Source organism: Bacillus sp. GMs2/2, from assembly GCF_050172095.1.
Lineage (GTDB): Bacteria > Bacillota > Bacilli > Bacillales > Bacillaceae_G > Bacillus_A > Bacillus_A cereus.
This window is the reverse complement of the sequence record NZ_JBNLYE010000008.1, coordinates 1-54440: the sequence shown is the minus strand read 5'-3', so window position 1 is coordinate 54440 and position 54440 is coordinate 1. Positions and strand designations below refer to the sequence as shown.

The following is a 54440-nucleotide window of genomic DNA, read 5'->3' as shown; positions in this document are numbered from 1 at the left end:
TTGTTGAAGTTTGTCAAAAAATATTCACGATAGGAAAGAACTTTATATATGATAATGTCAGATAAGGTGAAACTTTAATGAGTGGGAGCTTTATTTCCTATTAATTAATAGTCTTCATCAATCGGGCGTTTAAGGGGACTACTCGTTAGCGCAGGGTGAAATGAAAATTGTGTCTCTAATAGAAGAAAAAAGGTATGTGGTTAGAGACAGATAGGGATTCATTTCATTATTTCTGGTAATTGTATAAGGGGGATTTTTTGTGAAAAAGTCAAAAAAAATGCTAGCTGGAGCAACTCTTGCTATTGGTGTTATAGCGCCGCAAGTATTGCCAGCAACAGCTCATGCGGATGAGCAAACTGGGGAGAGTACAGTTAACTTACGAATTCTAGAAACATCAGATATTCACGTTAACTTAATGAATTACGATTATTATCAAACGAAAACAGATAATAAAGTAGGTCTCGTGCAAACTGCAACACTCGTTAATAAAGCACGTGAAGAAGCGAAAAACTCTGTCCTATTTGATGATGGAGATGCATTACAAGGGACACCGCTTGGAGATTATGTAGCAAATAAAATAAAAGATCCGAAGAATCCTGTGGATCCTAGTTATACACATCCATTATATCGTGTAATGAATTTAATGAAGTATGACGTCATCTCTCTTGGGAATCATGAATTTAACTACGGCTTAGACTATTTAAACAAAGTAATTAGTAAAACGGAATTCCCGGTTATTAACTCGAATGTTTATAAAGATGATCATGATAATAATGAAGCGAACGATGAAAATTATTTTAAACCATATCATATTTTAGAGAAAGAAGTAGTGGATGAAGCAGGCCAAAAACAAATAGTAAAAATTGGTGTAATAGGATTTGTCCCACCTCAAGTTATGAACTGGGATAAGGCAAATTTAGAAGGAAAAGTAAAAGCGAAAGATATTGTCAAAACAGCGAATAAATTAGTACCGAAACTGAAAAATGAGGAACATGCAGATATTGTCGTTGCACTAGCGCATTCAGGTGTTGATAAGAGTGGATACAACGAAGGAATGGAAAATGCATCATATCATTTAGCAACACAAGTTCCTGGCGTAGATGCAGTATTAATGGGACATTCACATACTGAAGTGAAGGATGTATTTAATGGTGTTCCAGTTGTAATGCCTGGTGTTTTTGGTAGTAACTTAGGTATTATTGATATGCAATTGAAAAAGGTAAACGGAAAATGGGAAGTACAAAAAGATCAATCTAAGCCGCAACTTCGCCCGATTGCTAATAGTAAAGGTACCCCATTAGTAGAATCTGATCAAAAATTAGTTAATGAAATTAAAGATGAGCATCAAGCGACAATCGACTATGTAAATACACCTGTAGGTGAAACGAAAGCACCAATTAATAGTTATTTTTCATTAGTACAAGATGATCCTTCCGTACAAATTGTGACAAATGCGCAAAAATGGTACGTAGAACAAGAACTTAAAAAACCAGAGTACGAAAAGATTAAAAATATTCCGGTTTTATCTGCAGGCGCACCATTTAAAGCAGGTGGCCGAAACGGTGCTACATATTATACGGATATTCCAGCTGGAACGTTAGCAATTAAAAACGTTGCAGATTTATACGTGTATCCAAATACGTTATATGCTGTAAAAGTAAATGGGGCACAAGTGAAAGAATGGCTTGAAATGTCTGCAGGTCAGTTTAATACAATTGATCCAAAGAAAACAGAAGAACAGCCATTAGTAAATATAGGCTATCCTACATATAACTTCGATATTTTAGATGGCTTAAAATACGAAATTGATGTAACACAACCGGCGAAATACGATAAAGATGGAAAAGTTGTAAATGCAAATACGAATCGTATTGTAAATATGACATATGAAGGTAAGCCAGTAGCTGATGATCAAGAGTTCATCGTCGCTACAAATAACTATCGTGGAAGTAGTCAAACGTTCCCAGGTGTAAGTAAAGGGGAGGTTGTATACCAATCACAAGATGAAACACGTCAAATCATTGTGAAGTATATGCAAAAAATAAAAAATATTGATCCAGCAGCTGATCAAAATTGGACGTTTAAACCGATTGTTGCAGATAAATTAAATACAACATTTGATTCTTCACCAAATGCACAAAAGTATATAAAGAAAGATGGGAACATATCATATGTTGGACCATCTGAAAATGAATTTGCTAAATATGCAATTGATATAACGAAGAAAAATGATGATAAAGAAACTGGTGAAGGAAATCCAACGACACCGCCAACAGGTGGGGGAGAAAATCCAACAACACCGCCAACAGGTAATGGAGAAAACCCAACACCACCAACAGAAGAAGGTAATAATGGTAATGAACCAAAACAAGATGGAAACAATACTGGATCTGGACAAACTACAACAGATGATCAAAATACAAAAGAAACAACAACAACTGTAAGTGAAAATAAAGAAGCTGAAAAAGATGAACGTGATTTACCGAAAACAGGTGCAAGTATTGCTTCTACAATTGGAGCGGGTCTTGCGTTTGTTGGAGCGGGATTACTTATGTTATTTAGAAGAAAGAAAGCGAATAGATAGTCGAGAAATATAAAAAGGATTACCGATTTGGTAATCCTTTTTATTATATTATGAAACTGGTACTGCTTTTTCTTTTTTCCATGAAAGGCCGAATCCAGTAAAGCCGACGATAATGGTTACGACTGGACATGCTAAACAGAAGATTGCGTATGGCAGGTAATCGAATGTTGGAACGCTAAGAACGTTTGTTAAGAATACGCCACTTACACCCCATGGTACGAGTGGATTAATTACTGTACCAGCATCTTCTAATACTCGCGATAAATTACGACGTTCTAAACCGACTTCATCGTATTTATTAGCAAATGCTTGTCCTGTTAAAACGATGGATAAGTACTGCTCACCAAGTAAGAAGTTTACACCAATTGCAGTTGAAGCAGTAGAAATAATTAAGCGTGTACTAGTTTTTACGAAGCTAGAGATAATATTCATCAGCTGCGCTATAATACCCATTCCTTGTAATAATCCTCCCATACAAAGAGCTAGGAAAATAAGAGCAATTGACATCATCATACTTTGCAGGCCACCGCGAGATAATAAGCTATCAATATCTTTGATACCAGTTTTAGAAACGTAACCGTCTTGCATAATTTTTATTAAATCAGCTAAAGAAGTGCTAGGTTTAAAAATAAAGAGAATAATAATCCCTACCACAATTCCTGCAAGTAATGTTGGAACTGCGGGTACCTTTTTAAATGCGAATAGGAACAGTAATAAAATAGGAATCAGTGTAACGATAGAAATCGTTGTATTTTTTTCTAATGTGTTAATAAATGCTGAGAAATCAACGTTTCCATCAGATCCGCTTCCTAAAATGAAAAATGCGATAAAAGCAATAATGAAAGCTGGCACTGTTGTCCAAAGCATGTTACGAATATGTTCAAATAAATCTACACCCGTTACAGCAGGCGCTAAGTTTGTTGTATCAGATAAAGGAGACATTTTATCTCCGAAGAATGCACCAGAAATAATTGCACCAGCAATAAGAGCTGGATCGTATCCAAGGGCAGTACCCATTCCCATAAAGGCAAGTCCTACAGTTGCAGCAGTTGTAAAAGCACTACCGATACTCGTTCCAACAATTGCACAAACAACAAAAACAGTTGGAACGAAAATTTTTGGAGATACAAGTTGGAAGCCGTATACCATTAAAGTCGGAATAGTTCCAGCTGCGATCCAAACGCTAATTAATACGCCTACAAGTAAGAAGATAAATATAGATGGAATACCAGCTGAAATACTACTAATCATCCCTTTCTCCATAGTAGACCAAGAGATTCTCTTCAAGAATCCAAATGCTAATAAAAGAACGATACCAAATAAAATTGGGATGTGTGGTGAAACTTCTAATTGAATAACACTAAAACCAATACAGAAAAAGATAAAAATTGTTAAAAGAACAGACTCAATTTTTGAAACCATTGTTTTCCCCTCCTAAGTAATATGAAATAGCTCTTTTTTATATAAAATTCGCCAATATTGTATATTTCCTTCTAAAATTTAGAATTTTGTGACAAATTACCGGTAATTGTTTGTTCTTCTATATGATACGGAAAAGATTGGATAAAAAAACGTCCCTGCATATAATTATGCAGGGACGAAGAAATCGCGGTACCACCCTAGCTTGTGAAATGAATGTATCACAAAATAAAGGGTCATATGATATGCGCTTATAAAATAAAAAACGCCCCTGCAATATATGCAGGGACGAAAAATTCGCGGTACCACCCTAAATTGTGAAACAGTGTCGTTTCACCACTCTTTAGACATAACGGTCTATAACCGTCTTTCACTACTCCTCACGTTTCGTAAAAGAAGCTCCAGGGGGTAATTCATAATTCGCTCTGTACTGGTTCGCACCGACCACCAGCTCTCTGAAATCAGAAATCGAAATACTACTAAATCCTATCAACGCCGATTCATATGATGTTAGTTAAATTTTTATCATATTTTCATCTTACATGTCAATAAAAATATTAAATGTTTTTTTAGGGGAATAAAGGATAATTGTTTTTAACGCTGTAAAAATGTACGTTATAATGAATTTGAAAGGGGGAGGAAAGAGTGAAGAAAAAAATAATTCTTTTTACCACTTTATTAGTTATTGGAGGAAGTGCTGGAATTTACACAGCTTTTGCGGCTGAATCAGAGCAGTTGAAACAAAAGCAAATACAACAGTCAGAAGTGAAGAAAGTAAAAGAAATAGAAGAGAAGAAATCAATGGAAAAAGCAGCAGAAAAACTAGGAGTTTCTACTGAGGGGAAAACAAAAGAAGAGGTTACGAAAGAAGTAAATACCGCTAGATTTGAGAAGCGTCATGATTTATTAATTGAGCACGCTAAGCAACTTGGAATTGATACAGAGGGGAAAAAAGATGAAGAAATTATTTTAGAAATTGGAAAGATACAGCATGGAAAGTAGAACAACTTATCGTATGATAAGTTGTTCTTTTTTAAGAACTATTTGATTTTAAAATAATTGACAGTCATTCGGATTTAATGTTAACTATATTTATAAACAAGTTAACATTAGGGGTGACAATTGTGACAATAAATAGTAAAACGATTGAAAAATCATCTTATACATATGAAGAATTAGCAGAGAAAAATAAAGCTTACGTATGGCACCCATTTACACAAATGAAAGATTATTTAGAAGAAGATCCTGTCATTATTGAACGTGGAGAGGGAAGAAAACTATACGATGTAAATGGTAATGAATATTGGGATGGTGTTTCATCTATATGGTTAAATGTTCACGGACATCAAGTACCGGAATTAGATGAAGCAATTCGTGAGCAATTAAATAAAATTGCTCATTCTACTATGTTAGGACTTGCTAACGTTCCATCTATTTTATTAGCAGAAAAAATTATTGAGGTTGTACCAGATGGATTGAAGAAGGTATTCTATTCTGATTCAGGTTCTACCGCTGTTGAAATTGCAATTAAGATGGCTTTCCAATATTGGCAGCATAAAGGGAAAACAAAGAAACAAAGATTCGTTACATTAAAAGAAGCATATCACGGTGATACAATTGGAGCTGTTTCGGTAGGAGCAATAGACTTGTTTCACCAAGTGTATAGTTCGCTCTTATTTGATGCGATTAAAATGCCGTATCCATATACATATCGTTCTCCTTACGGAAATAATAAGGAGGAAATTGTAAAAAGCCATTTAGAAGAAATGGAAGAATTGTTGAAAGAAAAGCATGAAGAAGTAGCTGCCATCATTGTAGAGCCATTAATGCAAGGTGCTGGCGGAATGATTACAATGCCAAAAGGATATTTAAAAGGACTGCGCGATTTATGTACAAAGTACAATGTATTATTTATTACAGATGAGGTAGCGACTGGATTTGGGCGTACAGGGAAAATGTTTGCGTGTGAACATGAAAATGTGACGCCAGACATTTTAACTGCTGGGAAAGGTTTAACAGGTGGATATTTACCAATTGCAGTTACGGTAACGACAGATGAAATATATAATGCCTTCTTAGGAGAATATGAAGAACAAAAAACATTTTTCCATGGACATAGCTACACAGGCAATCCGTTAGGGTGTGCCGTAGCAATCGCGAATTTAGAGCTATATGAAAAAACAAATTTAATAGAAGAAGTGGCACGTAAAACGGATTATGTGGCAGCGCAATTAGAAAAGCTCTTTGCGTATAAACATGTAGGTGATATTCGTCAGTGCGGATTAATGGTTGGTATTGAGCTTGTGAAGAATAAGGAAACGAAAGAAGCGTTTGACTGGACAGAAAGAGTCGGTGTTCAAGTATGTAAACGCGCAAGAGAGCTGGGTATGATCTTACGACCGCTCGGTAATACGATTGTATTTATGCCACCTCTTGCTTCTACAATTGAGGAGATTGATGATATGTTACGTATTTTGTATAAAGCAATCTCGGATGTTACGGAGGGAGAATAATGAGCGGTTTTTTTATAACAGCAACAGATACTGAAGTGGGGAAAACTGTCGTTGCCGGTGCATTAGCCGGTGTATTTAGAGAATTGGGATATAACATCGGAGTATATAAACCGTTGCAAAGTGGGCATGTTGCATCAAACCCTGAGGGAGATGCGGCAAGGTTAAAAGCATTATCAGGTGTGCCGACACAAGAAAATGAAATTTGCCCTTATTCTATTGAAGAACCACTTGCTCCGAGACTTGCCATGAAAAGAGCTGGAAGAGTAGTAAAGTTAAAAGAAATTACTGATTACTATAATGAACTATTAAAAGAGTTTAATAGCTTATTTGTAGAAGGGGCAGGTGGGCTTGCTGTCCCATATACAGAAGATGCTTTAGTAATTGATTTTGCAAAAGAATTACAGTTGCCTCTTATTGTAGTAGCTCGTCCTACATTAGGAACAGTAAATCATACAGTGTTAACGATTGCTTACGCAAAGGCGCATGGCTTAACCGTAGCGGGTGTCATTTTATCAGGTTGCAAAGAATGTGAAATGGAAAGAGTGCAAGAAAATAAAGAGATGATTGAAGAGCTGAGCGGGGTACCAGTTTTAGGATTATTACCATTCTTTGAAGGTGAGTTTACGAAAGAAGAAGTATTAGAATCTGCAAAAGAACATATTATGATTTCAAAATTAGAGGAGTTTATCCAAAATGAATCAAACGTGGCGGGCGCACCTTCAATGTAAATTACAACAATTACATGAGCAAGGGCAGTATCGTGATTTGCATGTAACAGAGAAGGCAGAAGAGACTTGGCTTATTCGAGATAAAAAAAGGATGTTAAATTTAGCGTCAAATAATTATTTAGGGTTAGCTGGAGATGAAAGGTTAAAAGAAGCTGCTATTGCCTGTACAAAAAGATATGGAACTGGAGCGACTGCCTCTCGTCTCGTTGTAGGAAATCATCCATTATATGAAGAGGTTGAGAGAAGCATATGTGAATGGAAAGGTACTGAAAGAGCTTTAATCGTAAATAGTGGGTATACGGCAAATATAGGTGCCATATCTTCTTTGGCCTCTCGGCACGATATTGTTTTTAGTGACAAGTTAAATCACGCAAGTATTGTTGATGGAATCATATTAAGCGGGGCAGAGCATAAAAGGTATCGTCATAATGATTTGGATCATTTAGAGAAGCTGTTGAAAATGGCTTCGCCTGAAAGCAGAAAATTAATCGTAACAGATACCGTTTTTAGTATGGATGGTGATACTGCGTATTTGAGAGATTTAGTACAGCTGAAAGAGAAATACGGGGCAATCATTATAGTCGATGAAGCACATGCGAGTGGAATATATGGAATCGGCGGAGCTGGGTTATCTCATATAGAAAAAAATCTTGCTCAAAAAATTGATATACATATGGGGACGTTTAGCAAGGCTTTAGGGTGTTATGGTGCGTATTTGACAGGTGATGAAATTTATATAGAGTATTTACAAAATATGATGAGAAGCTTTATTTTTACTACAGCTTTACCACCAAGTACGTTAGGAGCAGTGCAAAAAGCAATTGAAATTGTAAAAGAAGATAATGAAAGAAGAGAGAACCTTATAGCAAACGGAGAATACTTCAGAACTAAATTAAGGGATGCTGGTTTTGATATTGGGAATAGTTCAACTCATATTGTACCGATTGTAGTCGGTTCAAATGAACATGCTTTACGATTTAGTAAAAGGTTGCAAGAGGCAGGGATTGCGGCCATTGCAATTCGTCCGCCAACTGTGCCGGTTCATAGTTCTCGAATTCGCTTTGCAGTTACATCGCAACATACAATAGCTGATTTAAAATGGGCTATTGACCGAATTATTCACATTGCGAAAGAAGAGGAGATTTTCGTATGAACGAGCTAAAGATTATTTTTATCCCCGGATGGGGAATGGAAGAGAATATTTGGGATTTAGTACTTCCGTATTTTAAAGGATATCCTGTTGAATGCGTAGATTGGCGTAATGTGAAAGAACGAAGTGAATTTGCGGAACGAATTATAGATGTAGCGCATAACGACAACGTAATTTTAGTTGGATGGTCACTAGGAGCGTTAGCAGCAGTTGAAGCTTATAAAAAGATTCAGGCAAAAGGCATCGTATTAATTGGTGGGACTGCTAAATTTACAAATACGAGCGACTATAGTAATGGATGGAATGCTTTGCATATAGAACGGCTGAAAAGGAATTTGGCGAGAAGGAGAGAGGATACGCTCAAGCGTTTTTATGAAAATATGTTTACGAAAGATGAGCTAAAAGGGAATAAAAACTTTGAAGACATTGTAGACCGTTTTAAAGGTGATTCTATTCAGTCTTTACAACTAGGTTTGGATTATTTAATAGAAACAGATATGAGAGAAGAACTAAAAGAAATTAAAGTACCTATACTACTTATTCACGGAGAACAGGATGTAATATGCCCATTGTCTGCGGCACGTAGTATGACGGAGAATAGCAGCAGCGAGCTGAAAGTAGTAAGTGAAGCAGGGCATGCATTATGTGTAACGAATTTTGAATATTGTGCAAATGAGATAATTCAATTTGTAGAGGGGATACGACATGATCAACAAAACGTTACTACAAAAACGGTTTAATGGGGCAGCCGTATCTTACGATCGATATGCAAATGTACAAAAAAAGATGGCACATTCATTACTTTCAATCTTAAAGGAACGATATAGTGAAACGGCATCAATGCGTATTTTAGAACTGGGATGCGGGACGGGGTATGTAACAGAACAATTATCAAAGTTATTTCCGAAAGCACATATTACAGCAGTTGATTTTGCTGAAAGTATGATTGCGATTGCGCAAACTAGACAAAATGTAAAAAATGTAACGTTTCACTGTGAAGATATTGAGCAATTACGATTAGAAGAATCATATGATGTCATTATTTCAAATGCTACATTTCAATGGTTAAATAATTTACAACAAGTGTTAAGAAATTTATTTCAACATTTGTCTATAGATGGGATATTACTCTTTTCAACGTTTGGACATGAAACATTTCAAGAATTGCATGCTTCGTTCCAACGTGCGAAAGAAGAAAGAAATATAAAAAATGAAATATCGATTGGTCAACGTTTTTATTCAAAAGATCAGTTGCTTCATATATGTAAGATAGAAACAGGGGATGTGCATGTTTCTGAAACATGTTACATAGAGAGTTTTACAGAAGTTAAGGAGTTTCTGCATTCTATTCGAAAAGTAGGAGCAACTAATAGCAATGAAGGATCATATTGTCAAAGTCCCTCACTCTTTCGTGCGATGCTACGCATATACGAAAGAGACTTCACGGGAAATGAAGGGATAATGGCAACGTATCATGCTTTATTTATACATATAACAAAAAAGGGGAAGAGATGAAATGAAACAAGTACAAACAAAAAGGGATTGGAAAAAACTTGCATACGACGTAGTGGAAGAGAAAATGATTACGAAAGAAGATGCAATAGCGATATTAGAAGCTGATGATACAGAAGTTTTAGAAATTATGAATGCAGCTTACATTATTCGCCATCATCACTTTGGTAAGAAAGTAAAATTGAATATGATTATTAATACGAAATCTGGATTATGTCCTGAAGATTGTGGATATTGCTCACAGTCTATTATTTCAGAAACACCGATTGATAAATATGCATGGTTAACGCAGGAGAAGATTGTAGAAGGGGCACATGAAGCAATACGCCGTAAAGCAGGTACATATTGTATTGTAGCGTCTGGTCGTCGTCCGACGGATAAAGAGGTAAATCACGTAATTGGAGCAGTTAAGGAAATTCGTGAAACGACAGACTTGAAGATTTGTTGTTGTTTAGGTTTCTTAAATGAAGATCAAGCAGGACGTTTAGCGGAAGCAGGCGTGCACCGTTATAATCACAACTTAAATACACATGCAAATAATTACGATAGTATTTGTTCAACTCATACGTATGATGATCGTGTTGATACAGTTCAAAAAGCAAAACAAGCTGGTATTTCACCATGCTCTGGAGCAATTTTTGGCATGGGAGAAACAATTGAAGAGCGTGCTGAAATTGCATTTGAATTACAACGTATAGATGCAGATTCTATCCCTTGTAATTTCCTTGTTGCTGTAAAGGGGACACCTCTTGAAGGGCAAAAAGAGTTAACGCCAGTAGAATGTTTAAAAGTACTTGCAATGATGCGTTTTGTAAACCCAACAAAAGAAATTCGTATTTCAGGAGGACGTGAAATCAATTTACGTTCTGTACAGCCAATCGGTTTATTTGCAGCAAATTCTATTTTTGTCGGGGACTACTTAACGACAGCTGGGCAAGAGCCGACTGCGGACTGGGGTATGATTGCAGATTTAGGATTTGAGATTGAAGAATGTGCATTATAAGATAGATGAAAAAGCAAACTTGTAAAAGAGTTTGCTTTTTTGTAAATAAAATGTAATAAATAGTTGTGAACGCTTGATACTATTGGTTTTTGAACGAAAAAAAGAATTTTTGTGGACGAATTTTCCAAGCCCTAGTTGTACATAGTAAATATGTAATTTATATTGGGTTGGAGGATTTTACATGTACAAATACATATTAGCGATTATGACTTGTTTAATTTTAATAAAAGCAATAAGTTCTGATCCAGTTAAGGCTGCTGAAAATCCTGAACAAAAAGAGATGCAACAAAGAATCGAACAACACTTTCGAACGAAAGCTGAACATTTTGGATTGAAAACGGAAGGAAAAGATTTAAAGGAAGTTAGAAAAGAAATTACTATTATAGAAGAAGCGAAAAAAAGAGAGAATGTATGGAGAACAGCACAAGCTCTTCATATAAAAACAGAAGGAAAAACGATGAATGAATTAATAAAAGATGTACAAAAAAAGGTGAAAAAATAAAAAGAGGCCGCAGCCTCTTTTTTTTATGCCCATTGTTTTGATAAGTGAGCCATTTCAATTGCAGCAACAGCTGATTCATATCCTTTATTACCAGCTTTCGTACCTGCGCGTTCAATCGCTTGTTCAATTGTTTCTGTCGTTAATACGCCGAAAATAACTGGGATGTCCATTTGTAGTGATAAAGACGCAACACCTTTTGCTACTTCATTACAAACGTAATCGTAGTGAGTTGTAGCACCTCGGATTACAGTACCTAGTGTAATAACAGCATCATACTTTCCGCTACTAGCCATCTTTTTAGCGATTAAAGGAATTTCAAATGCACCAGGAACCCAAGCAACATCAATATCATTTTCTTCTACACCGTGACGCTTTAATCCGTCTAAAGCTCCGCCAAGTAACTTACTTGTAATAAATTCGTTAAAACGTCCAACAACAACTCCAACTTTTAATCCTGTACCAACTAAATGACCTTCGAATACCATAATAAATCTCTCCTTTAATTATAAGTTTAGTAAGTGTCCTAATTTATTTACTTTCGTTTGTAAATATGATTTATTTTCTTCTTTTGCCGGCATTTGCAACGGTACACGCTCGACTACTTCTAAATCGTAACCTTGTAAGCCAGCAATTTTTCTTGGGTTATTCGTTAATAATCGTAAGCTTTGTAAACCTAAATCTTTTAATATTTGAGCACCGATACCGTAATCACGAAGATCAGCAGGGAAGCCGAGTTTTTCATTTGCTTCTACAGTATCGAATCCTTCTTCTTGTAATTTATAAGCGCGAAGCTTATTAAGAAGCCCAATGCCTCTTCCTTCTTGTCTCATATAAAGAAGAACACCTTTTCCTTCACGCTCAATTTGAGCAAGTGCTGCATGGAGTTGTGGTCCGCAATCGCAGCGATGTGAACCGAATACATCTCCTGTTAAGCATTCAGAATGAACACGTACAAGTACCGGTTCACCTGTTGAAATATCACCTTTTACAAGTGCGATATGTTCTTTCGTATCTAATGAGTTAGAATAGCCAATTGCGTGGAAAGTACCGAAATCTGTAGGTAATGTAATTTCCACTTCTCTCGTCACAAGTGTTTCATGATGGCGGCGATAAGCAATTAAATCTTCTATTGTAATCATTTTTATATCAAATTGTTTTGCGCATTCTATTAAATCAGGTACACGTGCCATCGTGCCGTCCTCATTTATAATTTCGCAAATAACTCCAGCTGGTTCGGCACCGCATAGCTTTGCTAAATCAACAGCAGCTTCTGTATGACCTGCACGACGCAGGACACCGCCTTCTTTCGCAATTAATGGAAAGATATGTCCAGGTCGATTGAAATCAGCGCCTTTTGATGCGGGGTTTAACAATTCTTGTATCGTAGTTGCACGTTCGTGAGCGCTAATCCCTGTTGTTGTAGAAACATGGTCAATGCTCACTGTAAACGCAGTATGATGTGAATCTGTATTATGAGATACCATTGGTTCTAATTGTAGACGTTCTGCGTACCCTGCTGTAATCGGTACACAAACGAGACCACGGCCATGTGTAATCATAAAGTTAATTGTTTCTGGTGTAATGTACTCTGCTAAAGCAATAAAATCGCCTTCATTTTCTCGGTTTTCATCATCACATACGATAACGACTTTACCTTGTTTTAAATCTTCTAGAGCTTCTTCAATACGATGAAACATTGTGCTTCCCCCTTATAGAAATCCGTTTTCTTGTAAAAAGCTTTCAGTCATTGAACCTACTCGTTTTGTAGGTTTAGTAATAAAGCGTTCGATATATTTACCAATCATGTCACACTCAATGTTTACGATATCTCCGGCATTTTTTTCCCCAATGACAGATTCGCTTACTGTGTGCGGGATGAGTGAAATCGTTATGGAAGATTCGTCTATAGCAAATATCGTTAAACTCGTTCCATCAACAGCAATGGACCCTTTCTGCAAACAATAGCGCAGCAGTTCATCAGAAATTGCTATTTTGTAATAGACGGCATTGTAATGTTGTTTTTTATTTAAAATCGTTCCGATGCCATCAATATGTCCTGAAACGAAATGTCCACCGAATCGTCCGTTTGCAGCCATTGCTCGTTCTAAATTTACTTTAGAGTGCGGTTTAAGTATACGAAGTGATGTCGACTGCATCGTTTCGGGCATTGCATCAACTGTAAATGAAGTAGTTGTAAAGTTTGTTACAGTTAAGCAAATACCGTTAACCGCGATACTATCACCTAAGTGAACATCTGATAAAATTTTCTTTGCATGAATCGTTAATTTCATCGCTTCTCCGCTTTGTTGCATGTTTGCTATCGTTCCTAATTCTTCTACAATTCCTGTAAACATTTCGTCACCTCGTTTCGGGCATTCGCAACGATTTTTATATCATCACCAATTTGTTTCATCTCTTGAATTTTCAAGGAAAGCGCATCTTGTAATTTTGAAAAACCATTTCCTCCAAATAAAGTAGGAGCATCTTTCCCACCAATTAATTTCGGGCTTATATAGGTTACAATTTCATTAAAATTGTTTGTTTTTAAGAAACTTGCATGAATCGATTGGCCACCTTCAACGAATAGAGAAAGAATTTGTTTCTCTCCAAGAAAGGAAAGAAGGTCCTCGATTTCTATATGCTTCGTTTCCATTTGGAATATAGCTATATTTTTAGATTCATAAGAAGATATCTTCTCTTTCTTTACATCCTTACCGACAATAATCCATGTCGGTGCTAAACCATCTGTTATAACATGAGAAGATGGTGGCGTTCGTAAATGGGTATCTAAAACAACGCGAATAGGATGTTTCCCACCATTTGGAATTCTTGTTGTTAAATGAGGATTATCAGCTATAACTGTATTCACTCCAACAAGAATTGCATCATGTGTATGGCGATATTGGTGAACATCAGCACGTGCTTCTTCACCTGTAATCCACTTACTTTCACCAGTTACAGTTGCTGTTTTTCCATCTAAGCTCATCGCTGTTTTGATTGTTACAAAAGGGCGTTTCGTTTTCATGTAGTGAAAAAAGTAGCGATTTAATAAAACTGCTTCTGCTTCAAGAACACCAGTAGTTACTTCAATTCTAGCTTCCTCTAATCTTCTTTTTCCGTTACCAGAAACGAGCGGATTACAATCGAGAGTAGCAATTACAACACGCTTAACTCCTTTTTCGATGAGCAATTCACAGCAAGGTGGTGTTTTTCCAAAGTGGCTACACGGTTCCAGTGTTACATAAACGGTAGCGTCTTTGGCGTTCTGACCAGCCATTTGAAGGGCATGAACTTCTGCGTGTTCTTCACCAGCTCGTAAATGAGCGCCCATACCAACGATGTTTCCATCTTTTACAACAACAGCACCAACCATAGGATTTGGACTTGTTTGTCCTGATGTTCCTTCTGCTAACTGCAGGGCAATCCTCATATATTCTTGATCTGTCATTTTCTTCACCTCTCCAAAAAAAATCAAAAAACCCCAAGGATTTAATATCCTTGGGGTTTGGGAGACGTGATTTCTAGAAATATAGTTTGAATACGAAAGCATAGGAAAGAAACCTAACGATAATTGATATTTTTGCATAAGGAAAAAACCTAGCAAAATATCGAATTTTTAAACGCTAGTTGTCTCTTTTTATTTCAGTATAAAAAATAAGTATAGAAAATTAAACATATATAAAGAATCAAAATGAATCTTTAAAAATATGCATACTGAAATAAAAGTGTATTCACTATATAAAAAACTAGAAACATATCCTTCTCCCATCCAGACTATACTGTCGGCCCTAGAGTTTCACTAGATCCACCGTTTTCGAGTTGAAAACGGGTCACGGACTTAGAAGTTTTCACTTCATCACCGCCGGTTGGGAATTTCACCCGACCCCGAAGGATGCTGTTTGCTCAAATTATAGCACAAAAAAAATAAAAGGCTAGTAAAAAATATTCGAATGTGAAGAATTGTGTGAAAATATATGCAGGCTGGAATGGAAATAAAAGTATTAGAAATGTTGTAAAGAGAAGGGATATAACGGAGTTGCTAAAAAGAAAAAACATGCACAAAAAAATGTGCATGTCACATGTAAAATTATTCTGCCTCTGGTGCTCTAACAACAGACTCGAATTTACCTTTATGCGAAGCGTCGCAATAAGGCATATTTTTTGATAAACCACAACGGCATAAAGAAAATGCCGGTTTTGCTGGGAATACATTCCCTTGTGAGTCGACTAATTCCACGTCCCCTGTAACGCGAAAAGAGCCATTATCATTTACTTTAATTTGTACTTTTGCCAACGTCATCCCTCCTTCCCAAACGCTTAATTTCATCATATAATCAAGGGAAGTGCTTGGCAATATAAAGTGAAACTTTAATTAGTGAGGGAGGCATCCCCCACTAATTATTAGTTGAACCAATCGGGCTTTTAGGGGCAGTTAATCTCTTACCTAACTTCTTTGTTTCAGCCGAATTTTGAGGTGGGAGTTTTACTGCCCGCAAATAGCGGAGAAAAAAGAGCACTTTGTTTGAGAAAGAAGAGAGTGTTATAATAGTTTTCATAACTGACTAGAGTAAGGTGACGAGAGATGGATAAACAATTACATACATTACGAAACATTGCAAATGAGCGCACGTGGGCATCATTTTTGAATGATAATCATCCATATAGTTTGTTACATTGGTCCATTGCAGGTGTAGGGCAAGAGGCAAAGGATGTTTGGTTACTTCAAGATGAAGTAACATTTCAAACGACAGAATTCCCAACGTTAGATGATGCAATGCAATGGATTTCTGAAAATATGGAACAAGTTACAGACGTTTTAGCGCAATAAAAAACAGGCTTATGCAAGCCTGTTTTTTGTTTCTTTCACATATGTGTTTAAAAATTGATCGACGGCTGCTTCGTACTCTTCTTTATTTTCGTTATAAGAGCAAGCGTGTGCACCGTGTTCTGCAATATAAAGCTGCTTATTATTTTCTTTCGCTTCATATAACGCTTTTGTCATATCAGCTAAAATATAGTCGTCATCTTTACTATGAATAAAGAGAACGGGATTGTTAATGTTTTTTATACAGTCGATTGGTGAAACTTCACGAATTGTATAACCGTCACGAACTTTCAAAAATGCGTTTGCTAAAGGTAATAAAGGCCATTTTGGTAAATGGAATTCAACCTTTAAACGGTGCTGTAATTGTCCGTGAAAATCAGAGAAAGGACAATCTGCAATATAGAAATCAGCACCATCTTCTACAAGTCCTGCGTATTGAAGAAGTGTTGCAGCTCCCATAGATTCACCATGAATACCAAGTGTAATATTGGTGCCAAAACGGTTTTTTAGCCAGTCAACTACGGATTTTAAATCATGTTTTTCATAGTATCCATAGCTTGTTGTTTTTCCGCCAGTTTTACCATGACGACGATGATCGTAAATGAGGACGTTATATCCTCTTTTTAAGAATAAGTTTGCATATTTTACAGAGTTTATTTTATTTACAGTTACACCGTGGCAAAAAACCATAAACTTATTGGTGGAATGACCAGCAGGAATGTAATATCCGTGAAGGTCGTATCCGAATTGTGAAGGGATATGAATTTCTTCTTTATGAAGAGCATCAAAATCCTCTATACGAAAATGTTTTTTCGTTTCTCTTTCGAGTACTTCTTCCTCTGTTTTTTTCTTTAAGTACATCACTTTATTTGTAAAGAAAATCCCAAGGGCAGTTATTGCACCTAGTATAGTAAACAATGCTGCAAAAAAACGTTTCATACTTTACCTCATCCTCCAAATACCGTTACATGTGATACACTTATATTGTATCACAATGATATAAAAGGGGAGAAATAGGAAATGCTGCATATACAAAAAATTACGCCAGCGATGAAAGAAACAATCCGAATGTTCATGTGTGAGAACTGGGGAAGTTCATTGATGGTTTCACGTGGTAAGGGACATCAGTTAGAAGAGTTGCCAGGATTTGTTGCGCTCTTAGATGACAGAATAATCGGAATTATAACGTATGAAGTGACCGGGAATATGTGCGAAATTGTATCGCTAGATAGCTTTGAAGAAAGAAAAGGAATAGGGACGAAACTTGTGGATTGTGTATTACAAGTTGCAGAAGAAGAACGGTGCAGACAGGTTTGGCTTATTACAACAAATGATAATATGAATGCGTTACGATTTTACCAAAAACGTAATTTTGTAATGACTAATTTATATGTGAATGCGGTAGAGGAGGCACGAAAAATAAAGAAAGAAATTCCACGTATTGGATATGATAATATCCCAATTTTACATGAAATTCAGTTGGAGTATCGTTTAGTGAAATGATGTAACAATTTTCAGAAATGTGAGTTATTAATCTTGACGGATAGTGTAATTTAGGTTACCGTAAATTTGTAATCTATTACCATATTAAGGGGTGACGATGTGGCAACTATACGTGATGTTGCAAAATTGGCAGGTGTTTCAGTCGCAACCGTTTCACGAGTTATTAATGAAAAAGGATACGTTCATGAGGACACAGTAAAACAAGTAAAGGAAGCAATTGAAGAATTACGTTATAGGCCAAACAGTGCAGCGAAGCCACTATTTAAAGAGAATTCAACGATAATTGCATTACTTGTAGATAATTTATGTAACCAATCAAACATCACTTTGCTACATTGTATTGAGGAAATAGCATATAAAGAAGGTTATCAAATCATTATTTGTAATATAGAGAATAAAGATAGATACATACATATGCTGAAGCAAAATAACATTGCAGGTGTTATTTTGACAAGAGCAGTTTTTAAAAGTGTAGGAAAAATTCCATTTCCGTTTGTTGTGATCGATGAGCAACAATCACATGGAAATTATTATGAAAGTGGACAGAGAGCTGTTTCTTTATTAAAAGAGAAAGGGTGTCACTTTCTTGCATATTTCGGTGAGGGAGAAGAAAGTGAAGAAATGGAAGATCATATAGCAGGGTTTTTAGACGCTGTTTGGGATGAAGGAATCTCTTATCGAGAAGAATGTGTACAAGGGTATACAAATAAACAATTTATTACATTATTGCAAAACAATCCGTATGTAGATGGAATTGTAGCCTCAAGTGATCAGATTGCTATTGAGTTAATTCGGTCAGCGAGATTTCTAAATATACATATACCAGATAAATTAAAAATTGTTGGACCGAACGGGAGTATAGAGTGTGAATGGATAGGTTCATCACTACCGACAATTGAAAGCTATGTCAAAGATAACGGAAAAGTAGCTTTTCAACAATTAAAAGGAAAAATAAAAAAGTAAAAGGTGCGTTTTATACGCACCTTTTTATAATGTAATTGCGGCAATAAAGCCAAATATAAGTAACGGTATATTGTAATGTAGAAAAGTGGGTACACATGTATCCCATATATGATGGTGCTGACCATCAGCATTTAAACCGGATGTTGGTCCAAGGGTACTATCCGATGCTGGAGATCCTGCGTCACCTAGTGCTCCGGCTGTACCGATAATTGCAATTGTGGCCATTGGACTAAATCCAAGCTGAATGCAAAGAGGTACAAAAATGGTTGTTAAGATAGGGATGGTTGAAAAGGATGAACCAATTCCCATCGTAACGAGAAGTCCAATAACGAGCATAAGAAATGCAGCGAGTGGTTTGTTATTTCCGATTATATGTGCACTCGTTTGCACCAGAGATTCAACATGTCCTGTTTTTCGAAGAACAGCGCCGAATCCAGCGGCAGCAATCATAACAAAGCCAATGAAGGACATCATACGCATTCCGCTTGTTAATATCGCATCTGCTTCTTTAAGTGGTAGACTGCCACTAACTGATAAGACGATAATACCTGCTAAAGCACCGAAAATCATTGATTCGGTTGTTAATTGAACAGTTAATGTAGCAATAATAGATAATAACCCGAAAGTAATGCTACGTTTTGTATAGGGAACGATTTCATTTTCGGTAGTATGAATTTGTTCTGTTTCATACGTACGAGGTTTTCGGTACGTAATGAATACCGCTACACATAATCCAATAATCATACCAATTGCTGGAATAGTCATTGCTTTTGGAATAAGTGTGACATCAAATGTAAGGCCGCTTTGCGCAGCGTTGGTTTGTAATACGTCATGATAAATTTTTCCGAATCCTGCAGGGATCCACATATAAGGAGTAATCAATCCAAATGTAATAATACATGTGACAAGTCTGCGATCCACTTTCAGCTCATTTAATACTTTTAAAAGTGCTGGAATTAAGATGGGGATGAAAGCAATGTGAACAGGAATCAAATTTTGTGAGAAACAAGCCATCGTTAAAATAATGAATAAAATAAGTATTTTAGAATAAACTTGTTTTTTCGTGTCTTGTTCATTGCCAATCCATTTTAATGCAGTTTGAATCATAGCATCTGGAAGTCCTGTTTTGGAAAGGGAAATAGCGAAACCACCAAGCATTGCATAACTTAAAGCGATTGGAGCACTATTTCCAAGACCAGTTGTAAAAGTGTTAATTGTTTCTGAAATACCGAGTCCGCCGATAATTCCGCCTGTTAAAGCTCCAACAATGATGGCGACAATGACCTGGACACGTAACAAACTAAGCAATAGCATAATTGCTACTGCGACGAGTACAGCGTTCATAATAAATGTAATCTCCCTAAATATTTATTCTGTTAAGACAGGTAAATATGAAATGTTTTGCTATGTTTATACATACTTGCGACATATTATTATAAAATGTTTTCTATGAAATGTAAAAGAGCCTTTTGTTACTAATGCTGAAAAGCTAGCTCTTGTTTAATTGATTGCAAAGAATTAGCGAATAATTCTGGTTCTTCTAAATCAGGAGAATGTGCTGAATTTGGGAACCAAATCATCTTTTTTATAGGCGCTTCAATAATATCGCAATATTCTTGAACGAGTGCATAAGGAGTTTGATAATCATAGCGACCAGAACAAAAATAAACTGGAATAGATAAACTTGAGATAGAAGAAAAGAAATCGATTGTCAGCATTTCTTCCCATAAAACGCCAGATTTTAAATTTCCTGCGAGAAACTTGAACCAATCTAATAGCGTATACTCAGGAGAAAAGAAACCTTTTCGTATGAAAGAAAAGGAAGATCCGTTTTGGATTGCGCCTCCAAATGTGCCAAGCCACTTTCTTTGAATAATGAGACGTCTCGTATCTAAAAATGGTGGTTTGCCTAATTTTAAAAGGGAAGCTAATGCCTTTTTATGATCATGTTTTTTTGCAGAATGAATTAAATGTTGATATAGCAATTCTTCATTTTGTTTCATATGTACAATTTGCCCAATACCGATGTAAGCCTCGATATACTTTGGATATTGATGTGCTATGTTAAGCCCAATAATACTTCCCCAAGAATGACCAGCGAGAAATAGTTTTTGTTTGTTGAACCTTTTAAGTACATATTGAATCACTTCTTTTGCATCGGAAACGAATTGTTCGATTGTGAAATTTGCTCCGAAATCTTTCAGTGAAAAGGATTTACCAGCCCCGCGCTGATCCCAATTAATAACAATAAATTGCTTCTCTAATTCTTTTTGAAAATGGCGAATAAATCCGATTTGTGCCATCCCAGGTCCGCCGTGACAGCATAATAAAATAGGTTGCTCTACGTTTTGTCCACGCATAAGGAGAGTTTGTTTTCGATTATTAATCATAACGCTTTCTATCGTAGCGATACTATTAGGAATGAGTTGTTTGTTTTCATTATAGAACTGAGGGGTGTAGCTACGAAAAAGCATATTGAAAACCTCCTTTTGTGAAATCGTATGAATCGCACAGGCTATTCATTTTGCATATACTGTTAGAAAATCATTGTAACATACCATACTAGTGTCATTTCAACACGGGAGGAGGGAAATTGTGACGATTGGAGAAATTATAGATGGTTTAAATAGACGTGAACCCATCGCTATTATAGCAAAACGTCTTGAAATAAGCCCGTATACATTATCGAAGAAATTAAGATTGATTGGATACGAATATGATGGAGAGCAGAAGAAACGTATTTTTGTAGGAGATGGAGAAGAACCACGTCACTTACAACTCCAAGAAGCGACCGCCCTTCAATATGAGAAAACAGATTATCAATTGTTAATTTATGAGCAATTACAAAGCATTTATGAATTATTAAGAAAAAGAGAAGAAGTAATTGTACCAATTATGAGTAAAAGTACAGAGAAGAAGAGACGAACCTTTTCTATTAATACAGAAATATTATCACAATTGGACCTTATATCAGAATCGAAAGGAGTTCAAAAATCTAAACTTGTAGAAGAGGCGTTGCACCAATTTTTACAGCAATATGAAGTTGACAAAACATCACATTTTGATAACTAAAGAAAAGGATACTATGTTCATTGGAAGAACGAGTATCCTTTTTATGATGTATATTACATATAAAATAGAGGATCAGTATAAATCCTTTATGGCGTGAAAAATGAAATTTATTATTAGAGAAACACTTAATTTACTTTTTGAATTCTTCCATCAATAACTGGCTGAATTGGTTCTTTTAATTGTTTTACGTAATCGACTAACGCTTCAAAGTCGTTTGGACCAGTTTCTGCATTTTTACCATTTTTAAATGATACGAATCCGTCACCGCCAGAAGCTAAGAAGGCATTTGCAACTACGCTATACATTTTAGATGGAGATAATTCTTCACCGTTTGTTAAACGTATATTTGTAACTTTTTCACCGTTTGGTTTATTTGCATCCCACGTATATTGAATACCTGAAATTTGAAGCATTCTTGTTGTTCCTTTTTGCCATTGCTGATTTAAAATATCGCGAATGTCTTGACCTGTTAAATCTACTTTAATTAATTGATTTCCAAAAGGTTGAATGCCGTATAACTCACCCCACGTAATATCACCAGCATCTAAGTCATTACGAATGCCACCAGGATTCATGAGGGCGATTTGAGTTTGCATTGTTTGACGCTGAGCATCGGCAACTAAATTTCCAAGAGTGGACTCACCAGCATCATTTTGTTTACGGTCGATAGGTGCTGTAGATTTTCCGACTACTTCATTTACAAGTGGTGCAATTTTTTCTTTATATTGATCTAGTTTTTTCTTTACTTGTTTATCAGGTTCTACACCTTCATGATACGTTGTAACAACTTCAGCTTTTTTCTTTACAATATCCTTTGTTTTACGATCAATTGTTACATCCACGTCTGAGAAAGCCGTTCCGTATGAATTTGCTTGGACAATTAGTTTATTATTTACTGTACCATTTACATACGTATGACTATGTCCACCGAAAATAACATCAACTTCTGGGTCTGTTTCATTTGCAATTCGAGTAAGATCGCCATTTGTTACCCCAGACTCATCGGTTGTTCCACCGACATGAGCAAGAACGACGATAGATTTAACGCCGAGACGTTTTAATTGTTGTGTTGATTTATTAATTGCTTCTACTTCATCAGTAATTTGTACATTGTTAAGCATCGTAGGCATAACGACATTTGGTGTATCAGTTGTAACAACCCCAATGAATCCTACAGGAACACCATCTACCATTTTTACAGTAAACGGTGGTAAAAATAAGCGGCCAGTTGATTTGTTGTAGAAGTTAGCAGCTACATAGGGGAAGTTAGCTCCTTTGAAATTTCCTGTTTTTTCATGATATCCACCGTAAATGAGGCGTTGCATTTCATCAATACCTTCATCAAATTCATGGTTTCCGATTGTACCAACATCAAATTTTAAGTCATTTAAAAATTCAATTGTCGGTTCATCTTGTAATAATGCTGAAACTGGTGGACTAGCTCCGACGATATCACCAGCATGTACGAGAAGTGTATTAGGGTTTTGTTTTTTACGTTCTTTTAAATAAGTAGCTAAGTAATCAGCGCCACCAGCTTCTTTATTATTGATTTTTTTAACAGTATCTAGTTGTCCATGGAAATCATTAATACCAAGCATTTGTACGTCTATGTAGCGGTTTTGTTCAGCTGGATTCTGAGATGGGGGAGCGGCAAATACGCTTGAAAAAGTAATGGTGCTTAAAACAGCAACGGCAGGAATAATTTTTTTCCACATAATATAATTCTCCTTTTTTTATAATCTGACATCATACGACATAATTTTAATAGATTCATAGGATTATAGCTACACAAAATTTTAGTCTTTTCGAAAAATTAATATATTTACAAAAAGTGAATAATAGAGTAAAGACCCTTTTTTATTGTCGATTTCATCGTGTATCTACTATAATGGAGAAAAAAGTAAAAGGTGAGTAGCATGAAGAAAAAGAAACAAAGACAAATGCAAAGACAATCGCAAGTGAATCAACCAAAGAAAGAAACACTTACATTAGGCGATCAATTAAATGATTCACTCATGCAACAATTAAAGAGTAAGAAGAAAGAGTTGCAAGTGAGAGAAGAGGAAAAAGAGGCAGCTGAACTGGAAAGAAAGCGCCAAGAACAAAAAGAGCGTGAAAAGAATAAATCATTTGAAGAACTGCTAAGTGAAAGTAACCTTACTTGGAAAGACTTTAAATAATAAAAAATGATCAGTGAAATACCACTGATCATTTTTTGACGAGCTTGTAAGAAAAGGGGAGTTAGAATGAGAAAAATTGTCGTTGTTCCACATGAAAACCATTGGAGTGAAAAATTTCAAATGGAGGCTAAAAGATTAAAATCAGCGATGCCAGAAACGGTAAAAATTCATCATATTGGAAGTACGTCAGTTCCTGGACTGGCAGCTAAACCTATTATTGATATGATCATGGAAGTAGAAAATATCGAAAGAGTAGATGGGTGGAATGAACGATTTATAGAGCTTGGTTACATCGTAAAAGGGGAAAATGGTATTTCAAGACGCCGATATTTTATTCATGGAACTGAAGAAAAACGTTCGTATCATTTACACGTGTTTGAAAAAGGAAATCCAGAGATAGTAAGGCATTTAGCATTTCGTGATTATATGATGGCTCATTGTGAAGAAGCAGAGACATATGCAACCTTAAAGAAAGAATTAGCCGAAAAGTATACATATGATGGCGCGTTATATACGGAAGGAAAAAATGAGTTTGTGCGCAATGTGGATGAAAAAGCGAAAGAATGGAGAAAAAATAACGTGAATGAATGAATTCACGTTATTTTTTAACTATATAAAAGTGTTATGTAAACTGTACGTATGTTTTGACTTTTGGGATGAATCTTGTTGAAATAAAGTTGTGGCTTATAAAAAATGTAACAATGAAAGGGAGACGACTGTGCATATTCCAACAACTACACTTCATAATGGCGTGAAAATGCCGATGATTGGTCTAGGCGTATATAAAGCGAAAGAAGGAGACGAAGTAAAGCAAGCAGTAAAAACAGCGTTAGAAGTTGGATACCGTTCGATTGATACAGCAACTGTATATGAAAATGAAAGCGGTGTCGGAGAGGCGATACGTGAATCAGGAATTCCAAGAGAAGATCTATTTATTACAACAAAAGTATGGAACGACGATCAAGGATATGAGGAGACACTCGAGGCATTTGAAAAGAGTTTAAAAAAATTACAAATGGACTATGTAGATTTATATTTAATACATTGGCCGGTAAGAGGGAAGTATGTTGATACGTACCGAGCTTTGGAAAAATTGTATGAAGAAGGTAAAGTGCGCGCGATTGGTGTTTCTAATTTTCATAAACATCATTTAGAACTATTATTACCAAATTGCAAAGTGAAGCCGATGGTAAACCAAGTGGAACTTCATCCGATGTTGACGCAATTTGAGTTGCGCAATTATTGTCAAGATGAGCAAATTCAAATGGAAGCATGGAGTCCGTTAATGAGGGGCGGAGAAGTATTCCAGCATCCAATCATTCAGGCTATTGCTAACAAATATGAAAAAACACCTGCACAAGTTATATTAAGGTGGGATATTCAAAGCGGGATTGTTACAATTCCTAAATCTGTTACACCATCTCGTATTAAAGAAAACTTTACTATTTTTGATTTTGCACTAACTGAAGAAGAGATACGTCAAATTAACACGTTGAATCGTGATTTACATGTAGGAACGAATCCTGATAAATATGATACGTTATAAAAAAGACTGTCTCCTGATACTGGAGACAGTCTTCTATTTATCGGTAATTCGATATTTTTAACGATGCAAAGCATATGTGTCATATTTAACAATCTTTTGAAGTTGTATATATTCTTCTTTCGTTAAAGGTAACTGTTGGCTAGCTCGTATATTTTCCTGTAATTGTTGAAGCGAGCTTGCACCAGGTATAACAGCTGCAACAGTCTTATTATGTAAGCAATATTGAATAGCTGTTCCTGTTAAAGAGCGTTCTCCAATCGTTTCTTTTACACTCGCTAGAGTTGTATGTAATTCATCGTAAGAATAAGAGAGATAATCCTTTTCCTTTACTCTTTCTATTTTTCTTGCATTGTTGTCAGTTAAAATTCCTTTTGCAAGTGGCCCGCGGGCAATGACGCTAATTTGGTGTTCATTCAGAAGTGGGAGCCATTCTTCAGGGCGACGATTTAAAAGGCTATATTCCATTAGTACACTAACGATGTTTGAGCGTTTTGCATACTCACGAACGACATTTGGGCGTATAGAAGAAATACCGTAATGGCGAATAATACCTTCCTTTTTCAATTCTTCAAAAGCTTCAATTGTTTCATCTATTGGATCTTCAATCGTTCCGCCATGAAGTTGGTAAAGGTCAATATAATCAGTTTGAAGTCTACGTAAACTTTCCTTTACTTCAGTCTTTATGTAAGCTTTAGAAGGATCCCAAGACCAGCCATTTTTTTCTTCTGTCCAACGATTTCCAACCTTCGTTGTAAGTACAATTTGGTCTCTTCTTCCCTTCAAGGCTTTTCCAACAAATTCTTCATTTAATCCGTAATCATATAAATCTGCTGTATCAAAAAAATTAATTCCTAAATCGATCGCTTCATCGATAATATGCATAGCTTCTGTTTCAGATGTACCGAGAGACATACAGCCAAGGCCCATTTCTGTAACAAACAAATCTGAGTTTCCTAATTGACGTTTTTTCATAGGTCAACCTCCTTACCTTTATTGTACGAGAGGGAAAAGAGGTTGACAAACGTTTACTTTTCGCTGCGCATTAACTGCCCGTAAAAGCATGATTAATGTTTCACTTTATTTGCTGTAATCCACTCTTGTACAGTTGTATACTCTTTGCTATATTGCTTTAGCTTATGGCGAATTTGCCATGCTTTTCCGACTAAAGTGACGCGATTTGGTAAAATATAAACTTTCATTTCTATCACGCTCCTTTCAATGTGGTAAAATGTATGAGGAAAGAATAGGAAATAGAACAGGGAGATGAAGTAGTGTGAGTAATCTTGCAGAGAGAACAGTAAAAACTGAGCCGATTTTTGATGGTAGAGTTATAAAAGTTCGTGTTGATGATGTAGTATTACCAAATGGAGCAATGAGTAAACGTGAAATTGTAAATCACCCTGGTGCAGTTGCTATTATTGCTATTACTGATGAGGGGAAAATTGTGCTTGTTGAGCAGTATCGTAAAGCACTTGAAAAGGCGATTATAGAAATTCCGGCTGGCAAGTTAGAACCTGGTGAAAAACCTGAGGTAACAGCAGTTCGTGAATTAGAAGAGGAAACAGGATATGTATGTGAAAATATGGAGCTCATTACTTCTTTCTATACATCTCCAGGATTCGCAGATGAAATTTTATATGTATATAAAGCGACAGGTTTGACAAAAAAAGAAAATAAAGCTGAGTTAGATGAAGATGAGTTTGTGGAATTAATGGAAGTATCGTTAGAAGAAGCGATTACTCTTATGAAAGATCTTCGTATTCATGATGCGAAGACGATGTTTGCAGTACAATATTTACAACTACAAAAATAAACACTCGCCAAAGGCGAGTGTTTTTTAATTGATTTTTGCATATACACGTGCATCACGTAAGCTACCATCTGGTGCTAGGAAATCATTTTCCATTGTACCTTCTAGAATGAATTCTAGACGTTCTGCTAAGCTACATGCATTTATATTTGTTGCATCAGTACGAATTTCAATTCTTCTAGCGCCTAGTTTATCAAAGGCGAACTGAATTGCACCTTTAACAGCTTCGGTCATATAGCCTTGTTTTGTATAGGCACTATGTAGCCAGAAGTGAAGTGAAAACTTTGGAATATCCCAGTTTTCAGGCTTTAGTGTAATTGCTCCGATGAATGTACCAGATACTTTATCGTATAAGTGAAAATCAAGTGTTTCACGAAGTAAAAACTGTCCGTGAGCTTCGCGAACAATTTCTTCAGCACTCTCTTCTGTTTCAGCGTTAATTGGTATCCACGGTACTAAGTCTTCTAGAGAAGCTTGGATTGCTTCATATACTTCTGCACCATCACCTGGAAATGGTTTACGAACTTGCAAGCGTTCAGTTTGAAATAATGTTGGAAAATCTAATAATAATGGTTTCAAGAGAAATCCCTCCTATTCTCTACTTTTTAGTTTAGCAAAGTAGAGCGGAATTTCAATGTTAATTCGTCATACTTTTTTCTTTCTTTCATACATTTTTAATAAGAGTGTGAACGGAGGGAAGAAAAATGTGGCGAAAAAATTGGCAAGACCGTGTAATGTCTCACATACAGGAAAACTCTTCATTATATATATTTAACGCCGTTTTATTATTGATGGGAGTAATATTCGGAGCCATTCTGGTGAATAGTTTACAAATCAATCAAAAACAAGATTTATCATTTTATTTACAACGTTTTTTTGGACAAGTCTCTAAAGGAGAATTTGCTATTGCGGGCGAAATGTTTCGAGAAAGTTACTTTTCGCAATTAAAATACATCGGGTTTATTTGGATTTTAGGGATTTCAATTATTGGATTACCACTTATTTTTATTTTATTATTTGTAAAAGGAGTTGTCGTTGGATTTACAGTTGGTTTTTTAGTAAGTCAGCATGGATGGAATGGACTATTATTAGCATTTGTATCTGTTTTGCCACAAAATTTAATTATCATTCCAGTCTTTCTCGTTATGACAACTATTGCTGCAAGTTTTTCTTTACGGATGATTAGGCATCAATTTATTAGAAAAATAACCGAGCCACTATTACCATTATTAATCCGTTATACATGCTTCTTTCTCGTAATTGGAGTAGTGTTAGCACTTGCTTCTAGTGTGGAGGCTTACGCATCACCAGTTTTAATGAAAGAAGTCGTTGAGGCTATTAATAAAAAATAAATACTTTTTGAGAATAATTATCAATTTGTTTTTATTGTTTTTTCTTTTGACAGAAGCCCTTCTTCTGATATAATGGTGTAAGAGTGGCGAGGAGGGAGTAGTACCGAATGGAAGAAAGAATTGAACGAATTAAGAAGCAATTACATGCAGCGAGCTACAAATTAACACCGCAACGTGAAGCAACAGTTCGTGTGCTGCTAGAAAATGAAGAAGATCATTTAAGCGCAGAAGATGTTTACCTCCTTGTAAAAGAAAAGTCGCCAGAGATCGGATTAGCAACCGTCTATCGAACTTTAGAACTATTATCTGAGTTAAAAGTTGTCGATAAGATTAACTTCGGAGACGGTGTTTCACGCTATGACTTACGCCAAGAAGGTGCGCAGCGTTTCCACCATCATTTGATTTGTACACAATGTGGTGCTGTACAAGAAATACAAGAAGATTTACTTGGTGAAGTGGAAAGGAAAGTAGAACGAGACTGGAGCTTTAAGGTGAAAGATCATCGTTTAACATTCCATGGGATTTGTAAAAATTGTCAAGAAAATGAAACGGATGAAAAATAACCTTTTCCTATTTATCTAGGAAGAGGTTTTTTATTTGAATAAGGTATAAATTGGTGAAAGCTTGGCATATGTTGTAATAACTTATATTTTGGAGGAATTTACAATGCGCCGAGCTTTAAAATTAACTTTTGATGGAATAAAAGTATTTTTATTATTTACAAGTTGTACGATTTTGTTTTATTTCGCTATACTATGGATAAATGAAGAATATGAAAGCTATCATCGTTATGAAAAACCTAAAGAAGAGACTGTAGAAAAAGTATCAGGGAATGAAGAACCGGCAAAGGATGCTTTCGTAAATAGAATGATGTTTTTCTATGAAAATGGGGAGTAGTGTAGAGTGGAAGATCAATTAAAAGATTTTATTCATTATATGGTTGTCGAAAAAGGATTAGCAAAGAATACAGTAGTATCTTATGAACGGGATTTAAAAAGCTACGTAAAGTATTTGCAAAATGTGGAACAGACGAAAACTTTTCATGAAGTGACCCGTTTACACATTGTTAACTTTTTGCAGTATTTAAAAGAGAACGGAAAATCTTCGAAAACATTGGCGCGTCATATCGCATCAATTCGTTCGTTCCACCAATTTTTACTTCGTGAACGAGCGGTAGAACACGACCCATCCGTACATATTGAAACGCCACAAGGGGAACGGAAATTACCAAAAGTATTATCAGTTGATGAAGTAGAGGCGTTACTTCAAACACCAAAAATGACAAGTGCTTTTGGGATTCGTGATAAGGCGATGCTAGAGTTACTGTATGCGACAGGACTTCGTGTTTCAGAATTGATTGCACTCAATTTAGAAGATGTACATTTAACGATGGGATTTGTTCGTTGCATAGGGAAAGGGAATAAAGAAAGAATTATTCCACTAGGAAGTTTAGCAACGGAAGCGATTCAAAAGTATATTGAAAAAGGAAGAAGAGAACTGATGGGGAAAAAAGTAGTAGATGCACTCTTTTTAAACCATCATGGTAATCGATTATCAAGACAAGGATTTTGGAAAATATTAAAACGATTAGCGAAAGAAGCAAATATTGAAAAAGAGCTTACACCTCATACGTTGCGTCATTCGTTTGCTACGCACTTATTAGAAAATGGAGCAGATTTACGTGCTGTACAAGAAATGCTTGGACATGCAGATATTTCAACGACGCAAATCTATACGCACGTTTCAAAAACTAGATTAAAAGATGTATATAAACAGTTTCATCCGAGAGCATAGTTACTATGCTCTTTTTTTCATAGATTAAGAGGGGAAGAGCGTTTCACAGAAACTTCACAAACATTTCGTATATTGTTTTCAGCAGAAGACTGGAATATTACAATGTATTTCCTCTATACTAAATAAAGTATAAAGGAGGAAATGATGATGAAAAAACTGATTATAACTTTATTTATCGCGATGCTAGCGTTGGCTGGCTGTAATACAAACAAAGAAGAACCGAAAAAAGAACAGAAACTTGAAGCTGTAAAAGTAGCAGTACAAACAAATCCGAAAGAAATTAAACCAGGTGAAAAAACAGAAGTACAAGCACTTGTTACACAAGGGAAAGAAAAAGTAACGGATGCCGATGATGTAAAGTTTGAAATTTGGAAAGATGGCGACGAAAAACACGAGATGTTAGATGGTAAGCATAAAGGAAAAGGTGTTTATGCAGTAGAGAAAACATTCGAAACGGATGGAGTATACCATATTATCGCTCACACAAATGCACGTGAAATGCACGTTATGCCAGAAGTAAAAGTTGCTGTAGGAAATGCGAAAGTAGAAGATGCAAAAAAAGAAAATAGTGATCACAGTGCAGGACATGGAGATCATAAAAGTGACACAATGATCCATCTTATGGCTGGAGACATAAATGCAAATGCTGAATCTACAATGAAAGTTCATTTAAAACAAAAAGAAGAAGCCCTAACTGGTGCTGAAGTACAATTAGAGATTTGGAAAGATGGTGTTGAAAAACACGAATTTATTCCAGCGAAAGAAGGGAATAAAGGAGAGTATGAAACAAAACATACTTTCAAAGAGAACGGTGCTTACAAAGTGAAAGTACATGTAAGAAAAGGCGAATTGCATGAACATAAAGAAGAAACAATAGAAGTAAAATAAAAAGTAGCTCTTTAGAGCTACTTTTTATTTTTAATATGAAGAAATAAATCATAAAAAAATTAGCACTTCGTTGCAGAATGGATTACAATAGAAGTGTGAAGAAAATGAGAAATTCTACGAAAATGTATTAAAAAGAAAGCGTAAACATGTTATGATATCAGTATCAGATGTCTGACATCTGACTTAGAAAAAACTAGAAATGTTTTTGAATCGTTTCAAGTAAACGAAATAGGTTAGAAAATGATTTAAAGAAGTACTGTTTGACAATGAGAATTCTTTTGGATAACAGTTTCACTTTATAGCGTTTTGAACATACTACAAGAAGTAGAACTGAACTTATAGGAGGTCGCAGTTATGAATAAATATAAACGTATATTCCTAGTCGTAATGGACTCTGTGGGAATCGGTGAAGCACCAGATGCTGAGCAATTTGGTGATTTAGGATCTGACACAATTGGTCACATTGCTGAACATATGAATGGGTTACAAATGCCTAACATGGTGAAATTAGGTCTTGGTAACATTCGAGAAATGAAAGGTATCTCTAAAGTAGAGAAACCACTTGGATATTACACAAAAATGCAAGAGAAATCTACTGGTAAAGATACAATGACAGGTCACTGGGAAATCATGGGCCTTTACATTGATACACCATTCCAAGTGTTCCCGGAAGGATTCCCGAAAGAATTACTTGATGAATTAGAAGAAAAAACAGGCCGTAAAATTATCGGTAATAAGCCAGCTTCTGGAACTGAGATTCTTGATGAACTTGGTCAAGAGCAAATGGAAACAGGCTCTTTAATCGTTTATACTTCTGCTGATAGCGTATTGCAAATTGCAGCACACGAAGAAGTAGTGCCACTTGATGAGTTATATAAAATCTGTAAAATTGCACGTGAATTAACATTAGATGAGAAATACATGGTAGGTCGTGTTATTGCTCGTCCATTCGTTGGTGAACCTGGAAACTTTACACGTACACCAAACCGTCATGACTATGCATTAAAACCATTCGGCCGTACAGTAATGAATGAATTAAAAGATAGTGACTACGATGTAATTGCTATCGGTAAAATCTCTGATATTTATGATGGCGAAGGGGTAACGGAATCACTTCGTACGAAGTCTAACATGGATGGAATGGATAAGCTTGTAGATACATTAAATATGGACTTTACAGGTCTTAGCTTCTTAAACTTAGTTGACTTTGATGCATTATTCGGCCACCGCCGTGATCCACAAGGATACGGAGAAGCTCTGCAAGAATATGATGCACGTCTTCCAGAAGTATTCGCAAAACTAAAAGAAGATGATCTATTATTAATTACAGCAGACCACGGTAATGATCCAATTCACCCTGGTACTGACCATACACGTGAATATGTACCATTATTAGCATATAGCCCAAGCATGAAAGAAGGCGGACAAGAGTTACCACTTCGTCAAACATTTGCTGATATTGGTGCAACAGTAGCAGAAAACTTCGGTGTGAAAATGCCAGAATACGGAACAAGCTTCTTAAATGAGCTAAAGAAATAGGGGGATAAACAAATGAATCGTGAACTTATTACAAAATCAGCTTCATACTTAAAAGAGAAATTTCAAGAGACACCACAAGTAGGACTAATCCTTGGATCAGGACTAGGTGTATTAGCAGACGAAATTGAGAACGCAGTAACAGTACCTTACAGTGAAATCCCTGAGTTCCCAGTATCAACTGTAGAAGGCCATGCAGGTCAACTAGTATTCGGTACACTTCAAGGTGTAACAGTAGTAGCAATGCAAGGACGTTTCCACTTCTATGAAGGATACGACATGCAAAAAGTAACATTCCCAGTTCGTGTTATGAAAGAACTAGGTGTAGAAACAGTTGTTGTAACAAACGCAGCTGGTGGTGTAAATACATCATTTGAGCCAGGCGATCTTATGTTAATTTCAGACCACATTAACTTCATGGGTACGAATCCATTAATCGGACCAAATGATTCTGAAATGGGCGTACGTTTCCCTGATATGTCTACGTCATATACGGTAGAACTTCGCGAAATGGCGAAACAAGTTGCAGCAGACTTAAATATTAAAGTACAAGAAGGTGTATACGTAGGAATGACAGGTCCTGTATATGAAACGCCTGCTGAAATTCGTATGCTTCGTACACTTGGCGGAGATGCAGTTGGTATGTCAACAGTACCTGAAGTAATTGTAGCGCGTCATGCTGGTATGAAAGTATTAGGTATTTCTTGTATTTCAAATATGGCAGCTGGTATTTTAGATCAGCCACTTCACCACGATGAAGTAATTGAAACGACAGAACGTGTTAAAGCGAACTTCTTAGCATTAGTAAAAGCAATCGTAAAACAAATGAAGGGGTGACCTCACAATGAGAATGGTGGACCTAATTGCAAAAAAACGTGACGGACATGCATTAACGACAGAAGAAATTAATTTTATTGTTGAAGGATATACAAATGGTGATATTCCTGATTATCAAGTAAGTTCACTTGCAATGGCAATTTTCTTCCAAGATATGAACGATCAAGAGCGTGCTGATTTAACGATGGCAATGGTAAATAGCGGTGATACAATCGACTTATCAGCTATTGAAGGTGTAAAAGTAGATAAGCATTCAACAGGTGGTGTTGGTGATACAACGACACTTGTATTAGGTCCATTAGTAGCTGCTTTAGATGTACCAGTAGCGAAAATGTCTGGACGCGGTTTAGGACATACTGGTGGTACAATTGATAAATTAGAAGCAGTCCCAGGATTCCATGTGGAAATTGAAAACGATGAATTCATGCGTCTTGTAAATGAAAACAAAATCGCAGTTATCGGCCAAAGTGGTAACTTAACGCCTGCTGATAAAAAGTTATATGCACTTCGTGATGTAACAGCAACAGTAAACTCAATTCCGCTTATTGCAAGTTCGATTATGAGTAAAAAAATTGCTGCTGGTGCAGATGCAATTGTTCTTGATGTAAAAACTGGAGCAGGTGCATTTATGAAAACGGATGAAGATGCAAAACGTTTAGCAGAAGCAATGGTACGTATCGGTAATAACGTTGGTCGTAACACGATGGCAGTTATTTCGGATATGAGTCAACCACTTGGTGAAGCTATTGGTAATGCACTAGAAGTACAAGAAGCAATTGATACATTACAAGGTAAAGGGCCGAAAGATTTAGAAGAGTTATGTTTAACACTTGGAAGTCAAATGGTGTACCTTGCTGGACAAGCTTCATCTTTAGAAGATGCACGTGAAAAGCTAATTGAAGTAATGAACAACGGAAAAGCGCTAGAATCATTTAAAACGTTCTTATCAGCGCAAGGCGGCGACGCATCTGTTGTTGATGATCCTTCTAAATTGCCACAAGCACAATTTAAAATTGAAGTGGAAGCGAAAGAAGACGGATATGTATCAGAAATCGTTGCAGACGAAATCGGAACAGCAGCAATGCTTTTAGGAGCAGGACGTGCAACGAAAGAGTCTGAAATTGATTTAGCAGTTGGTCTAATGCTGCGCAAAAAAGTAGGCGATAGCGTGAAGCAAGGTGAATCCCTTGTTACAATTTACGCAAACCGCGAAAATGTTGAAGATGTAAAAGCGAAAATTTATGAGAACATGAAGATTTCTAAAGAACATGTAGATGCACCAACTTTAGTACACGGTATCGTAACGAAGTAATAAAAAAAGCTGAGGAGATTTCTCCTTGGCTTTTTTTACTATTTTTTGTTTATAATAATAATGGGTGAAATTATGATTAGAATTTGTGCAGTAACAAAAACAGATGAAGTATTATATGATGTTTCGCTAGAAGAAACAAAGAAAGACCATATTGTATGGTATTGGCTAGATTTATATAAGCCAACGAAAGAAGAGTATACATATATTCTGCAAGACCATTTTAAGTTCCATCCCCTTGCAATTGAAGACTGTATAGAATATGTACAGAGGCCAAAAGTTGATTTTTATGATGGATATAACTTTTTAGTTCTTCATGCATTTGGGGAAGATGGACTAGAACCGCACGAAATCGATTTATTTATTAGTGATCGTTATATTGTTTCTTTCCACTTTTCTCATAACAATGCAATCGAAAGAGTATGGAAAACACTTGGAGAAAAGAAGCGTATTAAAAATAGTCCTTTACACGTAGCTCATACAATTATCGACCAAATTGTAGATGACTATTTTGCGCCTGTATATTACATTGAGGATCATTTAAATGCAATTGATGATAATTTAACGGGGGAGACAGCAGGAAGTGTATTAGAAGAGGTATTTGATATACGTGCAGATTTATCAAAGCTAAGGCGTACAATTATTCCGATGCGTGATTTATTATATCGTATTTTAAATTCGACTCGTTTTTACGGTATAAGCGATCATGAAATTTACTTTAAAGATATACATGATCATTTGCTTAAACTAACAGAAATGATTGAGGCAAGCCGAGAGTTAACAGCAGATATTCGGGATAGTTATTTTTCATTAAACTCACATCATATGAATAACATTATGAAAACATTAACTGTATTCTCGACTATTTTCATGCCATTAACATTTATTGCGGGAGTATATGGAATGAACTTTACGCATATGCCAGAGCTTGGAGGACAATATAGTTATTTTATTTGTCTACTTATTATGGCACTAATTGGCGGCGGAATGATGGCCTGGTTTTATAAAAAAGGATGGTTTAAGTAAAAAAACCACCGAGGATTTCCTCGGTGGTTTTTTTAACCAATAGCATGTAATACAAACATAGCTAAGAATAAGCATGTAATGATATACATAGATGGTGCGACTTCTTTACGCTTTCCAAGAGCAACTTTTAAGATAGGGTAAGCAATAAATCCGAACGCAATGCCATCAGCGATACTATATGTGAGCGGGATCATAACGATAATTAAGAATGCTGGAAATCCTTCTGAAAAGTCATTCAGAGGAATTTGTTGAATGCTTGTAATCATCAGACCGCCAATAATAATTAAGATTGGTGCAATGGCACTATCAGGAATTAATTTGACAAATGGAAGAGCAAACAGTGATGCAAAGAATAGCAATCCAGTAACGATAGACGTCAGACCTGTCTTACCACCTGCAGTAATACCTGCGGCACTTTCTACTGTTGAAACGGTAGGACTTGTGCCAAATAGACCACATGTCATTGCTGAAATTGCATTGGCTTGGTAAGCACGTGGGAATTTACGATCATCTTCTAATAAACCGTGCAGAAGTCCCATGTTCTCAAAGATAAGCACCATGCTTAAAGAGAATGTTGCAATCCAAAATGGTAAGGAAGAAAGTTTCCCAAATGACATAGCTCCAAATACATCACCGTAATTAGCGAATGAGAATGAACTATTTCCCACTTGACTCGTATCCACAAGACCAAATAACCATGCGATACCAGTTCCTATTGCAATCGTCCATAAAAAGTTTCCACGTACGTTACGAATAAATAATACAAGTGCAATGATAAGAGTGAGTAATGTCGCAAGAACGACAGGATTACTTAATTTCCCCATTGCCACAGCAGTATTGGGATTCGAAACGACTAAACCACCTTTTTGCAATCCGATAAACGCTAAAAATAATCCGATGCCGACAGTAATCGCTTCCTTTAATGACTTTGGAATTGATACTGATAGCACGCGAGCGATTGGTGTAAAAGCGGCAATTGCAAAAATAATACCAGAGATAAAGACAGCAGCCAATGCTTCTTGCCAAGTTAGTCCAAGCGTATGCACAGCTGTGTACGTGAAGAATGCATTTACACCCATACCCGGGACAAGAATAGCAGGTGCATTTGCCCAAAATGCCATGAGTAGACATCCGACAAATGAACTAAAAACAGTTGCTAAAATTCCAGCTTCAAGAGGAATGCCAGCATCTGATAAGATTGACGCATTTACAATCATAATATATACGATTGTGAAAAATGACGTAACTCCAGCTAAAACTTCTTGTTTTGGTGATGTTTCGTGTAAACCTAATTTAAATGTTCTTTCAAGTATTCCTTTCATGTTAAACCTTCTTTTTCATATCCCTCTCCCACCCGTGATATCTCTTTTGTAAGAGCTCACCGTTCTTTATTATATCAGAACATCATGTTTTTACAACAAGTAAAATGATAACGTTTACTTGTAAAGAGAATTCGTTATAAATACGTAAAAATAGCCCGTATGGATGAAATGATTTCTAATTCACCCGATTGAATGGGCGGGGCTGCTTGCGCATGTAAAGTAGCATAAGACGTAACCTCCCGTGGTAATTGGGCAGATTCTTCAACGAATGAGAGGGGAACAGGATTAATATTTAAATTATATGTACTCGCAATAGCACGAGCTTTTTCTACTGCTTGGTGCAGAGCTTGAATGAGAGCTTGCTCATAATATTTATTTGGATGAGATACTCGGAAACGTAAACCTTTTGCTACATTTGCGCCATTTGAAACGGCTATATCATATACTTCCCCAGCTTTTTGTACATTTAAAACGGTAATTTCATACAAATGCTCCACACGGTATCCTTGTAGCAATGCTTTATCATTTACATATTCGTATTGAGGAGTAATCGTATAAGAAATCGTTTCTATATCTTTATCGGCAATACCAAGCTGTTTAAGTGCATCCAGCAATTGTTTGGATTGCACTGCATTTTCTTCTTGAGCCTGTTTTACATTTTTATCATCTGTTCGAATGCCAAGCGTTAATATGACAACATTCGGTTTTGCTTTGACAACGCCTTCGCCTTGTACAGTAATAGTAGCTTCTTTACCAGTATTAGCTGTGCGTACGTTGTGTAAATAAGGATTCATTCCACCCTGCATTTTCCATCACCATCCTTTTTATATGTATATGTGTGAACAAAAAAGAAATTTATATGAAAAAAGTTACATAAATGAGAATGTTGAGGAAAGAAAGCATGTACAACATAGGTATTTATAGATTATAATATGTGTAAATATGATAAAAAAGGGACGAGGCTATTGAACGAAAAAAGAGAAACGCTGATTTTAGATTTATCTGCATCATTTCGAAAAATGATACGTTTATTACAAAATGATATTAATACACGTTTTGCAGAACATATGCCATATAATGAATTTTCTGTATTACGTGCGTTATTTTTAAAGAGTCCACAGATGGCTTCGCAAATTGCGAGTGAAGTAAACGTAACCTCCAGTCATATTACAGCTGTTACAGATCGTCTCGTACGAAAAGGATTAGTAGAAAGAAAACGTTCTAATTCAGATCGTCGAATCGTGTACTTAGAAATTACAGAGCACGGAAGAGAAGTAACTGAAAAACTTGAAGCTGTGCGTAAAGAATATTATAAAGAGAGATTTAAAGGTTGGAGCGACCAAGAAATAGAAATGGTCTTAGAACTATTTGGCCGCGTATTATAATAAATGAGGATAGGAAGCGAAAGCATTCCTATCCTTTTTCTTTTGAATAAAAATATTTTGAAACTCCGATACTTTAATTAAAAGATTGGAGGAAAGATTATGAAATATATTGCTGCACTTACCATTTTATTTGGTGGTTTTTTCTATTTTCAAACATTCACGTACGCAGATACACCTATCCAAGTGGTACGAAAAGAAGTGAAGTACATTGAAAACGATAATACAGTCTTATATTCGAAATTATGGGTTCGTTCTATGCAAAACGCAGTATTATTCCACCATAGCGATAATATTCGTAATCAGGACACATTACGTAATGTAACAAGTTCATCGCTTGTTAAAGCGAAACAACTACCTTTTCAGAAAGCGGCCCTCTATATACCGAGATTATCGCAATACGTATCAAAAGCAGGAAAAGAAAACATTCAAGTATACTACATTGCGATTCACTATAATGTGAAAAAAGAAAATGCATATCAACTAGATGGCATGAACTATTTTCTACAAGTATTTGTGAAAGAGCGTGGGGAATGGAAAATTGCTGAAAGTGTAGTTGCACCGACAGAGCAAATTGTGCAAAATGGTGATGGATTTGGGATGAAAGAAGAGATGGTGTACGGAGATAGGAGAGAGAATGTGAAATAACCTCTTTATTTAGATAGGGACATATATAATAAAAAGCATTGCTCTTGTGCAATGCCTTTTTATTTAGTTCATATAAGAGTTAAATAATTCATAACATCTTTCTTTTGTCAGCTTCTATTAATGCCATTGTTCCGTGTTTATAGTTTCACATCTATGATGCTTTTGGAAACATGTATCCACCACCTTAATGCATATTTATTTCCCTACAAAAGCAAACTTCAATTTTAATAGACGTGTAAAAATGAAGTAACTTATGGTAGCGAATAGGAAAAATCCAACATAATAAGACAGAAGTGCATCTCGTCCGCCTAATATTCTACCACCAAGTAGTCCGAAGCATAGAACAGTGCAAATTATGAACCATTTTTGCAAGTTAGGAAACAATAGTATTTTTCCACTTTGTTCGTTCGGTGTACGTGTGTATAGAAAGGTTGCTATTGATAAAAAGGTAATGATGTAAGCAAATGGTGTTAATAGTGTCCAAGGAGAAGGTACAGAAATACGCTCCGTAGGATTGTCCTGTGATACACTGGGAAGTTTATTGCCATAGTCATCAAATGTTTCTATCGGGTGGTAATCATAAGTAATAGAAAAATATTCTAATGGTGAAATGATACCTATATGTTGTAAGTACTCATGAGTATGGTGCTCTATTTCTCCCATTGCATCTACAGACCATTGTGTGTGTGAATAAATGAATCCGGAAATTAACAATCCAAAACCGTATGGTAAAAATAATAGAATGATAGTTAAAATACTTTGAGAAAATATATGTCCAGTAAGAGTCCCGATAAATAAGGCGAATGTATAAATAGCGATAAGTACAACGGTAGCATATAGAAAGTAACTATAGAACGGAGCGAAGGTTTGATACTCATTGTGAAACGACATGTTCTTTATTCCGTACATGCTAATCCAGCAAACAATTTGTACTGTAATAATATTCAAAACACCAAGCCACCATTTTGTTAAAAAAATATCCTTTCGTTTAAAAGGCATCGAGAATAGAAAATCAGTTGATTGATTATTACGTTCCCATCCAATTAAAAGACAAGCGAGTGCAATTAGAGTAGCTCCTTGAAAGAAGACGGCACCATCAGATGTCTGAAAATAGTAGGAGTAGTAATATGCATAGTCACCAAACTTCATTTTTGATAGTTTTAGTTGCATTTGCGCTTCTTGATAATATTTATAAGGTAGTTGATATAAACTAGTTAACCAAAATAATAGAATTATATATTTTCCTTGCTTCCATTGCCTTATCCATAAAGCTTTATGAAACATGCGAATCCTCCTCAAACGTTGTGATAAAAATATCTTCGAGCGACATGGCTAATTCTTCAATGAGCAGTGGCTGTTCTTTATGAAACTTTTCTAATGTAGCTGCCACATTTCCCTCAATTAAGATTGTATATACTTTTCCTGTTTGATTTAATATTTTAATATTGCTTAAGTTTTCTAGTTTTTGAGGTAGTGAACGTTCATAAGCAACTTGTATTTTAGCAAATCGTGATTTTGCATCGTCTAGTGATGTAATAGACGAGATAGTATGGCCTTTTAATATAATAATTGTATCTGCAATTTGTTCTACTTCATCTAAATGGTGAGTGGAGATGAAAATGGTAATCTCTTTTTCTGCAACTTCTCCAACGAGAAACTGTAAAATTTTCCTTTTCACGATAGGATCAAGTCCATTTGTCGGTTCATCTAAAATGATATATTCTGCCTTTGTAGAAACGGCTAAAATGATGGCGAGCAGTGCTTTCATTCCTTTTGAATAACTACGAATTCGTTTATTTGGTAAGTTAAAACGTTCTAACAGTTCATAGAAATGTGTTTCATCAAATGCGGTATAAACTTCTTTATAAAACTTTACGATTTCTTTTATCGTATAGCCGTTCAGTATATTAGTAGAATCAGGAACATATACAATTCTTTGCTTTATTTCAGGAAACTGATGAATGTTTGTATCTTCATATGTAACAGTTCCCTCGTCTGGGTCTAAAATACCGACCATCGTTCGCAATAAAGTTGTTTTCCCCGCACCGTTTCTTCCGAGTAATCCGATGATACTCCCTCTTTGCAATGTGAAAGAAACATCGTCTAAAATTGTTTGATTATCAATTGTTTTCTTCAAGTTTGTCACTTTCAACATCCGTATTCCCTCCAATCTCTTTATAGTATGAATCTATCCAATCATGAATTTTATCTTTCGTAATACCAAGATAAGAGGCTTCTAATAGTAATTGATGAAATTGCTTTTCAACCATAGCGATTTTCCTTTCGTCTAATGTTGGGGTAATCGATTGGGATACAAATGTTCCTTTTCCTCGTAACGTTTCAATAATTCCTTGTCGCTCTAACTCTTGATACGCTTTACTCACTGTATTTGGATTTATAACGAGTAAAGAAGCGAGTTCGCGTACAGAAGGAAGTTTATCACTTGGAGCCAACATGTTTTTCAATACGAGTTCTTTTATATTTTGAACAATTTGTTCCCATATCGGAGTGTTGCTTCTTGGGTCAAGTTGAATATGCAAGAGCAATGTCTCCTTCCTCATATGTATTAAGTGTACTACTGTATGTAATACACTTAATACAATATAGGGGACGAATGTATTTGTCAACTGAAAATGTTAGAAAAATTTGGTATTAAAAAAAGGTAAATTGGAAAAAATAGGTCTGATATAGAATGGAGGGTTAGTCATGAAGCGAGTTTTTGGAATACTTGTTTGTTTCATGTTATTGCTTTCTGGAACTTCAGTGAGTTTCGCACAATCTGAGAAAACGAAGCAGGAGAAAACAGAAGAAACAACACCGAAGTTAGCGGAACAAGCGTCGTCAGCAATCGTAATTGAGCAAGATACAGGTAAAGTTTTATTTGATAAAAACCCAAATGAAAAATTACCACCTGCTAGTATGACAAAGATTATGACAATGCTTTTAATTATGGAACAAGTTGAAAAAGGAAAACTAAAACTGACCGATAAAGTTAGAGCGAGCGAACATGCAGCTTCAATGGGTGGATCGCAAATCTTTTTAGAACCTGGGGAAGAGATGACTGTAAACGAGATGTTAAAGGGTATTGCAATTGCATCTGGAAATGACGCATCTGTTGCAGTAGCCGAGCATATCGCAGGTTCAGATGAAGGATTTGTAAATATGATGAACAAAAAGGCGAAAGATCTAGGGCTGAAAAATACACATTTTCAAAACCCAACAGGTCTTCCGGCCAAAGACCATTATTCGACAGCAAATGATATGGCTATAATGGCGAGAGAATTGATGAAGTATCCACTTATTCGTAAATACACAGGTAAGTACGAAGATTATTTACGTGAAGATACGGATAAAAAGTTTTGGCTCGTTAATACGAATAAGCTAGTACGTTTTTATCCTGGCGTAGATGGAGTAAAAACAGGTTTTACGACAGAAGCGAAATATTGTTTAACAGCATCGGCTGAAAAAAATGGCATGCGTGTCATTTCAGTTGTCATGGGAGCACCAACATCAAAAGAACGGAACAACCAAGTGACGAAGCTTCTTGACTACGCATTTGGTCAATATATGACAAAGAAATTGTATACGCGCGGCGAAAAAATTAAGACAGTTCAAGTAGGGAAAGGGAAAAAAGAAAAAGTAGATTTAGTTGCATCAGATAATGTTTCTCTTCTTATGAAGAAGGGCGAGAATATGGACAAGGTAAAACAAGAAGTAATTGCTGAAAAGAAAGTAAAAGCACCGATTAAAAAAGGTGACGCGCTTGGTACACTTGTTATTAAAAAAGATAAAGATGTTTTATTAAAACAAACAATTGTAGCAAAAGAAGATGTTGCTGCAGCGAGCTGGTGGGAGTTATTTAAAAGAAGTTTTGGGATGTTTTCAACATCAAAATAGCGGCAAATATTTTGCCGCTTTTCTATTCGTATGTAAGTGAATAATGCTGAAAGGTTTCACTTTATGACGAAATAGTTCTTCTTTTGTCAGCAGGAAGGATTCTTATTTTGTATCACGAAAATCTTTATGTATGTGAATAAGTAAAGTTTGAGCATAAGGAGGAAATCGTGTGAGTCTTTCCATGCAATTAGAAGTAAAACGTGACGTCCTATGTGTGAGACTAGAGGGTGAATTAGATCATCATACGGCTGAAGAGTTGCGAACGAAAGTAACAGATATGATTGAGACACATGGTGTTCATCATATTGTTTTGAGCCTAGAGAACTTATCTTTTATGGATAGTTCTGGTCTAGGTGTTATATTAGGCCGATATAAACACGTAAAGGGATTAGGTGGAGAAATGGTTGTTTGTGCAATTTCACCGCCTGTTAAGCGTTTATTTGAAATGTCGGGCTTATTCAAAATCGTTCGCTTAGAAGAAAGTGAAGCGCACGCGCTCGCGACGTTGGGGGTGGCATAGATGAGAAATGAAATGAACCTTCAATTTTCAGCATTAAGTCAAAATGAATCGTTCGCTCGCGTTACAGTAGCGGCTTTCATTGCACAACTAGATCCAACGATGGAAGAATTAACGGAGATTAAAACAGTTGTGTCAGAAGCGGTTACAAATGCAATTATTCATGGATACGAAGGAAATGCAGAAGGTATTGTTTATATTTCTGTAATTTTGGAAGAAGCAATGGTGAAACTCACGATTCGAGATGAAGGGATTGGAATCTTTAACTTAGATGAAGCGAGACAACCCCTTTTTACAACTAAACCTGAATTAGAGCGTTCCGGAATGGGATTTACTATCATGGAAAATTTTATGGATGAAGTAGAAGTTATTTCAAACGAATCTTTCGGGACAACAATCCATTTGACAAAATACTTATCAAATAGTAACGCTCTATGCAATTAAGGAGAATAGCCTATGGACATAGAGGTCAAAAATGAGAAGAAGAAACCTCAGTTAAAGGACCACGAGCTAAAAGCGTTAATTCAAAAAAGTCAAGATGGAGATCAACGAGCGAGAGATACAATCGTTCAAAGTAATATGCGCCTCGTTTGGTCGGTTGTACAGCGGTTTCTTAATCGAGGATACGAACCAGACGACCTATTTCAAATTGGATGTATTGGGCTCTTGAAATCGGTAGATAAATTTGATTTATCTTTCGACGTGAAATTTTCAACATATGCAGTTCCAATGATTATTGGTGAAATACAACGTTTCTTACGTGATGATGGATCAGTGAAAGTTAGTAGGTCTTTAAAAGAAACAGGAAACAAAATTCGAAAGATGAGAGATGAGCTTTCGAAAGAATTCGGAAGGGCTCCCACGATTAATGAAGTGGCAGAGGCACTAGAACTAACGCCAGAGGAAGTTGTTCTAGCACAAGAAGCGAGCCGGGCCCCTTCGTCTATACATGAAACTGTATATGAAAACGATGGAGATCCAATCACTATTTTAGATCAAATTGCAGATCAATCTGAAACGAAATGGTTCGATAAAATTGCTTTAAAAGAAGCGATTAGAGAACTAGATGAACGAGAGCGCTTAATTGTATACTTGCGTTACTATAAAGATCAAACACAGTCAGAAGTAGCAGAGCGCATAGGCATTTCGCAAGTACAAGTTTCAAGACTTGAAAAGAAAATATTAAAACAGATGAAAGATCGAATAGACGAATAATTGTCTATTCGATTTTTTTATGCCGTTAATAGGAGAGAGATGTTAATTTTCGCAAAAATTAACAGAATTTATTGATAATTTAGTCAATTTAAAATATAATCCAAGTATGAACTTGTCATAAAGGGGGAAGGAAACATGGAAACGAGGCAACAATGGGGAACGAGAGCTGGATTTATTTTTGCAGCGGTCGGATCTGCCGTTGGATTAGGAAACATATGGCGTTTTCCTTATACAGCGTATGAAAATGGAGGAGGAGCATTCTTTTTACCGTACTTATTTGCATTATTAACGACTGGTATTTCATTGTTAGCGTTTGAGTTTGCCCTTGGTCATCGTCATCGTGGTTCAGCACCACTTACATTTTTCCGTATTAGCCCGCGTGCCGAATTTATTGGATGGTGGCAAATGTGCGTAACATTTATCGTTTCAACATATTATGCAGTGATTATTGCTTGGTCTATATCGTATACATACTTTGCAATTACTGGAGCATGGGGAAAAGACACGCAATCATTTTTATTTAAAGAGTACTTACATGTTGCAGATAAGCCAGGGCAATTTGGAGGACTTGTACCGGAAGTATTAATTCCATTAGCTCTCGTTTGGATTATTGTCCTTGGCGTTGCATTTAAAGGAGTTAAAAAAGGAATAGAAGTTGTTAACCGTATATTTATTCCTTTATTAGTTGTTATGTTCCTTATTATCGTCGTTCGTGCAGTGACGATGGAAGGTGCTATGCAAGGACTAGATGCATTCTTTAAACCAGATTGGAGTCGTATTTTTGATGGGAAAGTATGGCTTGCTGCTTATGGTCAAATATTCTTTAGTTTATCTTTAGCATTTGGAATTATGATTACGTATTCTAGTTATTTACCGAAAAACTCGGATACAACAAATAATGCCTTTATTACTGGATTTGCAAACTCAGGATTTGAATTATTAGCAGGTATTGGGGTCTTTGCAGCTCTTGGATTTATGGCGAATAATATGGGAGTACCGGTTGATAAAGTAGCAAGTGCTGGCGTTGGGCTTGCGTTCGTAGTATTTCCGCAAATTATTAATGAATTGCCGATGTCACCGTTGTTTGGTGTATTATTTTTCTTATCGTTAACGGTTGCTGGAATCACATCACTTATTTCACTCGCGGAAGTATGTTTTGCCGCTGTATCTGAAAAATTCAGTTTAAGTCGGGAAAAAACCATTGGAATTATGGGAACCCTTCTCGTGTTAGTTTCTCTTGTATTTGCAACACGTGGTGGGCTTATGTTCTTAGATGTTGTCGACTATTTCGCCAATAATTTCGGATTAATTACAATTGCACTTGCGGAAGTAGTGACGATAGGGCTCATTTTACGTCGTTTACCAGTTTATCAAAATCATGCAAACTTTGTATCTGATATTAAATTAGGAACGTTTTGGAGAGTGAGTTTACTCGTTATTACTCCGCTTATGTTAGGGTATATGCTAATTGATGGTACAATCCAAAATATTAAAAAGAATTATGGAGATTATCCGACTGAGTTTGTTATAACGTATGGTTGGTCGATAGCAGCAGCCTTCCTTATCGTTGCGCTAATTATTAGTCTAAAGAAATGGAATGCACAAATACATTCGGATTCTGCCAAGCTTGAAAAAGAATGGAAAGATCGAGGTGTTTCATAATGAGTGGATCAGCAATTATGATGATGGTTATTGGAATAGTAGTCATTTGGGGAGGGCTTGCATTAAGTATTGCAAACTTATTTAAGAAAAAGGCATAAGTAAAAAACATCTGTACCGAAATGGTGCAGATGTTTTTTTATGAAAAAATTGTATTAGAAAAAAATTCAATAACCATACTACAACTACGAGGAAGAGTGAAGGGGTGAATGAAAGTTGGAACAAACGATTTATATTAAAATGCGCAATCGTTTAAAAGTTTCTCCTACTTATGAAGTAAAGCTGGGCGATGTTGCTCAACTTGCCGGAGATTCTTCCGTAGTTGAGTTGTTACAAAATGAGATAGTTTACAAAATAACAGCGCATGATAAGACGCATGTTGTAATTGATGTTATGAAAGTAATTGAGATTATTCAACAGAAAGCATCTCATCTACAAATTAATTTACTCGGTTCTGGACAAACTCTTGTTGAAATTATATACGAAAAAAAGAAGACACACCCAATTTTTTTCGGGCTTGTATGGCTGTTACTTTTCATTGGAGCGGCCCTTGCGATCATTTATTTCCATGAAGATGTAAGTATGCAACAAGTACATCAACGGTTATATTACATGATTACTGGAGAATTTAATGCGCAACCACTTTTATTTCAAATTCCTTATTCTTTAGGTCTTGGCTTAGGGATGGTTTTATTCTTTAATCATGTATTTCAAAAGCGAATTAATGAAGAGCCGAGTCCGCTAGAAGTTGAGATGTTTCAATACCAACAGTCACTTGATCAGTATGTAATCGTTAATGAAAACAAGGATAATATGAAACAACTTACCGATGATTGAGTATGGATTTGTTATTTTAATTGGTTTAGCTGGAGGGATTGCGGTAGGTAGCGGATATGTCGCATTTTTAGCTGTACTTGGTATAATCCCCCGTTTAGCCCAATTAACGAGAAGTGGAAAGCATATTCAATATTTTGAGTGGGCAGTCATTGCAGGTACTTTAACAGGGGCTTGGTGCAGTTTGAAAAACATTACATTTCAAACGTCGCAATATTGGCTCGTTATATTAGGGATATTTTGTGGCACGTTCATTGGAATGCTTGCTGCAGCATTAACAGAGGTGTTAAATGTTCTACCTATTTTAGTGAAACGAGTAGGGGTAGAGGGGAAGATTATTGTTTTACTCGTTGCTCTTGTACTTGGGAAAGTAATAGGATCGTTGTTTCACTGGATTTATTTCGTAAAGTAGGAGGCAGTATATAAATGACAAGTCAGAAATTGAAGGATGATTACATAAATAAAGTGAAGGAGTATCATCCAAAGCCAAACTATTTACTAAATTGTATCAAAGCATTTCTTGTAGGTGGACTCATTTGCACAGTTGGAGAAGTATTGATGAAATTTTATATACATTATTTTCACTTTAGTGAACAAGAGGCAGGAAACCCAACTGTTGCAACCCTTGTTTTATTATCCGCGATTTTAACAGGGTGTGGTGTATATGATAAAATCGGTCAATTTGCTGGAGCAGGATCAGCGGTACCGGTAACAGGATTTGCAAATTCTATGGCGAGCGCTGCCTTAGAACATAAGAGCGAAGGGGTTGTTCTAGGGATTGCTACAAATATGTTTAAACTGGCAGGAAGTGTGATTGTATTTGGGGTTGTTGGTGCATATATCATTGGGTTAATAAGGTATACCTTTAAAATTTTTATGTCTTAAAGGAGGGGCTAGTATGAGGTTGACCGGAAAACAAACGTGGGTATTTCAAAATGATATATATGTGAATGCAACGGGTACTGCTGTCGGTCCGAAAGAAGCTGAGGGCCCTCTTGGGAAAAAATTTGATATTTCATATGATGACTTGCATTGTGGAGAAGAAAATTGGGAGCTCGCCGAACGAAGATTAATGTCAGACTCAATTCAACAAGCAGTGCAAAAAGGGAATATAAAAACATCGCAGATTGATTTCTTTTTAGCGGGAGATTTATTAAATCAAACAGTGACAGCAAATTATGTTGCGCGTAAGTGGGGCATTCCTTTTTTAGGAATGTTTAGCGCTTGTGCAACGTCTATGGAGACTTTAGCAGTTGGCTCAGCTTTTATAGACGGTGGATTTGCAAATCGTGTCTTAGCTACAGTAAGCAGTCATAATGCAACGGCTGAAAGACAATTTCGCTATCCAACAGAGTACGGTGGGCAAAAACCAGGGACAGCAAATTCAACTGTGACTGGTGCAGGATCTATATTAATTAGCAATGAAAAAAGTGCAATTAAAATTACGTCAGCTACAATCGGAAAAGTGCAAGATTTAGGAATTACAAATCCTTTGGATATGGGGGCAGCGATGGCTCCAGCAGCAGCTCATACAATTCAACAACATTTTGAAGATTTAAGAAGAAGTGCCGATGATTATGATTTGATTGTTACGGGTGATTTATCAGCTGTTGGGACGCCGATTGCGAAACAACTTTTACTTGAGGAAGGTTATGATCTTGGGCATATATACAATGATTGTGGATTGATGATTTATGAATCAAGTCAAGAAGAAGTGTTTGCAGGTGGTAGTGGTTGCGCTTGTTCAGCAGTTGTTACGTATGGCCATTTATTACACGAGATGCAAAAAGGGAATTTACAACGAATTTTTGTCGTTGCGACTGGTGCATTATTAAGCCCGATGATGATGCAACAGAAGGAAACAATTCCAACAATTGCACATGGTGTCGTATTTGAGAGAGTTAAAGGAGAGTGAATTGTGGATTTTATATATGCATTTCTTGTAGGTGGAGCTATTTGTTTAATTGGGCAACTATTGTTAGATTTCGTAAAGTTAACACCAGCTCATTTAATGGCAACTTTTGTAGTCATCGGAGCAATTTTAGATGGATTTGGATTGTACGATAAACTAATAAAATTTGCAGGTGCTGGAGCGACAGTCCCTATTACAAGTTTTGGACATTCACTATTGCACGGAGCAATGCATGCAGCAGAAAAACATGGATATTTAGGAATTGGTATTGGCATGTTTAGTTTAACGTCTGCGGGCATTTCCGCAGCGATATTGTTTTCATTTTTTATAGCACTTATATGTAAACCGAAAGGATAAATCAAATGAGACGAAGGGTTGTTTTGGTCACAGATGGAGATGAATATGCAAAGCGGACAATTGAGCTTTTAACGAAGGAATTTGGGGGAAGGTGTATTTCAGCATCACAAAGTAATCCAACCAAATTGACAGGGAAAAAAGTTGTTGAGCTTATTATGCAAACGCCATATGACCCTGTATTTGTTATGTTTGATGACAGTGGATTTATTGGAGAAGGATCTGGTGAAAAGGCATTAAAATATGTGGCTACCCATAAACAAATTGATGTGCTCGGTATTTTAGCAGTGGCGTCTAATACGCATCATTGGGAATGGGCACGTGTAGATGTAAGTGTAGATCGGAACGGGAATTTAACCGAATATGGTGTTGATAAATTTGGACTTCCAGATGGTGAAATTGGCAGAATTAGCGGAGATACAATATATTGTTTAGACGATTTAAATGTTCCTGTCATTGTTGGAGTCGGTGATATTGGTAAAATGTGCGGAAATGATGAATGGGAGAGAGGGTCACCTATTACAAAGAAAGCAATTCAATTAATTTTGGAAAGGAGTGGTTTTTATGACGAAGCCTAAAAAAGTGGATATCCCTATATCAACTTTCATAAGTGACAATGAAAATTATTTAAAGCAGACAGTTGGACTAGGCGTTACATACGATGTTGGCATTCGTAAATTTCAAATTTTGAATAAAGAAATTGGTGTGTTATTTGTAAACGGACTTTGTGATACAAATTATATTATCCCTATTTTAGAAGAAGCAGTGGATACAAATGAGATAAGGGATGTAGAAGAAGATACAGTGAAGCTTTTAGAGAATCGCTTAATCCATCAACAAGTAAGTAAAGTGAAAACGATGGATGAGGTAATGCTCCAAGTATTATCAGGACTCATCGTGATATTTGTGGAAGGTGAAACGGAAGCGTTCGCGATCGATGTTCGTAGTTATCCAGGGCGAACACCGACAGAACCAGATACCGAAAAGGTAGTACGAGGTGCGAGGGATGGATTTGTTGAAAATATCGTTGTAAATACAGCGTTAATTCGTAGGAGAATTCGAGATCCACGTCTTCGAAATGAAATGGTTCGAGTAGGAGATAGATCGCAAACGGATATTTGTATTACATACGTTCAAGATGTTGCAAATCCAGATTTAGTAAAGATTATAAAACAAGAATTAAATAACATCGATGTAGATGGAATTACGATGGCGGATAAAACAGTAGAAGAATTTGTTGTAAAGCAAAGCTATAACCCATTCCCACTTATTCGATATACAGAAAGGCCAGATGTAGCAGCAAATCATCTACTAGAAGGACATGTGTTAGTACTTGTTGACACATCGCCAAGTGCTATGATTACACCGACAACATATTTTCATCATTTACAGCACGCGGAAGAGTTTAGACAAAATCCAGCTGTCGGTACATTTTTACGCTGGGTGCGCTTTTTAGGTGTTATATTCTCGTTATTTTTATTACCATTTTGGTTAGTGTTTGTATTTGATCCAACTCTTTTGCCAGCAAATCTTGCTTTTATTGGACCGACTAAGATGACGCATTTACCAATTTTATTACAGGTGTTAATGGCAGAGGTCGGACTTGAGTTTTTAAGGATGGCAGCCATTCATACTCCAACGCCGTTATCGTCTGCAGCAGGGTTAATTTCCGCTATATTAATTGGTCAAATTGCAATTGATGTAGGTTTGTTTGTGCCAGAAGTAATTTTGTATGTAGCAGTTTCGATGGTTGGTGCATATGCAACACCGAGTTATGAACTAGGATTAGGGAATAAGGTTGGGAAATTGTTTGTTATTATTTTAACAGGTCTCTTCCATGAGATGGGATTTGTAATTGGTATGACGATATTAATTTTATTTTTAACGTCTATAAAAAGTTTACAAACACCTTATTTATGGCCGTTTTTACCATTTGATTGGGGCGCGTTAACAAAAATTTTACTCCGTCCAACGATGTCTAGTTTAAAAGTACGACCAAGTATTGTAAGACCTCAAAATGTAAAAAGACAAAAATAAACGGGATTATACACCCGTTTATTTTTTTTAGCAAAAATTTATTATTTTTTAACAAAAATCAAACATTTTTTGTGTACACTTAGAGTAGATATTGTGTATGAAAGGGGAAGAGGACATGATTAAATTATTTGTAAGTGATTTAGATGACACGCTCGTTTACGATGTGAATCATATGCAAAAAGAAGATGAACGTGCGCTGTGTTGGTTAGCTGAGAAAGGGACAAATATTTGTTTTGCCTCTGGCCGCTTTACACACAGAATTGATGAAGTTGTAAAAAGGTTTGCATTCCCATATTACACAACTGGCTTAAATGGAGCGACAATGTTACTTCCAGATGGAAATTTATTTCATGAATCGAGTTTTGAAAATGTGGTTGCCCAGGAAATATATCGATATATACATAAAAAAGGACTAGCGGATATTGTTTGTGCAAATGAGCAGCGATATACAAAAAGGAAGAATGAACATCACCATAATTTTGAAGCATATATGGGCGTGCATATCGCTGAAATTGAAGCGTTAGAAGAAGAGTTTGGTAAGACTGTACACCCTGCAAAATTGTTTGTTTTTGGAGAAGAAGAGAAAATTGTGACGTTAGATCAAGAGCTACGAGATACGTTTCAAGGCGAAGCGGAAGTTTTTATATCAGGTAAACGCTATGTTGATATTATGCCAAGAGGCGTGAGTAAGGGGAGTGCTCTAAAGCGACTAATGGATCATTTGCAAATTGAAGCAAATGAAGTTGCTTGTATTGGAGATTCTTTCAATGATATTTCTATGTTTGAAGTAACCCCGCATTCATTTACTCTTCATCATGCCCATCCATATGTAAAGGAGAAAGCAAATCATATAGTGCGTTCGGTTGAAGAGGCTGTTATGAAATTACCGTTACTTGTATAAAAAAGAAGCCCGTCATTGGCGGGCTTCTTTTTTACTTGAATAAAGATTTAACAAAATCAATGATACTTGAGAAGAAATCTTTCACTTTATCTAGAAAACTTTGCCCTTCTTCAGATCCTAAAAAGGCAGAAACATGTTCTTTTGCTTTGTTTAATTGACTACCAACTTGATTCCAATCGATATTAAGATTCTTCATTTTATCAAATAACGATACTAAGTTATCTAACTGTTCATCTGTTAATGTAATGCCGAGTTGGTCAGCAATTTTTTTAATTAATGAACGTAAATCTTCTGTTGTTTTTGGCTGTTCTTTTGCAATTTCTTCTTTAATTTTTGCAACAAGTTGAACTGCTTTTTCTTCACCAATTTTATCACCAAGCTGGGCTGTTTGTACCATTTCTTCATTCGCTACTTTTTTAACTTCTTCAGGAATTTGTTTATTGGACGCAGTTTCGTATGCTTTCATTAATCCAGTTAAAGCTGCAGTTCCTGAAACTTTAAAAGGTGCAGTAATTTGAATTTCTGCATCTTTTACACCTGCTGTAATCAAAGCGTTAGTGTACATTGCATCTGTTACCCAGTTAATGTTCTTTGATCGTACAATAAGACCAGATCCTGGTTTTGTGTATGTAATCATAGAAGAAGAAATTGCTCTCGTACCAATTTGTGCTTTTGGAACAATGCCTTCTAGAAATTTATGTTCTTCCGCATTAGATACGGTGATAATTGTAGCATCTTTTGGTGCTTTCATTTCTTTTAACAGATCTTGTTTTTGTTGTTCGGATAAGTTCTCTCCTAATGTAACAATTGATTCTCCCTCGATGATGTCTGCAAATGAAGCTGTTGGCATCATAAATACCGTTACAGCTAATAGCAGAGCTAATAATTTCGTTTTCACGAAAAATCGCTCCCTTTCTCTTTCTAAAATTTTCGGGCAACAAAGTTATTATAGTATATATTTCTTATTTGTCACCTAGCTTTTTCCACATTTCAAAAAAGAAGTATCTAGATTGTCGGATTCTTTTTGTTTCTAGTCATGAATGTGGTAATATAGTGCTGAGATAATTGAAAGGAGACATATACGCATGAAAACTTTAGGATACATATTAATGGAAAACGGTGAAAAAATCGACTTGGAATTTTTCCCAGAAGAAGCACCGAAAACAGTAGAAAACTTTAAAAAATTAGCAGAGCAAGGATTTTATGACGGTGTTACATTCCACCGTGTTATTCCTGGCTTCGTAAGCCAAGGTGGAGACCCAACAGGTACAGGTGCAGGTGGCCCAGGTTACTCTATTCCATGTGAAACTGATGGAAACCCTCATAGACACCTTGTAGGATCACTTTCTATGGCTCACGCTGGCCGTAACACAGGCGGTAGCCAATTTTTTATCGTTCATGAGCCACAGCCGCATTTAGATGGTGTTCATACTGTATTCGGTAAAGCAACAAGCGGTATTGAAACAGTATTAAAAATGCGTCAAGGCGATGTAATGAAAGAAGTTAAAGTTTGGGAAGAATAAGGTAAGGAAAAAGAGAGCTTTGCTCTCTTTTTTATTTTTAATGAAATCGAGTACTTCTTCTACAGCTCATCATCCAAGTAGTGCTGTTGCTAAAATATATTGCTTGTGAGAACAAACCTTTAACCAATTACATAGAATACATTACATTATATGTTTCAATAAATATTTTTTGTTATATTAATTTTGC

At 36.1% G+C, this 54440-nt stretch carries 62 protein-coding genes, 1 riboswitch and 1 other annotated feature; of the genes, 43 read left to right on the top strand and 19 right to left on the bottom strand.

All coding sequences use genetic code 11. The annotated features are described in order from the left end of the window. The first annotated feature begins 259 nt into the window (after positions 1–259). Positions 260–2584: a bifunctional 2',3'-cyclic-nucleotide 2'-phosphodiesterase/3'-nucleotidase gene (cpdB, locus tag ACQGS6_RS02950; protein WP_242785073.1), complete on the top strand. Its 2325-nt coding sequence runs from the start codon at positions 260–262 to the stop codon at positions 2582–2584. A gap of 48 nt (positions 2585–2632) precedes the next feature. Here the strand turns inward: cpdB and nhaC are convergent, their stop codons facing one another. Then, positions 2633–4006, bottom strand: a complete 1374-nt coding sequence (nhaC, locus tag ACQGS6_RS02945; RefSeq protein WP_000253735.1) for a Na+/H+ antiporter NhaC — start codon at positions 4004–4006, stop codon at positions 2633–2635. A 278-nt stretch (positions 4007–4284) separates the two neighbouring features. Further along, positions 4285–4505: a binding site (T-box leader), on the bottom strand. A 143-nt stretch (positions 4506–4648) separates the two neighbouring features. On the opposite strand from nhaC, the gene ACQGS6_RS02940 reads away from it, so the two are divergent. The 8 genes from ACQGS6_RS02940 to ACQGS6_RS02905 all read left to right on the top strand — a co-directional run bounded on the left by ACQGS6_RS02940 (position 4649) and on the right by ACQGS6_RS02905 (position 11411). Further along, positions 4649–5005, top strand: a complete 357-nt coding sequence (locus ACQGS6_RS02940) for a hypothetical protein (protein ID WP_000726902.1) — start codon at positions 4649–4651, stop codon at positions 5003–5005. A gap of 77 nt (positions 5006–5082) precedes the next feature. Further along, positions 5083–6516: an adenosylmethionine--8-amino-7-oxononanoate transaminase gene (gene bioA / locus ACQGS6_RS02935; protein ID WP_070184370.1), complete on the top strand. Its 1434-nt coding sequence runs from the start codon at positions 5083–5085 to the stop codon at positions 6514–6516. Next, positions 6516–7244, top strand: coding sequence for a dethiobiotin synthase (gene bioD, locus ACQGS6_RS02930; protein ID WP_000012496.1), 729 nt, complete (start codon positions 6516–6518; stop codon positions 7242–7244). Before bioA ends, bioD begins: the two co-directional genes overlap by 1 nt. Continuing rightward, positions 7210–8397: an 8-amino-7-oxononanoate synthase gene (gene bioF / locus ACQGS6_RS02925; RefSeq protein ID WP_001077290.1), complete on the top strand. Its 1188-nt coding sequence runs from the start codon at positions 7210–7212 to the stop codon at positions 8395–8397. Before bioD ends, bioF begins: the two co-directional genes overlap by 35 nt. After that, positions 8394–9134, top strand: coding sequence for an alpha/beta fold hydrolase (locus tag ACQGS6_RS02920; protein WP_001004163.1), 741 nt, complete (start codon positions 8394–8396; stop codon positions 9132–9134). Before bioF ends, ACQGS6_RS02920 begins: the two co-directional genes overlap by 4 nt. Next, positions 9100–9909, top strand: a complete 810-nt coding sequence (bioC, locus tag ACQGS6_RS02915; RefSeq protein ID WP_426964873.1) for a malonyl-ACP O-methyltransferase BioC — start codon at positions 9100–9102, stop codon at positions 9907–9909. Before ACQGS6_RS02920 ends, bioC begins: the two co-directional genes overlap by 35 nt. Before the next feature lies 1 nt (position 9910). Continuing rightward, entirely contained in the window at positions 9911–10909 is a 999-nt protein-coding gene (gene bioB, locus ACQGS6_RS02910; protein WP_426964872.1) for a biotin synthase, read from the top strand. A 181-nt stretch (positions 10910–11090) separates the two neighbouring features. Further along, positions 11091–11411, top strand: a complete 321-nt coding sequence (locus tag ACQGS6_RS02905) for a hypothetical protein (RefSeq protein WP_000280032.1) — start codon at positions 11091–11093, stop codon at positions 11409–11411. A 23-nt stretch (positions 11412–11434) separates the two neighbouring features. Here the strand turns inward: ACQGS6_RS02905 and ribH are convergent, their stop codons facing one another. The 5 genes from ribH to ACQGS6_RS02880 all read right to left on the bottom strand — a co-directional run bounded on the left by ribH (position 11435) and on the right by ACQGS6_RS02880 (position 15705). Next, positions 11435–11896: a 6,7-dimethyl-8-ribityllumazine synthase gene (gene ribH, locus ACQGS6_RS02900; protein WP_000230895.1), complete on the bottom strand. Its 462-nt coding sequence runs from the start codon at positions 11894–11896 to the stop codon at positions 11435–11437. Between the two features lie 18 nt (positions 11897–11914). Continuing rightward, on the bottom strand, positions 11915–13108 hold the full coding sequence (ribBA, locus tag ACQGS6_RS02895) for a bifunctional 3,4-dihydroxy-2-butanone 4-phosphate synthase/GTP cyclohydrolase II (RefSeq protein ID WP_000468983.1): 1194 nt from the start codon (positions 13106–13108) through the stop codon (positions 11915–11917). Positions 13109–13120: 12 nt separating this feature from the next. After that, positions 13121–13765 (bottom strand): riboflavin synthase subunit alpha, encoded by a 645-nt coding sequence (gene ribE / locus ACQGS6_RS02890; protein ID WP_000493898.1) that lies wholly within the window; start codon positions 13763–13765, stop codon positions 13121–13123. Beyond that, on the bottom strand, positions 13747–14859 hold the full coding sequence (gene ribD, locus ACQGS6_RS02885) for a bifunctional diaminohydroxyphosphoribosylaminopyrimidine deaminase/5-amino-6-(5-phosphoribosylamino)uracil reductase RibD (RefSeq protein ID WP_000131988.1): 1113 nt from the start codon (positions 14857–14859) through the stop codon (positions 13747–13749). Before ribD ends, ribE begins: the two co-directional genes overlap by 19 nt. A gap of 305 nt (positions 14860–15164) precedes the next feature. Next, positions 15165–15308, bottom strand: a riboswitch (FMN riboswitch). A 190-nt stretch (positions 15309–15498) separates the two neighbouring features. Next, positions 15499–15705 (bottom strand): CDGSH iron-sulfur domain-containing protein, encoded by a 207-nt coding sequence (locus ACQGS6_RS02880; RefSeq protein ID WP_001151582.1) that lies wholly within the window; start codon positions 15703–15705, stop codon positions 15499–15501. A 288-nt stretch (positions 15706–15993) separates the two neighbouring features. On the opposite strand from ACQGS6_RS02880, the gene ACQGS6_RS02875 reads away from it, so the two are divergent. After that, the gene (locus ACQGS6_RS02875; protein WP_000360793.1) at positions 15994–16239 is read left to right on the top strand and encodes a DUF2552 family protein; all 246 of its coding nucleotides are present in this window, start codon (positions 15994–15996) and stop codon (positions 16237–16239) included. A 9-nt stretch (positions 16240–16248) separates the two neighbouring features. Here the strand turns inward: ACQGS6_RS02875 and ACQGS6_RS02870 are convergent, their stop codons facing one another. Beyond that, positions 16249–17175: an alpha/beta hydrolase gene (locus tag ACQGS6_RS02870; protein ID WP_000819234.1), complete on the bottom strand. Its 927-nt coding sequence runs from the start codon at positions 17173–17175 to the stop codon at positions 16249–16251. Between the two features lie 81 nt (positions 17176–17256). Between ACQGS6_RS02870 and ACQGS6_RS02865 the strand changes: the two genes are divergently transcribed. Continuing rightward, complete coding sequence (locus ACQGS6_RS02865; RefSeq protein WP_044584830.1) at positions 17257–17739, top strand: GNAT family N-acetyltransferase; 483 nt, start codon at positions 17257–17259, stop codon at positions 17737–17739. Positions 17740–17838: 99 nt separating this feature from the next. After that, on the top strand, positions 17839–18702 hold the full coding sequence (locus ACQGS6_RS02860) for a LacI family DNA-binding transcriptional regulator (RefSeq protein WP_000201351.1): 864 nt from the start codon (positions 17839–17841) through the stop codon (positions 18700–18702). 24 nt (positions 18703–18726) lie between these two features. On the opposite strand, the gene ACQGS6_RS02855 is transcribed toward ACQGS6_RS02860, so the two are convergent. After that, complete coding sequence (locus ACQGS6_RS02855) at positions 18727–20046, bottom strand: Na+/H+ antiporter family protein (protein ID WP_000994808.1); 1320 nt, start codon at positions 20044–20046, stop codon at positions 18727–18729. Positions 20047–20177: 131 nt separating this feature from the next. Next, on the bottom strand, positions 20178–21176 hold the full coding sequence (locus ACQGS6_RS02850) for an alpha/beta fold hydrolase (RefSeq protein ID WP_000898966.1): 999 nt from the start codon (positions 21174–21176) through the stop codon (positions 20178–20180). 121 nt (positions 21177–21297) lie between these two features. On the opposite strand from ACQGS6_RS02850, the gene ACQGS6_RS02845 reads away from it, so the two are divergent. Continuing rightward, positions 21298–21774 carry a ribbon-helix-helix domain-containing protein gene (locus ACQGS6_RS02845; RefSeq protein ID WP_000151927.1) on the top strand — a complete coding sequence of 159 codons (477 nt, stop codon included), beginning with the start codon at positions 21298–21300 and terminating at the stop codon, positions 21772–21774. A gap of 125 nt (positions 21775–21899) precedes the next feature. Here ACQGS6_RS02845 and ACQGS6_RS02840 read toward each other — a convergent pair whose 3' ends face one another. Continuing rightward, positions 21900–23489: a bifunctional metallophosphatase/5'-nucleotidase gene (locus ACQGS6_RS02840; RefSeq protein ID WP_000265548.1), complete on the bottom strand. Its 1590-nt coding sequence runs from the start codon at positions 23487–23489 to the stop codon at positions 21900–21902. Positions 23490–23690: 201 nt separating this feature from the next. Between ACQGS6_RS02840 and ACQGS6_RS02835 the strand changes: the two genes are divergently transcribed. The 3 genes from ACQGS6_RS02835 to ACQGS6_RS02825 all read left to right on the top strand — a co-directional run bounded on the left by ACQGS6_RS02835 (position 23691) and on the right by ACQGS6_RS02825 (position 25500). Next, entirely contained in the window at positions 23691–23954 is a 264-nt protein-coding gene (locus ACQGS6_RS02835) for a YqkE family protein (RefSeq protein ID WP_000727561.1), read from the top strand. A 66-nt stretch (positions 23955–24020) separates the two neighbouring features. Then, on the top strand, positions 24021–24545 hold the full coding sequence (locus ACQGS6_RS02830; RefSeq protein WP_001227188.1) for a GrpB family protein: 525 nt from the start codon (positions 24021–24023) through the stop codon (positions 24543–24545). Positions 24546–24672: 127 nt separating this feature from the next. After that, positions 24673–25500 carry an aldo/keto reductase gene (locus ACQGS6_RS02825; RefSeq protein WP_000547994.1) on the top strand — a complete coding sequence of 276 codons (828 nt, stop codon included), beginning with the start codon at positions 24673–24675 and terminating at the stop codon, positions 25498–25500. Positions 25501–25557: 57 nt separating this feature from the next. Here the strand turns inward: ACQGS6_RS02825 and ACQGS6_RS02820 are convergent, their stop codons facing one another. Both ACQGS6_RS02820 and mciZ read right to left on the bottom strand, forming a co-directional pair. Continuing rightward, positions 25558–26472, bottom strand: coding sequence for an aldo/keto reductase (locus ACQGS6_RS02820; protein WP_426964871.1), 915 nt, complete (start codon positions 26470–26472; stop codon positions 25558–25560). A 92-nt stretch (positions 26473–26564) separates the two neighbouring features. Beyond that, positions 26565–26699 carry a Z-ring formation inhibitor MciZ gene (mciZ, locus tag ACQGS6_RS02815; protein WP_000870302.1) on the bottom strand — a complete coding sequence of 45 codons (135 nt, stop codon included), beginning with the start codon at positions 26697–26699 and terminating at the stop codon, positions 26565–26567. A gap of 74 nt (positions 26700–26773) precedes the next feature. On the opposite strand from mciZ, the gene ACQGS6_RS02810 reads away from it, so the two are divergent. Then, positions 26774–27313 (top strand): NUDIX hydrolase, encoded by a 540-nt coding sequence (locus ACQGS6_RS02810; RefSeq protein WP_000067041.1) that lies wholly within the window; start codon positions 26774–26776, stop codon positions 27311–27313. Positions 27314–27337: 24 nt separating this feature from the next. Here ACQGS6_RS02810 and ACQGS6_RS02805 read toward each other — a convergent pair whose 3' ends face one another. After that, complete coding sequence (locus ACQGS6_RS02805; RefSeq protein ID WP_000803479.1) at positions 27338–27889, bottom strand: GNAT family N-acetyltransferase; 552 nt, start codon at positions 27887–27889, stop codon at positions 27338–27340. Between the two features lie 155 nt (positions 27890–28044). On the opposite strand from ACQGS6_RS02805, the gene spoIIM reads away from it, so the two are divergent. The 9 genes from spoIIM (at position 28045) to corA (ending at position 36052) form a co-directional block, all read left to right on the top strand. Further along, complete coding sequence (spoIIM, locus tag ACQGS6_RS02800; protein ID WP_013142149.1) at positions 28045–28662, top strand: stage II sporulation protein M; 618 nt, start codon at positions 28045–28047, stop codon at positions 28660–28662. Between the two features lie 107 nt (positions 28663–28769). Next, positions 28770–29225 carry a Fur family transcriptional regulator gene (locus ACQGS6_RS02795; protein WP_000392657.1) on the top strand — a complete coding sequence of 152 codons (456 nt, stop codon included), beginning with the start codon at positions 28770–28772 and terminating at the stop codon, positions 29223–29225. Between the two features lie 103 nt (positions 29226–29328). Continuing rightward, complete coding sequence (locus tag ACQGS6_RS02790) at positions 29329–29559, top strand: YqzK family protein (RefSeq protein WP_001250432.1); 231 nt, start codon at positions 29329–29331, stop codon at positions 29557–29559. A gap of 6 nt (positions 29560–29565) precedes the next feature. After that, positions 29566–30456 carry a site-specific tyrosine recombinase XerD gene (gene xerD, locus ACQGS6_RS02785; protein ID WP_000390088.1) on the top strand — a complete coding sequence of 297 codons (891 nt, stop codon included), beginning with the start codon at positions 29566–29568 and terminating at the stop codon, positions 30454–30456. 147 nt (positions 30457–30603) lie between these two features. Further along, positions 30604–31344, top strand: a complete 741-nt coding sequence (locus ACQGS6_RS02780; RefSeq protein ID WP_426964870.1) for a FixH family protein — start codon at positions 30604–30606, stop codon at positions 31342–31344. A gap of 354 nt (positions 31345–31698) precedes the next feature. Next, positions 31699–32883, top strand: coding sequence for a phosphopentomutase (gene deoB / locus ACQGS6_RS02775; protein ID WP_001046079.1), 1185 nt, complete (start codon positions 31699–31701; stop codon positions 32881–32883). A gap of 12 nt (positions 32884–32895) precedes the next feature. After that, complete coding sequence (locus ACQGS6_RS02770; RefSeq protein WP_001078446.1) at positions 32896–33717, top strand: purine-nucleoside phosphorylase; 822 nt, start codon at positions 32896–32898, stop codon at positions 33715–33717. Positions 33718–33724: 7 nt separating this feature from the next. After that, entirely contained in the window at positions 33725–35029 is a 1305-nt protein-coding gene (locus ACQGS6_RS02765; protein WP_001243069.1) for a pyrimidine-nucleoside phosphorylase, read from the top strand. A 60-nt stretch (positions 35030–35089) separates the two neighbouring features. After that, positions 35090–36052 carry a magnesium/cobalt transporter CorA gene (gene corA / locus ACQGS6_RS02760; protein WP_002000765.1) on the top strand — a complete coding sequence of 321 codons (963 nt, stop codon included), beginning with the start codon at positions 35090–35092 and terminating at the stop codon, positions 36050–36052. A gap of 32 nt (positions 36053–36084) precedes the next feature. Here corA and ACQGS6_RS02755 read toward each other — a convergent pair whose 3' ends face one another. Next, on the bottom strand, positions 36085–37374 hold the full coding sequence (locus ACQGS6_RS02755) for an NCS2 family permease (RefSeq protein ID WP_000676240.1): 1290 nt from the start codon (positions 37372–37374) through the stop codon (positions 36085–36087). A 134-nt stretch (positions 37375–37508) separates the two neighbouring features. After that, the gene (locus ACQGS6_RS02750; RefSeq protein WP_001161448.1) at positions 37509–38180 is read right to left on the bottom strand and encodes an SIMPL domain-containing protein; all 672 of its coding nucleotides are present in this window, start codon (positions 38178–38180) and stop codon (positions 37509–37511) included. A gap of 159 nt (positions 38181–38339) precedes the next feature. Here ACQGS6_RS02750 and ACQGS6_RS02745 point away from each other — a divergent pair, with 159 nt between their 5' ends. Together ACQGS6_RS02745 and ACQGS6_RS02740 are read left to right on the top strand one after the other, a co-directional pair. Beyond that, positions 38340–38759, top strand: coding sequence for a MarR family winged helix-turn-helix transcriptional regulator (locus tag ACQGS6_RS02745; protein ID WP_001003305.1), 420 nt, complete (start codon positions 38340–38342; stop codon positions 38757–38759). A 99-nt stretch (positions 38760–38858) separates the two neighbouring features. Further along, entirely contained in the window at positions 38859–39404 is a 546-nt protein-coding gene (locus ACQGS6_RS02740) for a hypothetical protein (protein WP_000873778.1), read from the top strand. 195 nt (positions 39405–39599) lie between these two features. Here the strand turns inward: ACQGS6_RS02740 and ACQGS6_RS02735 are convergent, their stop codons facing one another. Genes ACQGS6_RS02735 through ACQGS6_RS02725 form a run of 3 tightly spaced genes read right to left on the bottom strand, consistent with a single transcriptional unit; the run spans position 39600 to position 41944 of the window. Further along, a complete protein-coding gene (locus ACQGS6_RS02735; protein ID WP_044584826.1) occupies positions 39600–40688 on the bottom strand; it encodes an ABC-2 transporter permease in 1089 nt (362 codons plus the stop codon). Beyond that, positions 40678–41559, bottom strand: coding sequence for an ABC transporter ATP-binding protein (locus ACQGS6_RS02730; RefSeq protein WP_044584825.1), 882 nt, complete (start codon positions 41557–41559; stop codon positions 40678–40680). The genes ACQGS6_RS02735 and ACQGS6_RS02730 overlap by 11 nt, the downstream gene beginning before the upstream one ends. Then, complete coding sequence (locus ACQGS6_RS02725; RefSeq protein WP_000548027.1) at positions 41525–41944, bottom strand: GntR family transcriptional regulator; 420 nt, start codon at positions 41942–41944, stop codon at positions 41525–41527. The genes ACQGS6_RS02730 and ACQGS6_RS02725 overlap by 35 nt, the downstream gene beginning before the upstream one ends. Positions 41945–42110: 166 nt before the next feature. On the opposite strand from ACQGS6_RS02725, the gene dacF reads away from it, so the two are divergent. From dacF to ACQGS6_RS02655, 14 genes are all read left to right on the top strand, one after another. Then, positions 42111–43301 (top strand): serine-type D-Ala-D-Ala carboxypeptidase DacF, encoded by a 1191-nt coding sequence (gene dacF / locus ACQGS6_RS02720; RefSeq protein ID WP_426964869.1) that lies wholly within the window; start codon positions 42111–42113, stop codon positions 43299–43301. 169 nt (positions 43302–43470) lie between these two features. Then, positions 43471–43821, top strand: coding sequence for an anti-sigma F factor antagonist (gene spoIIAA / locus ACQGS6_RS02715; RefSeq protein ID WP_000059135.1), 351 nt, complete (start codon positions 43471–43473; stop codon positions 43819–43821). Beyond that, positions 43822–44262, top strand: coding sequence for an anti-sigma F factor (spoIIAB, locus tag ACQGS6_RS02710; RefSeq protein ID WP_001243398.1), 441 nt, complete (start codon positions 43822–43824; stop codon positions 44260–44262). It begins immediately after the preceding gene. Positions 44263–44274: 12 nt separating this feature from the next. Then, a complete protein-coding gene (gene sigF, locus ACQGS6_RS02705; RefSeq protein ID WP_000350731.1) occupies positions 44275–45033 on the top strand; it encodes an RNA polymerase sporulation sigma factor SigF in 759 nt (252 codons plus the stop codon). Positions 45034–45168: 135 nt separating this feature from the next. Beyond that, on the top strand, positions 45169–46695 hold the full coding sequence (locus tag ACQGS6_RS02700) for a sodium-dependent transporter (RefSeq protein WP_000450087.1): 1527 nt from the start codon (positions 45169–45171) through the stop codon (positions 46693–46695). Next, positions 46695–46793 carry a methionine/alanine import family NSS transporter small subunit gene (locus ACQGS6_RS02695; protein ID WP_000016826.1) on the top strand — a complete coding sequence of 33 codons (99 nt, stop codon included), beginning with the start codon at positions 46695–46697 and terminating at the stop codon, positions 46791–46793. Before ACQGS6_RS02700 ends, ACQGS6_RS02695 begins: the two co-directional genes overlap by 1 nt. A 115-nt stretch (positions 46794–46908) precedes the next feature. Continuing rightward, positions 46909–47529: a stage V sporulation protein AA gene (locus ACQGS6_RS02690; RefSeq protein ID WP_000438366.1), complete on the top strand. Its 621-nt coding sequence runs from the start codon at positions 46909–46911 to the stop codon at positions 47527–47529. Then, on the top strand, positions 47522–47938 hold the full coding sequence (spoVAB, locus tag ACQGS6_RS02685) for a stage V sporulation protein SpoVAB (protein ID WP_426964868.1): 417 nt from the start codon (positions 47522–47524) through the stop codon (positions 47936–47938). Before ACQGS6_RS02690 ends, spoVAB begins: the two co-directional genes overlap by 8 nt. A gap of 14 nt (positions 47939–47952) precedes the next feature. Next, complete coding sequence (gene spoVAC / locus ACQGS6_RS02680; protein WP_000203810.1) at positions 47953–48411, top strand: stage V sporulation protein AC; 459 nt, start codon at positions 47953–47955, stop codon at positions 48409–48411. Positions 48412–48424: 13 nt separating this feature from the next. Then, entirely contained in the window at positions 48425–49441 is a 1017-nt protein-coding gene (gene spoVAD / locus ACQGS6_RS02675) for a stage V sporulation protein AD (RefSeq protein ID WP_001241163.1), read from the top strand. A 3-nt stretch (positions 49442–49444) separates the two neighbouring features. Continuing rightward, a complete protein-coding gene (gene spoVAE, locus ACQGS6_RS02670; RefSeq protein ID WP_000345904.1) occupies positions 49445–49795 on the top strand; it encodes a stage V sporulation protein AE in 351 nt (116 codons plus the stop codon). A gap of 5 nt (positions 49796–49800) precedes the next feature. After that, positions 49801–50370, top strand: coding sequence for a stage V sporulation protein AE (locus ACQGS6_RS02665; RefSeq protein ID WP_001254415.1), 570 nt, complete (start codon positions 49801–49803; stop codon positions 50368–50370). After that, positions 50357–51829, top strand: coding sequence for a spore germination protein SpoVAF (spoVAF, locus tag ACQGS6_RS02660; protein WP_000165596.1), 1473 nt, complete (start codon positions 50357–50359; stop codon positions 51827–51829). Before ACQGS6_RS02665 ends, spoVAF begins: the two co-directional genes overlap by 14 nt. Before the next feature lie 97 nt (positions 51830–51926). Then, positions 51927–52730, top strand: coding sequence for a Cof-type HAD-IIB family hydrolase (locus ACQGS6_RS02655; protein ID WP_001987215.1), 804 nt, complete (start codon positions 51927–51929; stop codon positions 52728–52730). 31 nt (positions 52731–52761) lie between these two features. Here ACQGS6_RS02655 and ACQGS6_RS02650 read toward each other — a convergent pair whose 3' ends face one another. After that, complete coding sequence (locus ACQGS6_RS02650) at positions 52762–53628, bottom strand: DUF1002 domain-containing protein (RefSeq protein WP_000850515.1); 867 nt, start codon at positions 53626–53628, stop codon at positions 52762–52764. A 187-nt stretch (positions 53629–53815) separates the two neighbouring features. On the opposite strand from ACQGS6_RS02650, the gene ACQGS6_RS02645 reads away from it, so the two are divergent. Further along, positions 53816–54253, top strand: coding sequence for a peptidylprolyl isomerase (locus ACQGS6_RS02645; RefSeq protein WP_000853782.1), 438 nt, complete (start codon positions 53816–53818; stop codon positions 54251–54253). Positions 54254–54440 lie beyond the last annotated feature (187 nt).

Bases quoted from the DNA above. Each gene is read 5' to 3' on its own strand.
- ACQGS6_RS02920 (WP_001004163.1), top strand. From the start codon at position 8,394: ATGAACGAGCTAAAGATTATTTTTATCCCCGGATGGGGAATGGAAGAG.
- spoVAD (WP_001241163.1), top strand. From the start codon at position 48,425: ATGAGGTTGACCGGAAAACAAACGTGGGTATTTCAAAATGATATATAT.
- ACQGS6_RS02655 (WP_001987215.1), top strand. From the start codon at position 51,927: ATGAAAGGGGAAGAGGACATGATTAAATTATTTGTAAGTGATTTAGAT.
- ACQGS6_RS02780 (WP_426964870.1), top strand. From the start codon at position 30,604: ATGAAAAAACTGATTATAACTTTATTTATCGCGATGCTAGCGTTGGCT.
- ribE (WP_000493898.1), bottom strand. From the start codon at position 13,765: ATGTTTACAGGAATTGTAGAAGAATTAGGAACGATAGCAAACATGCAA.
- bioF (WP_001077290.1), top strand. From the start codon at position 7,210: ATGAATCAAACGTGGCGGGCGCACCTTCAATGTAAATTACAACAATTA.
- ACQGS6_RS02645 (WP_000853782.1), top strand. From the start codon at position 53,816: ATGAAAACTTTAGGATACATATTAATGGAAAACGGTGAAAAAATCGAC.
- ACQGS6_RS02755 (WP_000676240.1), bottom strand. From the start codon at position 37,374: ATGAAAGGAATACTTGAAAGAACATTTAAATTAGGTTTACACGAAACA.
- deoB (WP_001046079.1), top strand. From the start codon at position 31,699: ATGAATAAATATAAACGTATATTCCTAGTCGTAATGGACTCTGTGGGA.
- ribD (WP_000131988.1), bottom strand. From the start codon at position 14,859: ATGACAGATCAAGAATATATGAGGATTGCCCTGCAGTTAGCAGAAGGA.
- ribBA (WP_000468983.1), bottom strand. From the start codon at position 13,108: ATGTTTCATCGTATTGAAGAAGCTCTAGAAGATTTAAAACAAGGTAAA.
- ACQGS6_RS02665 (WP_001254415.1), top strand. From the start codon at position 49,801: ATGAGACGAAGGGTTGTTTTGGTCACAGATGGAGATGAATATGCAAAG.
- nhaC (WP_000253735.1), bottom strand. From the start codon at position 4,006: ATGGTTTCAAAAATTGAGTCTGTTCTTTTAACAATTTTTATCTTTTTC.
- ACQGS6_RS02850 (WP_000898966.1), bottom strand. From the start codon at position 21,176: ATGCTTTTTCGTAGCTACACCCCTCAGTTCTATAATGAAAACAAACAA.
- ACQGS6_RS02835 (WP_000727561.1), top strand. From the start codon at position 23,691: ATGAAGAAAAAGAAACAAAGACAAATGCAAAGACAATCGCAAGTGAAT.
- ACQGS6_RS02790 (WP_001250432.1), top strand. From the start codon at position 29,329: ATGCGCCGAGCTTTAAAATTAACTTTTGATGGAATAAAAGTATTTTTA.
- corA (WP_002000765.1), top strand. From the start codon at position 35,090: ATGGGTGAAATTATGATTAGAATTTGTGCAGTAACAAAAACAGATGAA.
- ACQGS6_RS02855 (WP_000994808.1), bottom strand. From the start codon at position 20,046: ATGAACGCTGTACTCGTCGCAGTAGCAATTATGCTATTGCTTAGTTTG.
- bioC (WP_426964873.1), top strand. From the start codon at position 9,100: ATGATCAACAAAACGTTACTACAAAAACGGTTTAATGGGGCAGCCGTA.
- ACQGS6_RS02765 (WP_001243069.1), top strand. From the start codon at position 33,725: ATGAGAATGGTGGACCTAATTGCAAAAAAACGTGACGGACATGCATTA.
- bioD (WP_000012496.1), top strand. From the start codon at position 6,516: ATGAGCGGTTTTTTTATAACAGCAACAGATACTGAAGTGGGGAAAACT.
- ACQGS6_RS02865 (WP_044584830.1), top strand. From the start codon at position 17,257: ATGCTGCATATACAAAAAATTACGCCAGCGATGAAAGAAACAATCCGA.
- ACQGS6_RS02740 (WP_000873778.1), top strand. From the start codon at position 38,859: ATGAAATATATTGCTGCACTTACCATTTTATTTGGTGGTTTTTTCTAT.
- ACQGS6_RS02795 (WP_000392657.1), top strand. From the start codon at position 28,770: ATGGAAGAAAGAATTGAACGAATTAAGAAGCAATTACATGCAGCGAGC.
- ACQGS6_RS02820 (WP_426964871.1), bottom strand. From the start codon at position 26,472: ATGAAAAAACGTCAATTAGGAAACTCAGATTTGTTTGTTACAGAAATG.
- ACQGS6_RS02875 (WP_000360793.1), top strand. From the start codon at position 15,994: ATGGATAAACAATTACATACATTACGAAACATTGCAAATGAGCGCACG.
- spoVAF (WP_000165596.1), top strand. From the start codon at position 50,357: ATGACGAAGCCTAAAAAAGTGGATATCCCTATATCAACTTTCATAAGT.
- spoVAC (WP_000203810.1), top strand. From the start codon at position 47,953: ATGACAAGTCAGAAATTGAAGGATGATTACATAAATAAAGTGAAGGAG.
- ACQGS6_RS02770 (WP_001078446.1), top strand. From the start codon at position 32,896: ATGAATCGTGAACTTATTACAAAATCAGCTTCATACTTAAAAGAGAAA.
- ACQGS6_RS02700 (WP_000450087.1), top strand. From the start codon at position 45,169: ATGGAAACGAGGCAACAATGGGGAACGAGAGCTGGATTTATTTTTGCA.
- bioA (WP_070184370.1), top strand. From the start codon at position 5,083: ATGTTAACTATATTTATAAACAAGTTAACATTAGGGGTGACAATTGTG.
- spoVAB (WP_426964868.1), top strand. From the start codon at position 47,522: ATGATTGAGTATGGATTTGTTATTTTAATTGGTTTAGCTGGAGGGATT.
- ACQGS6_RS02730 (WP_044584825.1), bottom strand. From the start codon at position 41,559: ATGTTGAAAGTGACAAACTTGAAGAAAACAATTGATAATCAAACAATT.
- ACQGS6_RS02840 (WP_000265548.1), bottom strand. From the start codon at position 23,489: ATGTGGAAAAAAATTATTCCTGCCGTTGCTGTTTTAAGCACCATTACT.
- ACQGS6_RS02735 (WP_044584826.1), bottom strand. From the start codon at position 40,688: ATGTTTCATAAAGCTTTATGGATAAGGCAATGGAAGCAAGGAAAATAT.
- mciZ (WP_000870302.1), bottom strand. From the start codon at position 26,699: ATGAAAGTTTATATTTTACCAAATCGCGTCACTTTAGTCGGAAAAGCA.
- ACQGS6_RS02905 (WP_000280032.1), top strand. From the start codon at position 11,091: ATGTACAAATACATATTAGCGATTATGACTTGTTTAATTTTAATAAAA.
- ACQGS6_RS02695 (WP_000016826.1), top strand. From the start codon at position 46,695: ATGAGTGGATCAGCAATTATGATGATGGTTATTGGAATAGTAGTCATT.
- spoIIAB (WP_001243398.1), top strand. From the start codon at position 43,822: ATGAGAAATGAAATGAACCTTCAATTTTCAGCATTAAGTCAAAATGAA.
- ACQGS6_RS02830 (WP_001227188.1), top strand. From the start codon at position 24,021: ATGAGAAAAATTGTCGTTGTTCCACATGAAAACCATTGGAGTGAAAAA.
- ACQGS6_RS02750 (WP_001161448.1), bottom strand. From the start codon at position 38,180: ATGCAGGGTGGAATGAATCCTTATTTACACAACGTACGCACAGCTAAT.
- ACQGS6_RS02870 (WP_000819234.1), bottom strand. From the start codon at position 17,175: ATGAAACGTTTTTTTGCAGCATTGTTTACTATACTAGGTGCAATAACT.
- spoIIM (WP_013142149.1), top strand. From the start codon at position 28,045: ATGTCTCACATACAGGAAAACTCTTCATTATATATATTTAACGCCGTT.
- ribH (WP_000230895.1), bottom strand. From the start codon at position 11,896: ATGGTATTCGAAGGTCATTTAGTTGGTACAGGATTAAAAGTTGGAGTT.
- sigF (WP_000350731.1), top strand. From the start codon at position 44,275: ATGGACATAGAGGTCAAAAATGAGAAGAAGAAACCTCAGTTAAAGGAC.
- bioB (WP_426964872.1), top strand. From the start codon at position 9,911: ATGAAACAAGTACAAACAAAAAGGGATTGGAAAAAACTTGCATACGAC.
- dacF (WP_426964869.1), top strand. From the start codon at position 42,111: ATGAAGCGAGTTTTTGGAATACTTGTTTGTTTCATGTTATTGCTTTCT.